The 49297-nt window shown below is 43.8% G+C and carries 49 protein-coding genes and 1 pseudogene (1 of these 50 only partly in view); 27 read left to right on the top strand and 23 right to left on the bottom strand.

Annotated features, from left to right (window positions below; all coding sequences use genetic code 11):
• Window positions 1–133: 133 nt before the first annotated feature.
• Window positions 134–799, bottom strand: a complete 666-nt coding sequence (locus V7K30_RS24245) for a nitroreductase family protein (protein ID WP_335003646.1) — start codon at window positions 797–799, stop codon at window positions 134–136.
• Between the two features lie 134 nt (window positions 800–933).
• The gene (locus tag V7K30_RS24240; RefSeq protein ID WP_335003644.1) at window positions 934–2046 is read right to left on the bottom strand and encodes an alkene reductase; all 1113 of its coding nucleotides are present in this window, start codon (window positions 2044–2046) and stop codon (window positions 934–936) included.
• A gap of 90 nt (window positions 2047–2136) precedes the next feature.
• On the opposite strand from V7K30_RS24240, the gene V7K30_RS24235 reads away from it, so the two are divergent.
• Window positions 2137–2340, top strand: a complete 204-nt coding sequence (locus V7K30_RS24235) for a hypothetical protein (protein ID WP_335003642.1) — start codon at window positions 2137–2139, stop codon at window positions 2338–2340.
• Here V7K30_RS24235 and V7K30_RS24230 read toward each other — a convergent pair.
• Window positions 2337–3131, bottom strand: a complete 795-nt coding sequence (locus tag V7K30_RS24230; protein ID WP_335003640.1) for an SDR family NAD(P)-dependent oxidoreductase — start codon at window positions 3129–3131, stop codon at window positions 2337–2339. The two genes, V7K30_RS24235 and V7K30_RS24230, sit on opposite strands and share 4 nt — an antisense overlap.
• 128 nt (window positions 3132–3259) lie before the next feature.
• Entirely contained in the window at window positions 3260–3583 is a 324-nt protein-coding gene (gene trxA / locus V7K30_RS24225) for a thioredoxin (RefSeq protein ID WP_094345838.1), read from the bottom strand.
• Window positions 3584–3663: 80 nt separating this feature from the next.
• On the opposite strand from trxA, the gene V7K30_RS24220 reads away from it, so the two are divergent.
• The gene (locus V7K30_RS24220; protein WP_335003638.1) at window positions 3664–4014 is read left to right on the top strand and encodes an ArsR/SmtB family transcription factor; all 351 of its coding nucleotides are present in this window, start codon (window positions 3664–3666) and stop codon (window positions 4012–4014) included.
• A 247-nt stretch (window positions 4015–4261) separates the two neighbouring features.
• Here the strand turns inward: V7K30_RS24220 and V7K30_RS24215 are convergent, their stop codons facing one another.
• Genes V7K30_RS24215 through V7K30_RS24205 form a run of 3 tightly spaced genes read right to left on the bottom strand, consistent with a single transcriptional unit; the run spans window position 4262 to window position 6340 of the window.
• The gene (locus V7K30_RS24215; RefSeq protein ID WP_335003636.1) at window positions 4262–4840 is read right to left on the bottom strand and encodes a nucleotidyl transferase AbiEii/AbiGii toxin family protein; all 579 of its coding nucleotides are present in this window, start codon (window positions 4838–4840) and stop codon (window positions 4262–4264) included.
• Window positions 4837–5073, bottom strand: a complete 237-nt coding sequence (locus V7K30_RS24210; protein ID WP_335003634.1) for a hypothetical protein — start codon at window positions 5071–5073, stop codon at window positions 4837–4839. The genes V7K30_RS24215 and V7K30_RS24210 overlap by 4 nt, the downstream gene beginning before the upstream one ends.
• Before the next feature lie 46 nt (window positions 5074–5119).
• Window positions 5120–6340 carry a glycosyltransferase gene (locus V7K30_RS24205; RefSeq protein ID WP_335003632.1) on the bottom strand — a complete coding sequence of 407 codons (1221 nt, stop codon included), beginning with the start codon at window positions 6338–6340 and terminating at the stop codon, window positions 5120–5122.
• A gap of 120 nt (window positions 6341–6460) precedes the next feature.
• Between V7K30_RS24205 and shc the strand changes: the two genes are divergently transcribed.
• Window positions 6461–8371 (top strand): squalene--hopene cyclase, encoded by a 1911-nt coding sequence (gene shc, locus V7K30_RS24200; RefSeq protein ID WP_335003630.1) that lies wholly within the window; start codon window positions 6461–6463, stop codon window positions 8369–8371.
• Window positions 8372–8884: 513 nt separating this feature from the next.
• On the opposite strand, the gene V7K30_RS24195 is transcribed toward shc, so the two are convergent.
• The 3 genes from V7K30_RS24195 to V7K30_RS24185 all read right to left on the bottom strand — a co-directional run bounded on the left by V7K30_RS24195 (window position 8885) and on the right by V7K30_RS24185 (window position 11198).
• Window positions 8885–9334 carry an orange carotenoid protein N-terminal domain-containing protein gene (locus V7K30_RS24195; protein WP_335003629.1) on the bottom strand — a complete coding sequence of 150 codons (450 nt, stop codon included), beginning with the start codon at window positions 9332–9334 and terminating at the stop codon, window positions 8885–8887.
• 591 nt (window positions 9335–9925) lie between these two features.
• Entirely contained in the window at window positions 9926–10417 is a 492-nt protein-coding gene (locus V7K30_RS24190; RefSeq protein ID WP_335003627.1) for an orange carotenoid protein N-terminal domain-containing protein, read from the bottom strand.
• Between the two features lie 382 nt (window positions 10418–10799).
• Window positions 10800–11198 carry a DUF6335 family protein gene (locus tag V7K30_RS24185; protein ID WP_335003625.1) on the bottom strand — a complete coding sequence of 133 codons (399 nt, stop codon included), beginning with the start codon at window positions 11196–11198 and terminating at the stop codon, window positions 10800–10802.
• 343 nt (window positions 11199–11541) lie between these two features.
• Between V7K30_RS24185 and V7K30_RS24180 the strand changes: the two genes are divergently transcribed.
• The 8 genes and pseudogenes from V7K30_RS24180 to V7K30_RS24145 all read left to right on the top strand — a co-directional run bounded on the left by V7K30_RS24180 (window position 11542) and on the right by V7K30_RS24145 (window position 17514).
• Window positions 11542–12639 carry a DJ-1/PfpI/YhbO family deglycase/protease gene (locus V7K30_RS24180; protein ID WP_335003624.1) on the top strand — a complete coding sequence of 366 codons (1098 nt, stop codon included), beginning with the start codon at window positions 11542–11544 and terminating at the stop codon, window positions 12637–12639.
• Between the two features lie 144 nt (window positions 12640–12783).
• Window positions 12784–13482 (top strand): SRPBCC family protein, encoded by a 699-nt coding sequence (locus V7K30_RS24175; protein ID WP_335003622.1) that lies wholly within the window; start codon window positions 12784–12786, stop codon window positions 13480–13482.
• Window positions 13483–13503: 21 nt separating this feature from the next.
• Window positions 13504–13689, top strand: a pseudogene (locus V7K30_RS24170) (zinc-binding dehydrogenase); the annotation flags it as partial.
• Between the two features lie 169 nt (window positions 13690–13858).
• Entirely contained in the window at window positions 13859–14257 is a 399-nt protein-coding gene (locus V7K30_RS24165; RefSeq protein WP_335003620.1) for a hypothetical protein, read from the top strand.
• A 216-nt stretch (window positions 14258–14473) separates the two neighbouring features.
• Window positions 14474–14623 (top strand): hypothetical protein, encoded by a 150-nt coding sequence (locus tag V7K30_RS24160; RefSeq protein WP_335003618.1) that lies wholly within the window; start codon window positions 14474–14476, stop codon window positions 14621–14623.
• Between the two features lie 189 nt (window positions 14624–14812).
• On the top strand, window positions 14813–15163 hold the full coding sequence (locus V7K30_RS24155) for a cupin domain-containing protein (RefSeq protein WP_335003616.1): 351 nt from the start codon (window positions 14813–14815) through the stop codon (window positions 15161–15163).
• Window positions 15164–15463: 300 nt separating this feature from the next.
• Entirely contained in the window at window positions 15464–16363 is a 900-nt protein-coding gene (locus tag V7K30_RS24150; protein ID WP_335003614.1) for an oxidoreductase, read from the top strand.
• A 215-nt stretch (window positions 16364–16578) separates the two neighbouring features.
• Window positions 16579–17514, top strand: coding sequence for a quinone oxidoreductase family protein (locus V7K30_RS24145; protein ID WP_335003612.1), 936 nt, complete (start codon window positions 16579–16581; stop codon window positions 17512–17514).
• Window positions 17515–17725: 211 nt separating this feature from the next.
• On the opposite strand, the gene V7K30_RS24140 is transcribed toward V7K30_RS24145, so the two are convergent.
• A complete protein-coding gene (locus V7K30_RS24140; RefSeq protein WP_335003611.1) occupies window positions 17726–18958 on the bottom strand; it encodes a methionine gamma-lyase family protein in 1233 nt (410 codons plus the stop codon).
• An 86-nt stretch (window positions 18959–19044) separates the two neighbouring features.
• On the opposite strand from V7K30_RS24140, the gene V7K30_RS24135 reads away from it, so the two are divergent.
• The gene (locus V7K30_RS24135; protein ID WP_335003609.1) at window positions 19045–19866 is read left to right on the top strand and encodes an acyl-CoA desaturase; all 822 of its coding nucleotides are present in this window, start codon (window positions 19045–19047) and stop codon (window positions 19864–19866) included.
• Between the two features lie 373 nt (window positions 19867–20239).
• Complete coding sequence (locus tag V7K30_RS24130) at window positions 20240–21292, top strand: fatty acid desaturase (RefSeq protein WP_335003607.1); 1053 nt, start codon at window positions 20240–20242, stop codon at window positions 21290–21292.
• Between the two features lie 95 nt (window positions 21293–21387).
• On the opposite strand, the gene V7K30_RS24125 is transcribed toward V7K30_RS24130, so the two are convergent.
• A complete protein-coding gene (locus V7K30_RS24125) occupies window positions 21388–21516 on the bottom strand; it encodes a hypothetical protein (protein WP_335003605.1) in 129 nt (42 codons plus the stop codon).
• Here V7K30_RS24125 and V7K30_RS24120 point away from each other — a divergent pair.
• The 5 genes from V7K30_RS24120 to V7K30_RS24100 all read left to right on the top strand — a co-directional run bounded on the left by V7K30_RS24120 (window position 21510) and on the right by V7K30_RS24100 (window position 26673).
• Window positions 21510–22589: a fatty acid desaturase gene (locus V7K30_RS24120; protein WP_335003603.1), complete on the top strand. Its 1080-nt coding sequence runs from the start codon at window positions 21510–21512 to the stop codon at window positions 22587–22589. The genes V7K30_RS24125 and V7K30_RS24120 overlap by 7 nt on opposite strands.
• Before the next feature lie 563 nt (window positions 22590–23152).
• A complete protein-coding gene (locus V7K30_RS24115) occupies window positions 23153–23848 on the top strand; it encodes a LabA-like NYN domain-containing protein (protein ID WP_335003601.1) in 696 nt (231 codons plus the stop codon).
• 172 nt (window positions 23849–24020) lie between these two features.
• The gene (locus tag V7K30_RS24110; protein WP_335003599.1) at window positions 24021–24752 is read left to right on the top strand and encodes a response regulator transcription factor; all 732 of its coding nucleotides are present in this window, start codon (window positions 24021–24023) and stop codon (window positions 24750–24752) included.
• 354 nt (window positions 24753–25106) lie between these two features.
• Entirely contained in the window at window positions 25107–26195 is a 1089-nt protein-coding gene (locus V7K30_RS24105; protein WP_335003597.1) for a sensor histidine kinase, read from the top strand.
• A 307-nt stretch (window positions 26196–26502) separates the two neighbouring features.
• Window positions 26503–26673 (top strand): hypothetical protein, encoded by a 171-nt coding sequence (locus V7K30_RS24100; protein ID WP_335003595.1) that lies wholly within the window; start codon window positions 26503–26505, stop codon window positions 26671–26673.
• A 337-nt stretch (window positions 26674–27010) separates the two neighbouring features.
• On the opposite strand, the gene V7K30_RS24095 is transcribed toward V7K30_RS24100, so the two are convergent.
• Complete coding sequence (locus V7K30_RS24095) at window positions 27011–27904, bottom strand: NAD(P)-dependent oxidoreductase (protein WP_335003593.1); 894 nt, start codon at window positions 27902–27904, stop codon at window positions 27011–27013.
• A 501-nt stretch (window positions 27905–28405) separates the two neighbouring features.
• On the opposite strand from V7K30_RS24095, the gene V7K30_RS24090 reads away from it, so the two are divergent.
• Window positions 28406–29038, top strand: coding sequence for a hypothetical protein (locus tag V7K30_RS24090; protein WP_335003591.1), 633 nt, complete (start codon window positions 28406–28408; stop codon window positions 29036–29038).
• Window positions 29025–29420: a type II toxin-antitoxin system death-on-curing family toxin gene (locus V7K30_RS24085; protein WP_335003589.1), complete on the top strand. Its 396-nt coding sequence runs from the start codon at window positions 29025–29027 to the stop codon at window positions 29418–29420. Before V7K30_RS24090 ends, V7K30_RS24085 begins: the two co-directional genes overlap by 14 nt.
• A 190-nt stretch (window positions 29421–29610) precedes the next feature.
• Here the strand turns inward: V7K30_RS24085 and V7K30_RS24080 are convergent, their stop codons facing one another.
• Window positions 29611–30633: an isopenicillin N synthase family dioxygenase gene (locus V7K30_RS24080; protein ID WP_335003587.1), complete on the bottom strand. Its 1023-nt coding sequence runs from the start codon at window positions 30631–30633 to the stop codon at window positions 29611–29613.
• Between the two features lie 541 nt (window positions 30634–31174).
• Window positions 31175–32686 (bottom strand): BamA/TamA family outer membrane protein, encoded by a 1512-nt coding sequence (locus V7K30_RS24075; protein WP_335003585.1) that lies wholly within the window; start codon window positions 32684–32686, stop codon window positions 31175–31177.
• A 197-nt stretch (window positions 32687–32883) separates the two neighbouring features.
• On the opposite strand from V7K30_RS24075, the gene V7K30_RS24070 reads away from it, so the two are divergent.
• From V7K30_RS24070 to V7K30_RS24060, 3 genes are all read left to right on the top strand, one after another.
• Entirely contained in the window at window positions 32884–33348 is a 465-nt protein-coding gene (locus V7K30_RS24070) for a DUF4870 domain-containing protein (protein WP_335003583.1), read from the top strand.
• Window positions 33349–33528: 180 nt separating this feature from the next.
• Window positions 33529–34644, top strand: coding sequence for a Gfo/Idh/MocA family protein (locus V7K30_RS24065; protein WP_442941103.1), 1116 nt, complete (start codon window positions 33529–33531; stop codon window positions 34642–34644).
• A gap of 4 nt (window positions 34645–34648) precedes the next feature.
• Complete coding sequence (locus tag V7K30_RS24060; RefSeq protein ID WP_335003581.1) at window positions 34649–34894, top strand: HNH endonuclease; 246 nt, start codon at window positions 34649–34651, stop codon at window positions 34892–34894.
• Between the two features lie 162 nt (window positions 34895–35056).
• On the opposite strand, the gene V7K30_RS24055 is transcribed toward V7K30_RS24060, so the two are convergent.
• Window positions 35057–37729: a DUF3536 domain-containing protein gene (locus tag V7K30_RS24055; RefSeq protein WP_335003579.1), complete on the bottom strand. Its 2673-nt coding sequence runs from the start codon at window positions 37727–37729 to the stop codon at window positions 35057–35059.
• Window positions 37730–38658: 929 nt separating this feature from the next.
• Here V7K30_RS24055 and cax point away from each other — a divergent pair.
• A complete protein-coding gene (gene cax / locus V7K30_RS24050; RefSeq protein WP_335003577.1) occupies window positions 38659–39756 on the top strand; it encodes a calcium/proton exchanger in 1098 nt (365 codons plus the stop codon).
• A 4-nt stretch (window positions 39757–39760) separates the two neighbouring features.
• Here cax and V7K30_RS24045 read toward each other — a convergent pair whose 3' ends face one another.
• Window positions 39761–39967, bottom strand: coding sequence for a hypothetical protein (locus V7K30_RS24045; protein ID WP_335003576.1), 207 nt, complete (start codon window positions 39965–39967; stop codon window positions 39761–39763).
• A gap of 218 nt (window positions 39968–40185) precedes the next feature.
• Between V7K30_RS24045 and V7K30_RS24040 the strand changes: the two genes are divergently transcribed.
• The gene (locus V7K30_RS24040) at window positions 40186–41325 is read left to right on the top strand and encodes a serine/threonine-protein kinase (protein WP_335003574.1); all 1140 of its coding nucleotides are present in this window, start codon (window positions 40186–40188) and stop codon (window positions 41323–41325) included.
• Window positions 41326–41578: 253 nt separating this feature from the next.
• Here V7K30_RS24040 and gndA read toward each other — a convergent pair whose 3' ends face one another.
• Window positions 41579–43009, bottom strand: a complete 1431-nt coding sequence (gene gndA, locus V7K30_RS24035) for an NADP-dependent phosphogluconate dehydrogenase (protein ID WP_335003572.1) — start codon at window positions 43007–43009, stop codon at window positions 41579–41581.
• A gap of 216 nt (window positions 43010–43225) precedes the next feature.
• Here gndA and V7K30_RS24030 point away from each other — a divergent pair, with 216 nt between their 5' ends.
• Window positions 43226–43963 carry a Ycf66 family protein gene (locus tag V7K30_RS24030; protein WP_335003571.1) on the top strand — a complete coding sequence of 246 codons (738 nt, stop codon included), beginning with the start codon at window positions 43226–43228 and terminating at the stop codon, window positions 43961–43963.
• A gap of 331 nt (window positions 43964–44294) precedes the next feature.
• Here the strand turns inward: V7K30_RS24030 and V7K30_RS34360 are convergent, their stop codons facing one another.
• The 3 genes from V7K30_RS34360 to V7K30_RS24020 are packed head-to-tail and all read right to left on the bottom strand — an operon-like array spanning window position 44295 to window position 44926.
• Complete coding sequence (locus V7K30_RS34360; protein ID WP_442941102.1) at window positions 44295–44489, bottom strand: hypothetical protein; 195 nt, start codon at window positions 44487–44489, stop codon at window positions 44295–44297.
• A complete protein-coding gene (locus tag V7K30_RS34355) occupies window positions 44482–44715 on the bottom strand; it encodes a hypothetical protein (protein ID WP_442941101.1) in 234 nt (77 codons plus the stop codon). Before V7K30_RS34355 ends, V7K30_RS34360 begins: the two co-directional genes overlap by 8 nt.
• On the bottom strand, window positions 44708–44926 hold the full coding sequence (locus tag V7K30_RS24020; protein ID WP_335003569.1) for a hypothetical protein: 219 nt from the start codon (window positions 44924–44926) through the stop codon (window positions 44708–44710). The genes V7K30_RS34355 and V7K30_RS24020 overlap by 8 nt, the downstream gene beginning before the upstream one ends.
• A gap of 316 nt (window positions 44927–45242) precedes the next feature.
• Between V7K30_RS24020 and V7K30_RS24015 the strand changes: the two genes are divergently transcribed.
• Window positions 45243–45518: a hypothetical protein gene (locus V7K30_RS24015; protein WP_335003567.1), complete on the top strand. Its 276-nt coding sequence runs from the start codon at window positions 45243–45245 to the stop codon at window positions 45516–45518.
• A gap of 530 nt (window positions 45519–46048) precedes the next feature.
• Here V7K30_RS24015 and V7K30_RS24010 read toward each other — a convergent pair.
• Together V7K30_RS24010 and V7K30_RS24005 are read right to left on the bottom strand one after the other, a co-directional pair.
• Window positions 46049–49171: an efflux RND transporter permease subunit gene (locus tag V7K30_RS24010; RefSeq protein WP_335003565.1), complete on the bottom strand. Its 3123-nt coding sequence runs from the start codon at window positions 49169–49171 to the stop codon at window positions 46049–46051.
• A gap of 93 nt (window positions 49172–49264) precedes the next feature.
• Window positions 49265–49297, bottom strand: partial view of a HEAT repeat domain-containing protein gene (locus V7K30_RS24005; protein ID WP_335003563.1) — the final stretch only. Its footprint extends 948 nt past the window's final position; only the last 33 of its 981 coding nucleotides appear in the window; its start codon lies beyond the right edge, outside the window; its stop codon occupies window positions 49265–49267.

Raw genomic sequence — 49297 nt, 5'->3', positions numbered from 1 at the left:
CAAAGACTCATTAATGGAGTTCAAAGACTCATTAATGGAGTTCAAAGACTCATTAATGGAGTTCAAAGACTCATTAATGGAGTTCAAAGACTCATCCCTTATTCTCCATGCCCCATGACCAATTTAGGGAAAGCTACCCTGCATAAGGGTTGCCGATTCTATCCACAGAGACGTTGGAGGAGAATGGCAAACGACCTGGATTTAAGCGTGGTTCTGCTGCATAACCAACAGGAACTAAAACAGCGATCGCTAAATCTGGATTATCGCCAGCCCCAATTACTTCCTTTACCTGATCCTCAATCCAACCGTTCATAAAACAAGTGGACAATCCTAGACTTTCTGCTGCTAACACCAAATGGGTAGCGGCAATGATGGCATCTTTGATGGCATATTCGCGTTGCTTGTCGCCTAGCGATGCTTGAAATTGTGGGACGGCGGTTTTAAAGTAGTTTACCGTGCCTTCATTCCATGCCCCAGTTTCGGCTCCCCTCTCTAGAATTGTGGTCAAGTTTTGTTCGCCTGCATTAGGATCGGCGGCAAAGACAAAGGTTACAGGTGCTTGGATAATTTGCTGTTGATTCCACGATGCGGCTGACAGTGCTGCCTTTTGCGCTTCATCTTGCACAAGAATAATTTGCCAGGACTGGATATTATAGCTGCTGGGCGCAGCCACGCTTAACTCTACCAGTTGCTTCAGCAGTTCTGGAGTGATGGGGTCTGTTTTAAAAGTTTTGATGGAACGGCGTTTAGCGATCGCACTGGGTACATCTAAAGGTTGGGTTTGGGTTATGGAACTCATAAGATTCTCCTGATGGTTAAGTTTTGACCAAATCATTCGTAATGAATTCGCTGACTCCTTCGCGCTGCGCTAACGCAATTAGGATACAAGCGAATATATTTATTCAGAAAACAACTTTAATTACGAATTACGAATTATGCCTTAGCTACCGGCTCATTAGCAGGCGACCAAAATGGATAGTCTGTATATCCCTGTTCACCACCACCATAAAAGCTTGCTTGATTTGCTTGATTTAGTGGTGCATTTAAAGCGAAGCGTCGGGGTAAATCGGGATTTGATATAAATAATGTGCCAAAAGCAACTAAATCTGCTGCTTTGTTTGCCAGTACAGCATCGCCTTTTTCACGGGTATAACCACCATTGACGATCAGTGTACCTGTAAAGCGATCGCGTATATGACTGGTGGGTACAATTATCCCGCCATGTCTAATATCTGCCTCTATTGCCTCAAAAATATGCAGATATGCCAAATTAAATTGGTTCAACGCTTGAGCCGCATAACCGAATGTTTCCAGGGGATTCGAGTCATGCATATCGTTATAAGCCCCACTGGGAGATAAACGTACCCCGACTCGGTTAGAATCCCACACACTAGTTACCGCCTCTGTCACCTCTAACAGGAATCGGGTGCGATTCTCAATCGAACCCCCATATTTATCTGTACGTTGATTGGTGCGATCGCGGAGAAACTGATCTATTAAATAACCATTAGCCCCGTGAATTTCCACCCCATCAAACCCAGCCGCTAGGGCATTGGCTGCTCCCTGACGGTACTGTTCTATTATCTGCGGTATTTCCGAAGTTTCTAAAGCACGGGGAGTAACAAAGGGTTTTGGCCCCTCATAAGTTGCAGCTTCACCTTTAGGAGCAATGGCAGAAGGTGCCACAGGTAAAGCTCCATTCGGTTGTAAGTCTGGGTGAGAAATCCTGCCTACATGCCATAGTTGCAGAAAAATTCTCCCTCCATGCTGATGTACGGCATCGGTTACTAATTTCCAGCCCTCCACCTGTTCTGGTGAATGAATTCCTGGTGTAGCGGGATAGCCCTGTCCTTCAGGAGTTACCTGTGTTGCTTCAGAAATAATCAGTCCGGCGGAAGCACGTTGGGTGTAGTAGGTAGCATTAAGTTGATATGGTACGTTTCCTTCACTTGCCCTGTTTCGGGTTAAGGGAGCCATTACTATCCGGTTAGGTAGTTCCAGATTCCCTAATTGGTAAGGAGAGAATAAGTTGATATCAGTAGTCATGTCGCTTCGCTCCAATTCAAAATTCAAAATTCAAAACCCCATATCTGAGAGTAAATAGGCCACCCGGTAGGGGCACAGCAATGCTTATATGTGTCAACTTCAGGTAAAACCCTTTTCAAACCTCGTTTCCAGCCAGAGGCTGGAAATGCTGCTCATTGTGGCTCTGCCGCCAGTAAGGGAGGCGGAGCCTCAACGACGGGCATTCCCAGTCTCAGACTGGGAACGAGAGAATCATTAGTCATTGGTCATCAGGCATTGGTTATTTTTCTTCCCCCACTCCCCACTCATCATTAAACAATCGACCGAATAACGCCACCATCTACCCGCAAAGCTGCACCATTAGTTGCTGATGCTACGGGACTAGAAAGGTAAACTACGATCGCTGCTACTTCTTCATTAGTTGCAAAACGTTTAATTAGAGAACTTGGCCGCACATTCTGAAAAAACTCAGCCTCAACTTCAGCGATAGCAATACCACGTTCCTGCGCCAGTTGAGAAATAAAGCCCTCAACTCCTTCTGAGCGGGTTGGCCCTGGGAGGACAGAGTTTACCGTGACTCCAGTCCCAACAGTCATTTCTGCCAGACCTCGTGCAATGGCTAGTTGCGCTGTCTTAGTTGTGCCATAGTGAATCATTTCCACTGGAATCTGAATTGCAGATTCGCTGGAGATAAAAATTATCCGCCCCCAGTTTTGCTCTAGCTGCTTTTGCAGATATTGCCGACTCAAACGGACTCCACTGAGTACGTTAACCTCAAGTATCTTTAACCAGTCTTCATCAGTAATATCAAAGAAGGCTTTTGGCTCATAAATACCGACATTGTTAATGAGGATATCAACCTGAGGAACCTTTTGAAAGAGTTGCTCTATCCCTGATGCAGTCGCTACATCAGCAACAACACCAGAAACTTTTGCATCGGGTGTACTTTGCTTAATTTTAGCGATCGCCTGGGCGATTCGTTCTTCAGACCGACCGTTGACAATCACTGATGCACCCTCTTGGGCTAACCCTTGGGCGATCGCAAAACCAATACCTGCGGTTGAGCCACTTACCAGCGCGGATTTACCATGCAATTTCAAGTCCATTTTGCTCTTTCCCCGTTAGTTGAAGAAACAGAATACTCTGCGAGTGGCGACTGGGGAGCAGAGGGGCAGGGGAGCAGAGGGGAAATAGCCAATGCCCCATGCCCCATGCCCAATGCCCTTAACTTAAATTAAAGATGCTGTGCTAAGGTCTTATTCAAGGTAGTTTTTGGGACTGCCCCTACGACAGTATCGACCTGCCGACCTCCCTTAAAAACCATCAGCGTCGGGATGCTACGAATTCCATAATGGCTGGCGACAGTAGGATTTTGATCTGTGTTCAGCTTCACAAATTTCACCTGTCCTTGGTATTCAGCAGCAACTTCATCGACGACTGGACCCACCATCCGGCAAGGACCGCACCACGGTGCCCAAAAGTCCACTAAGACCGGAATTTCACTTTCCAAGACTTCTTGCTTGAATGTGGCTTCTGTGACATTTGTAATGGATGACATAAATTGCCTTCCTAATTAATTCTATAATTCGATAATATCGAATAATAAAAATATATGCCACCTGATGAGATAATGCAACTATGAGATTTCTTTATCATCCAGATCGAAAAAATATTTTTTTACCGGGAGTGCTGTATGCATTGGGCGATCCAGTGCGGCTAGAGATTGTGCGGCTACTGGCGACTGAGGGGGAACAATGCTGTGCCAGGTTTGATTTTGCGATCGCTAAGTCTACCATGTCCAATCACTTCAAGATTTTGCGGGAGTCGGGGATAGTCTTTACACGCAAAGAAGGGACACAGCACATTAACATCCTGCGGCGTGAAGATTTGGAGGTACTGTTTCCAGGGTTGCTGGATGCGGTGTTGAAAGCCGCTCAACCATTGCCTGTTGAACCCGCGAGTAGTAAACAAACAGCCTCAAGGATTTAGGGGCATTGGGCATTGGGCATGGGGCATGGGGCGATCGCTACCTATTTAAGAATCATCTCGTTTTTCAATTTGTGTTTCTAAATCAGCAAAGATATCATGTTATTCTCGAAAAGCCCTTGGAGTGTGAGATAAGCCTAAATCCATAGATAGTAAATCAATCCCGTCGATAATTTTGGGTATCTGCGCTTGATCAACTTGCAGACCGAGAAAGCATTTCTCCCTGTAATCTGGTCTTCCCTGAAAAAGTTCAACCGCTCTTTTTAAAGGGCGCATAACCTGCATAGGCTTTTTCAGCCTTCTCAATTGATGCTTGAGGGATTGGAGATTGCAGCCTGAGAATTGCTAAATCAATTAAATCTCTTGCCTCAACGCTGTTATCCATGTAACGGTCAGAATTTGACAGCAGCTTAGAGGTAAAACAGTCATTAAAGCTTAAGCAGGGAACGAGTGACCAGTTTAGATATCTTGGTGGATCTAGTTGAAAACGAGTTTCGGCAATAATTTCCGTTTTAATCGGCATATCATCCACAAAAACTATCATCCGAATTCCATATTGGTCAGTTGTGCTACGTCCAACTTGGATTTTACTTAAATCCCGAAATAATGCTTCATGCCCACCCTCAAATACCACTGTACGCAGGTATTTGTAGCCTTCTGTACCAATAGAAGCGATAAAATCAACGTCCTGACTCCAGCGATATTCTTCAAACTCAAATGCAAGAAGGGTTCCGCCACCGAAGTAAGCCGAACCCTTCCTAAGTATGTCAGAATCTAAACATTCAAGAACTGTGAGAATTTTATTATGGTGTTCAAACCTGGAGGTCATAAACAAACTTGCAACCAGGATTTATAGCGTCTAGCGAGTTCCTGAAGAAAATCGAGTTCTTCACCCTCAAGATTATTAAATAGGTTGCGATATTGCCAGCCACGCTCGTAGCGACTCAGCATTTGTTCTGAAGTAAAGCGATATACATCGGCAGTCTGCCAACAAATTGACTCTAGAAAAGGTAGCTTTTTAGGGACAATAACAGAATTATTTGTTGGTGTTGCGGTTGTCATAATTCTTTTAATCAACCACTTTCGGCTTACTTTAATTTTATCCCAATTATAAATTATCCGAACTGGGGTAAACTCTTCCTTTCCAAGCGCCGCCGCGTCCTTGCCAGTGACGGAGTGCTGAGTCTATAGTCATCAGGGTATAGAGAAAAGCGATCGCAGGTAAGCTCAACGCTAACCAGGGAGAACATTTATAAAAGCGAATCGTCGGGTAGTAAGCGAAAGTCATCAACAGCCATCCTAATAAACCCGTAAGTGCGATCGCCCAATTGCTCCAAACTGCACCTAGAATTACACACATAGGTGGAGCTAGATAAATCAGAGGCATTCCCACCAAAGTGCCCAATAGTAGTAATGGAGAATAATTCAGTTGAGTATAGGCACTACGGGCAACCATATCCCAAATCGTCGCCAGCGAGTCATAGGGACGCAAACTCCGAGTCAAGCTACTCAATCCTAGCCAGATACGCCCTTTACTGGGGATTGGGTATATCGCCGTTGTCCCCTTGTCCCCTTGTCTCCCACTCTTCTTAACAGCGTTAGCTAGGGCGCAATCATCAATTAAAGCTTGGCGAATGACTTGAATACCCCCAATTCGCTCTAAAGCTTCACGGGCGATCAGAATAGATCCCCCAGCTGCGGCGGCCGTTGGATTGTTTGGATTATTAACCCAACGAAAGGGATAGAGTTTTTGGAAGAAAAAGACGAAAGCTGGAATCAAAAGTTTTTCCCAAAAGCTTTCGCACCTGAGTCGCACCATTATAGAAACCAGGTCTAAATCTTCTTGGACAGCTTTAGCAACGAGTCGGCGGAGATTACCAGGATCGTGTTCGATATCTGCGTCAGTTAGCAAAAAATAGTCGGGTGCGAATTTACTAGCGCTCTTTATACCTTGCTCAACTGCCCAAAGTTTACCCGACCAACCAGGAGGCAGTAATTCACCTGATATAATATGCAATTGCTGGGGTTTACCTACAGCGTGTGCAACCCCCTCGGCAAAATTTGCTGTCCGGTCTGTGCTGCCATCGTCTACCAAAAACACGTTGAAAGAACCAGGATAATCTTGGAGTAGGAGCGATCGCAAGCTGGTTGATATCAAATCAGCTTCGTTACGGGCTGGAACCACCGCACAAACCACAGGTAACGATTTTAGCTGAGTTTCTCCAATCTCTAATTGTTGGTCTACTCGCCAAAACTGCCCCCGAAAACACAGTAATCCTAACCAAATCGTCAAGGATAAGAGCATCAATCCTAATACAATTACATCCATGACCTATTGCAAATTCTCAGTGACTCAGACACAATACTATGTCTACTGATAGAAGAAAAATTTTTTTCACTCACTGTATTACGGTGTTCATAACTGGGTGTTGAGGTTGAATAGGATTTGATGCAAACACAAGATAGGGTAAAAGTCAATCAACTCGCAACTGCGATCGCAGCCAGCCAACAATATTTGCTTTCGATTCAAAATCTGGCAGGTTACTGGTGGGCAGAGTTAGAATCTAATGTCACCATCACTGCTGAAGCCGTTCTGCTGCATAAAATTTGGGGAACAGACCAAAGCAGACCTTTACACAAAGTTGAAGCATATCTGCGTCAAGAGCAACGGCAGCATGGCGGCTGGGAACTTTACTACGGTGATGGCGGAGAACTTAGCACCTCAGTTGAAGCCTACATGGCTTTGAGGCTGCTAGGTGTACCAGCAACCGATCCGGCGATGATTCGGGCGCAAGGCTTTATTCTTCAACGGGGTGGTATCAGCAAAACTCGGATTTTTACCAAGTTGCACTTAGCCTTGATTGGCTGCTACAACTGGCGCGGTATTCCCTCGCTACCCGCTTGGGTGATGCTGTTACCAAAAGCTTTCCCCGTCAATATCTACGAGATGTCTAGCTGGGCACGTTCTAGTACAGTACCATTACTGATTGTATGCGATCGCAAACCTGTTTTTCTCACCGACTCAGCTATCAACCTAGATGAGCTATACGTTGAAGGTATTGATCAAGTCCGGTGGGAATTACCCCAAAGTGGCGATTGGACAGATTTATTCCTCACCCTTGATCAGGGGTTTAAGTTGGCAGAAAGTCTGAATTTAATACCCTTTCGTGAAGAAGGCATCAAAGCCGCCGAAAAATGGATTTTAGAACGCCAAGAAGCTACAGGCGACTGGGGCGGCATTATTCCGGCAATGCTGAATTCAATGCTAGCTTTGCGGTGTCTGGATTATGACCCAAGCGATCCCATTGTAGAACGAGGTTTGCAAGCAATTGATAACTTTGTCATTGAAACAGAGGATAGCTACCGGGTACAACCTTGTATTTCACCCGTCTGGGATACAGCTTGGGCGATGCGTGCCTTAGTAGAATCTGGCTTGGCACCAGATCATCCGGCTGTAGTGCAAGCTGGAGAATGGTTGCTGCAAAAACAAATTTTAGATTACGGAGATTGGGCTGTAAAAAATCGCCAGGGAAAACCAGGGGCTTGGGCTTTTGAGTTTGACAATCGCTTTTATCCAGATGTAGACGACTCGGCGGTGGTGGTGATGGCACTACATTTAGCAAAACTCCCTAATGAAAAAATCAAGCAGGCTGCGATCGCTCGGGCTTTAAATTGGATTGCATCTATGCAATGTAAACCAGGTGGGTGGGCTGCTTTTGATTTGGACAATGACCAAGATTGGCTCAACTCGATTCCTTATGGCGACTTGAAAGCCATGATTGATCCAAACACCGCAGATGTTACCGCTAGGGTAGTAGAAATGCTTGGTGCTTGTGATTTGTCAATTGATAGTTATAATTTAGAGCGATCGCTTAGTTATCTTCTGCGCGAACAAGAAACCGAAGGCTGTTGGTTTGGTCGTTGGGGTGTAAATTATATTTACGGCACCAGTGGCGTTTTGTCAGCCTTGGCGTTAATTGATCCTCAAAGGCATAAACTCAGTATAGAACGGGGAGCAGCTTGGTTAGTTGGATGTCAAAACCCAGATGGTGGTTGGGGTGAGACTTGCCGCAGCTATGATGATCCTAGTCTCAAAGGGAAAGGAAATAGTACTGCATCTCAAACTGCTTGGGCTTTAATTGGGTTAATAGCAGCAGGTGAAGCAACTGGTAAATTAGCTCTTGAGGCTATTGAGCGAGGAATTGACTACCTAGTGGCAACTCAACAGCCCGATGGTACTTGGTTTGAGGCAGACTTTACAGGTACTGGCTTCCCTAGCCATTTTTATCTCAAGTATCATATGTATCAACAATACTTTCCTTTGATAGCTCTGGGTCGTTATCAAGCAGTTTTGCGTTAGTGGAAGGAGGGGAGCAGGGGAGGCGAGTATTAAAGACTTGCTCACCAGTATCAAAGACTCATTCACGAGTAAAAAAGACTCGTCGGCGAGTATCTCTCGTTCCCAGCGTCTGGCTGAGAATGCCTACTGTAAGGCTTCGCCTCTTGGTAAGCCCAAAAGGCAATAAAAACAATCACAGCCAACAATATAACCACTCTACGTAACCGCAAAAAGTTTTGAAGTACGTTTTGCTTCTGCGCTTTCAAGTTATAGTCTGCGTTTTTCGTCTGTGTCAGGAGAAGATACCATAATAATTGACTTAAAAATAAAGGTGATATCATGTCCGCTTGATTGCTTATTAAACCCGAAGAACCCCACCCCGCCAAAGCTATGCTTTGTCTCCCCTAAGAGCAAGCGGGGAGGGGATTAAGTGGAGCATCTGGCGTGTGGGGTGCAATGACTGTGGGAATCGTAACTAATTATGCGGACATGATATGAGGCATAGCCCCACCTACGGTTTTTGACTCAAAACTGTTACAGCACCCGCTTGAAGAAAGTGACTAAATCCTCAATGTTCGGTGTGTGAAGTAAATCTATTACTTCTGTAGCTTTTTCAGAGGGTATATAGTCATTTGGTACACCGATAATTGAAGTTCCCAAATTTTGGGCGAGCTGATACCAAAAACCCAATTTATCGTCAGCGCTCATTGAAGCGTACTCTTGAGTAGGAACTGCTGTTTCTCCTACTTCTTCTTGTTGTAACAACTGACGCAAACCAAAGAGTTGTTCCGCCTGTGGAAGGTTTTGAATTTGTGCAACTAAATTCGCAGTCTTTTCATTTGGTACATTATTGAGACAGAGCGCCGGAATTTCATCAGAAATCTCAGTGTAAAGTAAGGCTAGCACAGTCAAGCGATCGTCTATATCCAAATTCTGAAATTTTGATCCACTTTGTTCTAAAAAATTGATGTTCGTAGAAGTCATAAAAGCCTCAAAGTAATTAACTAAAAATTATCAAGTGGAAATTGTAAGTAATGGTGAATTAGTTTCATTTTTGTCTTTCTCTCTCATAGATTTAAGTTGGTATTAAATTATGAAAAAACCTAATTAAATCTCCAATGTAAACATTTAGACTCTTCCTTTTATGTCTCTAGTAATATTAAAGATTTAACTTTAGATAAACCACTATAAAAAGATATAAATTTGAGATAATGCAAGCATATTTAAACCAACCAAAAGATAGATAAAATCAACTATAATTACTTTATTGAGTCCAAAAAAAAGGGTCTTACGACTGGAGGATGCAACTGACCTAAAGATATAGATGATCGCAAAGTAAGAGTTTTAGTTTTTAATCTGTGTTTATTCATCAAGAAAAATAAAGACGCCAGTCATCAAAATTCAGCTTTATATTAGGTGACTGGTGGATATAGCAAGTTTTAAGAAAAGAGGTATAAATGGGTATACAGCACTTTGCAAGTAACTGAAGTACACCTCTCTCCGACCCTCCCCGATGCCTTGGGCAAGGTGCAGACTAAATAGGTAGCTTCAAGCAGCCTAAAAAGTTCAAAAGTGCTAAATTCCAGCACCTGCTTTTGCTTCGGCACCCATTGGCGAAACATAATCACGGAAAAGAGTCATCTGTTGCTCAAAGGCTAATCCTTGAATTCTGCCAAACAACACTTTCGATTCTGAGGGAAGTTCATAGTCAGAAGGTACAGGAATGATAGTACCATTATCCATACCTTGAGATAATCGATACCAAAACAGTAACTTAGTGGTATCACCCAAAGAGCCATATTCACGAGAAATTTGGGTATCCACTTTATTAATCAAATCACGCTGAACTTGTAATTGTTGTTCGTGAGATAATTCCTTAACTTGATTAAACAAACCTTCAGCTATTTCTGGGGAAACAGTACTGGCACCAGGAGCAGCTGGCGTAATTGAGCTACCCATTTCTTTGTAAATGAACCAAAACAAAGCCAGTTGTTGATCCACATCCAACTTTTGCCAAGCTTGAACATGTTCACGAATAGTTGGATCGCTAGTTTGTGTAAATGTCATTATTAACTCCGATTGCAATTAATCTCTTTCATTATCAAGGTTATCAAATGGACATTTAGCGTTTTAACCTACTGAAGACAGATGTCTTGGAATCATAAAGAAGAACAATTATAAACAGAATATAAATTCAGACGAAGTATAGTCCGGCATTAAAAGCATTATAGTTGGATAAGCACCCTACATCAAAAGCCAAAATAATGCTTGGCAAAGGCAAGGTGAAGAATTGACAATTTGAATGCTACAAAATTGATAGATTCTCATAAGGTATGTCGCTGGATAGATGTTAGTTTTATTGTGGCAGTGCTTTTATAAGCACTGCCCAATTCAGCGACATCCAATTTGTGAATGTACAGTAAGAATACGGCTTCTGCTTTTATTGAGCTTATTCTCGCCGATCTTGATAATCTTCAGAAGACTTTGGATCTAACTCCCAGCGATCGCCGTCACGTTCCTCTAAAATATCGTTGGTATGGAGAAACTCAGAGTCAGCCATTTCTAGCCCCACTGCTGCTTCTAGCTCCTCAGTTACATTTTGATCGGGAGTGGAAGTACTACCACCAACAGCTTCATCCCCAACTGCATCTGCATCTTCCCAAGAAGTATCAACATCCCCAGCAGTGAATTCAGGACTAGTTTCTGTGTACTCCTGTCTTTCTGCTGCCGTTGAGCGCCCGCCAACATTGTATCCCGACAAGTCTTTCACACCAGTACCGTAGGATTCGGTAATTTCCTGTGGCAAATCATTGGTTTTAGTTTCGTCATTATGATTTTTTTCTGCCATGATACTAGTCCTTTTCTGCATTCTCACAATAACGTTTTCCTGTATCAGATTTGTCTAACTAGAGATGTATAGCTTATAAAATAATCTATCCCCTTGGAACGAAGCTAAACGAGCGATCGCACCATACTATTGGAAATAGAAAATCATGGTAAAGCAACTTGTAGTTGAATTTTTTAGTTATGAGTTAGGGGTTATCGAGCCAAAATTATTCAGTAGCAAAATTCTCACTCATAACTAATTTTTATTATTGGGCAAAAAACAAACATTTAAGTTTAGCCATTTTAACTTTATCGATGCATATTGTAGCTAGTTAAATACTAGAAATAAACAGGTAACACCATCTATGACTGACCATAACAATCATTCCAGTAATAAAAAAGTTGCCATCCTCATTGAACAAGCAGTAGAGGATGCAGAATTTACAGTTCCTTATAATGGACTCAAACAAGCAGGAATGGAAGTAGTAGTCCTCGGTTCCCGAATGAATGAAAAATATAAGGGTAAACAGGGCAAACTTAGCATCCAAGCTGATGGTACCACGACAGAAGCGATCGCAGCCGAATTTGATGCAGTGGTGATTCCTGGTGGGATGGCTCCCGATAAAATGCGGCGAAACCCTAACACAGTACGCTTTGTCCAAGAAGCCATACAACAAGGAAAATTGGTAGCTGCTGTTTGCCACGGCCCACAACTTTTGATTGAAGGCGACTTGCTTAAAGGTAAACAAGTTACTGGCTTTAGCGCTATTGCCAAAGACATTGTTAACGCTGGCGCAAATTATTTAGATGAGCCGCTGGTAGTTGATGGGAATTTGATTACATCTCGTGAACCGGGAGACTTGGCAATTTTCACCACAGCTATTTTAAGCCGTTTGGGTTATGGTGGCAAAGATGCTGCATTACCAAATGAGAAAGACACAAGTGCTGAATGGTGGAAGCTGGCTGATGCTTGGGGTGGCTCAACTAAAGGTGATATTGCCAAAGGTTTAAATACTGCCCTTACTGGTGAACGTTATTCGCTAGAAACATTTGAGAACTACTTTGAAAAGGAATCAGATAGCGAAGTAAAATCAGTCTTTCAAGAAATCATTGCTAATAAACAGCGCCACATTGAAAAATTGGAAACCTATCTTCAGCTACTGGGCGAAAAACCCTCTTTAGGGGCAAATATTGCCAATCAGTATGCCAAGGTGAAAACTGCCTTGACAGGAAGTGATGACATATATCAGTTACGTTCTGCTTTGGGAGATGTGCAAACTGGTATCGGCGATATTGGCAATTTGTGTGCAATGTACACTGACCCAGTAGCAACTGCTATTTTCAAAGAAATTTACCACGATTTATTGAAATACGAACAGCGATTGGTAGAACTATATCGGGCGCGGATAGGTGTTCAGGTTCAGCCTCCTAAGCCGACTACAGGGGCTGCTGTGTCAATGTAAGGTCTTTTTGAATGAACTGCACAGCGAAGTCGGAGTGGCGGCTTTTGCCGCTCTGAACTTCGGTAGGCGCAAAAAACACAGAGATAGAAAGAAGAGAGTATTTGCGCCTCTGTGGTTAATTTACTGTGATGGAGATATAAAAAAGTGACTTCAACATCAGGCGATAAACTAAGTGCAAGCCAGACTGAAGCTAGTGATGTAGAGCGTTGGGCATCTCTCATCGGTGGCGGTGCTATGGTACTGGTGGGTTTAAGACAAGGTTCTTTGCGGGGAGCTTTGACGGCTTTAGCGGGTGGTGGTTTGATCTATCAAGGTGCAACTAAACAAAGCACGATTCAGCAAGCACAAGAAGCAATAGGAATAAACCAACCCATCAAAGTTGAAAAGACGGTAACAATTAATAAATCGGCAGAAGAATTGTATAGCTTTTGGCGCAATCTTGAGAATCTGCCCACATTTATGAAGCATCTCAAATCTGTTAAGGTGTATAACGAAAAACGTTCTCACTGGATAGCGAATGCACCTTTGGGTAACAGTGTGGAATGGGATGCAGAAATTCTCGAAGATCGGGAAAATGAATTTATTTCTTGGGCTTCTGTAGAAGGTGCAGACGTTGATAATTCTGGTTTTGTCCGCTTCAAAAAAGCACCAGCCGATCGCGGCACAGAAGTTAAGGTTGTTTTGGAGTATAATCCTCCAGGTGGAGCATTGGGAGCTACCGTAGCTAAACTTTTTGGTGAGGAACCAGAACAGCAAATTGGTGATGAATTGGGTCGCTTCAAGATGTTAATGGAAGCAGGCGAAATTGCCACCACCGAAGGTCAACCAAGTGGACGCAAGTAGTTATTTGCCCAATGACGCCAGATGATTAGTGCCTACATGATGGGAGCCGAAGCGATCAATAGCGATCGCTTTCCCCAACGCCTGGAAATGGCGAAAAAGTTTGCCAAAGCAGAAGTGATTAACTACGAAGAAGTTAATGCTGGCGAAGTGTTGAAAGAGATGACTGGTAGCCGTGGCCCCGATGCTTGCATCAATGCTGTTGATTTATAAGACTTCTACGAGCAGACAAAACAAAAGCTCAGATTGCACCATCCGGCTATCATATTTTTCAACAAACAAAGGATAACTGGATCAAAGTTGTTCTTAAAGCCTGAATGGTAAATAGTCATTCAGCGTTTTAAATTGTACACCCAACATAATGTAATTGAGGTTTTTTATGAATCGAGTAATCTCATCGCTGCGGAATATTCGGATCTCCCAAATCCTTATAGTTTTTCTAGTAGGATTCATGTTCTTATTGGGTCAGACTTTTAGCTCCCCAAACATAGCACAAGCTGATGTTAAAACTCCAGAGGGGACTTATTATAAAGTAATCCCAAATGAGCAAGGTGAAATTAGAAACGATACCCAAACAACAAATACCCAAAATCCATTAAAAGAAGCTGCTGAGAATATCCGTGAAAAGCTAAACTTGGATGAAAAAACTCCTAGAGCTACAAAAGAGTTTCTGAAGTCTACAAAAAATAAAGTCGAAGAAACAGTTGAGCCATTGACTGGAGAGAAAGAGGGTTATTACCAAAATCCTTCTAGTAAACAACTGAGAGATAGAAGGTAGACTTGTAGCAAATTTTGAGTCGAAATTTTTGACTCGTACTTGAATAAGATTTGAGTAGTTACTGAGACGCGATAATTATCGCGTCTCAATATTAGGCTAAATCGAGTATTTATCTTGATATTAACGAGCCAAAAATCATAATTAAGGACAAATAATTATGAAAATTTTGCTACGCAGCAGATTATTCCGTCGTTTGGTGAATGTAAGCGCTCAAAGTTGGTAGCGTTAGTCAGTGGTGTAGAGGCATTTGCAAAGCGTCTGGTAAAGTTGCGGCTTGTCGCCAGACATCGCACCAAAGCTGAAAGCATAGCCCAGCTACCGACTACTACCAACATGGCTGACGATCAAACGCAAAAACAGCAATGAAGAACAGAATATTGAGCAAAAGAAGCAATTCGCCATGATGGATAATTTGTCCAAGTCCATCATGGCGAATAAACAGCTTAAAACTCCTGGTGACAAAGGTTTGCAAGATGTCAGGCTGATGCCGCTAATTTACTAAGCAGTTAACATTGGCAAAACAATCAAAGTTTAAAACTAAAAAAGGCAAAAAATATGTCTGATACATCTGATACAACCGTTCTTAAAGTAGACTCTAGCCATTCCCCTAAAGGTCAACTTGGTCAGAAATATCTTGCATCTGGCAAAACTATTTCCATGCGCCTGTGGGAGAATGAGCAAGCGAATGAACCTAAAGAGCCAGCAGCGCGAGAATACGAAACTATTGGTTATGTAATCACTGGTCGTGCAGAATTGCATATCGAAGGGCAAACCATTTTACTAGAGCCTGGGAGTTCTTGGGTAGTACCAAAAGGAGCCAGCCACACCTATAAAATTTTAGAACCATTCACTGCTGTTGAGGCAACAAGTCCACCCGCTCAAGTTCACGGGCGAGACGAAAACTGATTTGCAGTTATCTAAAATTCTGCGATCGCTAAAAACTTATAGCCGCTTGCAATTGCATGAAATATAGAACCTTCGTAGGGGAACAGCATTTTTGTTCCCCTTTTTACTGTCCTTTGCGGCTGAGAAAGAATTGCCCAAAATGTCAGGCGATCGCAAGGCTTACTTTGACTTGCTATCTAGTTTAGTAAGGTACAAACTCGTAATCAAATACCCATAGTCGAATGGCACTAAGAAAAGATGAAAATGATAGAACTAATTATCAATGTATGCCACATTCAAAAACACTGAAGGAAAGACAAGATGACTAATCAAACGAACCTCGGCGGCAGTTTTACACTCCCAGGCACTTCAATGTCTCTCAAGCGTATGGGTTATGGCGCTATGCAACTCGCGGGGCCTGGTGTTTGGGGACCCCCACGCGATGTTGACGCCGCCATTGCCGTTCTGCGCGAAGCTGTTGCGCTCGGAATCAATCACATAGACACCAGCGATTTTTACGGTCCGCACGTTACCAATCAGGTTATTCGGCGGGCATTGCACCCCTACCCAGAGGGATTAGCGATCGTCACTAAAGTAGGAGCTCGCCGGGGCGAGGATAAATCGTGGCAAGTAGCCCTCTCGCCCAAGGAACTCGTCGATGCCGTTCACGATAATCTTCAAAATCTTGGTCTGGAAGCGCTCGATGTCGTGAATCTCCGCCTCCCAGACCAACAGGAATCGGCTGAAGTTTTCATCGAAAAACCGCTGACGGTACTTGCTGACCTGAAGCGTCAGGGTCTTATCCGCCATATTGGTCTCAGCAACATCACACCCCAGCAATTCGCAGAGGCTCAGTCGATCACTGAGATTGTTTGCGTCCAGAATCAATACAACTTAGCGCACCGCGACGATGATCCGCTGATCGACGAACTTGCACGGCTCAATATCGCGTTCACGCCATTCTTTCCACTTGGCGGGTTCACGCCGCTGCAATCCTCAGCACTTGAAGCAGCCGCAGCCTCGTTGAAAGCTACACCCATGCAAGTTGCGCTTGCATGGCTGCTTCAGCGCTCCCCTAATATCTTGCTCATTCCAGGCACGTCGTCGGTCGAGCATCTGCGCGAAAATCTTAAAGCCGCGACTTTGCAGCTGACTCCAGAAACGATCGCCGATCTGGACTCGATCGCTGCAAACGCTGGGGTGACAGCAGAAATGCACTGAGATCGAGTCCAGAAATCACGCCCGGCCGCTGGGGCAGGTGCGTCCATCGTCAGCCCTTCGGCTGACTATAAACGTCAGGCGGCACAATCTTTCCGTGTGAGAGGGCCGCGAGCGATCGCGGGAGAACCTACTCATGCAAAACACCCCCCAACCCTACTCATGCAAAATACCCCCCAATCCTACTCATGCAAAATACCCCCCAAGAGATGAAAGCAATGGCTGTTGACGAGTTCGGCGGCCCCGACAAGCTGACTATACACACCCTACCCGTGCCTGCGGTGGACGCGGGCGAAGTTTTGATTCGCATCGAGGTCGCCGGAGTTGGCATCTGGGACGCGATGGAGCGCGAAGGTAAGCTGGTGTATAACGAAGTTCACTTCCCGCGCGTGCTGGGCGCTGAATGTGCGGGCACCATCATCGCCATTGGCTACGGCGTCGGGCGCTTTGCCGTTGGCGATCGCGTTTACGCCCAAGCCTTTATGAACCCTAAGGGCGGTTGCTACGCGCAATACGTCGTGGTACCCGAAAAGGTGGTCGCGCCGGTGCCCGATGGCCTCGATATGCTGATGGCGGGCGCCCTGGCCGTTACCGGTCCGACGGCGCTACGCGGCTTAGAGGCGCTAGGCACGGGCGACGAAGTTAAATTGATGCTGTGGGGTGCGAGCGGCGGCGTCGGTCACGTCGCGCTTCAACTGGCCAAGCGCATGGGCGCGCGCGTTTTCGCCATCGCATCGGGCGCAGACGGCGTAGAGTTGGCCAAGCAGTTGGGCGCCGACGAAGCGGTGGACGGACACAGCGACGACATTGCACAGCGCGCCCGCAAGTTCGCGCCCGACGGCTTCGACAGCGCGCTGGTGCTGGCGGGCGGCGACAAAGTTCAGGACACGATGGAGCTTTTGCGAAAGGGCGGGATCATCGCCTTCCCGAACGGCGTGATGCCCGAACCCAAAGCGCCCGACGGCGTGGAACTCAAGTTGGCTAATGGCTTCGCCGACCCGATGTTGCTCGACCAACTCAACCGATTGGTGGGCATCGGTGAGTTTCAAGTTCACATCGCGCAGACGTTTCCGCTCGAAGAGGCCGCGCAAGCGCAGTCAGCGATGGAAGAGCATTATCTGGGCAAAATCGTGTTGCGCGTGAGCGGCGCATAAGAGCCTGGCGAAAGAATGTCGCCATAAATCACCAACCTCCGCCCAACAAGTGCTAACATTGCCAGGATTACCTGGTTCAACTGACGCATCGTCGTAGCGTTTATCTGCGGTAGCAAGCACTGTAACAGTGATCGGATATCGAACATGGGCTGATTCGCTTTCACTAATTTCTCAATAAACCTCATGCGGTGCGGAATATATGCTATAATAATTACCCAAACTTTCCGACTGCATCGATCGCAGCCTCCAAGGCGATCGCCACATGAGTCCAATGAGTCCCCCCCTGGCAATAAACCACATAGGGCGATCGCATTGGCCCATCTGCTGATAATTCCAAAGTACTCCCTTCAATAAATGTCCCGCCAGCCATGACTACCTGGCTCTCATACCCCGGCATTTCATCTGGAACTGGGTCTAAGTAGGAACCGATTGGAGAATGTTGTTGTATGGCTTTACAGAAAGCAATTAGCTTTTCAGCAGAACCGAGTTTGATTGCCTGAATCACATCCCCACGGGGAGCCAGGGGTGCGGGATTGACTGGATAACCAAGTTTGTCAAATACATAACCAGTAAGATAAGTCCCTTTCATCGCCTCTCCTACCATCTGCGGAGCCAGAAATAGTCCTTGGAACAGCAGGCGATTTTGGTCAAAAGTAGCACCGCCATAGCTACCGATACCAGGAGCAGTGAGGCGACAGGCGGATGCTTCCACTAAGTCAGCGCGACCGGCGACATAACCGCCAGCGCTGACAATGGTGCCACCAGGATTTTTAATCAATGAGCCGGCCATTAAATCAGCACCTACGCCTGTAGGTTCCCTGGTTTCAATAAATTCGCCATAGCAGTTATCTACAAAGCAAACGGTGTTCGGGTTTTGCTGTTTGACTAAGTGGACAATTTTTTCAATATCGGCAATTGATAAACTCGGACGCCAAGAATAGCCACAAGAACGCTGAATTAACACTAAACGAGTGTTTTCAGCCACACTAGTACTTAAAGCTTGCCAATCTATAGTTTCTTGGGGGGTTAGCTCCAATTGGCGGTATTTTATGCCAAACTCGATAAGGGAGCCTTGACCTTGACCCCGTAAACCAATCACTTCTTCAAGCGTATCGTAGGGAGAACCGACCACTGCTAACATTTCATCTCCGGGACGGAGGACACCAAACAAAGCACAAGCGATCGCATGAGTTCCCGAAACAAACTGCACTCGCACCGCCGCAGCTTCAGCACCCATAACTTCGGCAAAAACTTTATCTAAAGTTTCTCGTCCCAAATCATCATGACCATAGCCACTTACACCTGCAAAGTGGTGTGCGCCCACACGGTGATTACGAAAGGCATCCAGGACTCGTTTTAGATTATGCTTGACCTGAGTGTCAATTCCAGAAAAAATTTCTAATAGTGCCTGTTCTGCTTGCCGCAGCTGTTCTAAGCTGTTCATCAGTTCCTCGTTCAAAATAAAATTATAGATATGCGGATTTTTAGATCGCACAGACTAGGCTGGAAAATTCAAATTCAGGTTACTGCATGACAATTGCTACTTCAACTAAACCTCAAATTAACTGGGTTAATACCCTGTTTTTCATTGGACTGCATATCGGCGCTTTGTTTGCCTTTGTTCCTGGTAACTTTAGCTGGACGGCAGTTGGTGTGGGTTTCTTGCTGTATTGGATAACTGGTGGTTTAGGCGTTACTCTGGGATTTCACCGCCTTGTTACCCACCGCAGTTTTCAAACTCCCAAGTGGCTAGAGTATCTCCTGGTTTTCTTCGGGACACTCTCATGTCAAGGAGGCCCAATTGAGTGGATAGGAACACATCGTATCCATCATTTGCACTCTGATACTGACGCTGATCCCCATGATTCTAATAAAGGCTTTTGGTGGAGCCACATGGATTGGCTGATTCACTACTGTCCCGCTCACGCTGATGTTCCTCGTTTCACCAAAGACATTGCCGAAGACCCAGTTTATCAGTTTTTAGAAAAATATTTCATTTTGATCCAGGTTGCTCTGGGTGTATCGCTTTTGCTTCTGGGTGGCTGGCCGTTTGTTGTTTGGGGAATTTTTGTTCGGATTGTCTGGGTTTACCACTGCACTTGGTTAGTGAACAGCGCGACTCACAAATTTGGCTATAAGAGCTATGATTCTGGTGATCGATCGACTAATTGCTGGTGGGTAGCCGTACTAGTTTTCGGTGAAGGCTGGCATAATAACCATCATGCCTTTCAATACTCAGCTCGTCATGGGCTGGAATGGTGGGAAATCGATTTAACTTGGATGACTGTTCAATTGCTGCAAGCAGTTGGTCTGGCTACTAATGTGAAGTTGGCCCCAACAAAAATTAGTTAGGAGTAGAGACGCGATTAATCGCGTCTCTACAGGAGTTAGGAGTTTGCAATTACGTTCAATGTGAATCAGTCAATGTAAATTTTTATTTTGCCGTCAATTTTTCTCAAACCCTGATTTTGGGTAGACACAGAAATCTTTATGGCACAAGGAGCGTTTATCATTCACATCAGGCATGAGTTAAGAATCTAAACTCCTAACTCATCACTCATAACTCCTAACTGACCACTCCTGACTCCTCACTTTTCAAAATTATATTTACGGGTGCGCTTGTGTCGGTTAGATTGCTATAATCCGAAGCGCTAATATTAAGAAATTTTGCGGCAAGTTGCTTTTTGGTGACTTGGTGGAGGAGTTTGTTGTTTTTCAGGTGTCCATGACTACATCAATAATTAACAGCCAGAAACTAAGTGACGAGCCTGGTAATTCCGACCTGAGGCTCAAAGATATTGTCAAAACCCTGCCACGGGAATGTTTTCAGCAGAACCGTCGCAAAGCCTGGACACAAGTAATAATCAGTGTCTTGGCAGTTGCTTTAGGCTATTACAGCCTGATTATCACTCCTTGGTTTCTTTTGCCCCTAGCTTGGATTTTTACGGGCACTGCTTTAACAGGTTTTTTTGTAATTGCCCATGATTGTGGTCACAGGTCTTTTGCCAAACGTCGTTGGGTAAATGATTTGGTGGGGCATTTCTTCATGATGCCGTTAATTTACCCCTTTCACAGTTGGCGGATTAAGCATAATTATCACCATACTCATACCAACAAGCTGGATGAGGACAACGCTTGGCATCCAATCAGACCAGAAGTGTTTGAAAATTGGGATCAAACCCGGCAGTCTGCTTTTGAACTGTTCATGCGTAAACGCTTCTGGTGGGTAGGTTCCATTGGACATTGGGCAGTTGTACATTTTGATTGGCGGAACTTCAAAACTAAAGACCAATCGAGTATCAAGCTTTCTGTGGCTGTAGTAGTTGTGTTTGCAGCGATCGCTTTTCCGATTCTCATCGCCACAACTGGTATCTGGGGATTTGTCAAGTTTTGGCTAGTGCCCTGGATGATTTACCATTTTTGGATGAGTACTTTTACTATTGTTCACCATACTGCCGCAGATGTTCCTTTTGTGACAGTGAACAAGTGGAATGAGGCTCTAGCACAGCTATTTGGCACTATTCATTGCGATTATCCGCGTTGGGTAGAAATCCTGTGCCACGATATCAATGTTCATGTCCCTCATCATATTTCCACTGCGATTCCTTCTTATAATTTGCGGCTAGCTTACAGCAGCATCAAAGAAAATTGGCAGCCTTATCTGCATGATGAGTGTCAGTTTTCTTGGTCTTTAATGAAGCAAATTACAGACCAGTGTCAACTGTACACAAATGATGTTGGCTATAAGACTTTCAACGAATATTATACAGAGCGATAAATAGCACTGTAATTACACTCACGCTCTTGCACCAACGAGAGCGTTTATCATGCTGTGTTTAAATAGAATCTGGCAATTGTTTCCTGACTCAAATTTTAGATAAATTGCCAGAAATTATCTTCTTGTGTGTTAGCGATCGCTAGTTTCGTGGGCATCCTAGAAGTGAGATTGTCTGATCTCAAATCAAGTTCTGATTTATATCCAACAAAAGAATCCAGTGCCATCAAATATCATTACGTTCAACAATCCTCCTGGCTCTGAAACGTCTGAGGATACGACTAAATTACCTTTCACTCTTCAGGATTTAAAAGCTGCAATTCCTGCTGAATGCTTTCAGCCCAATGTGAGCAAATCACTTTTTTACTTTTTTCGTGACATCCTGATTATCGGTTTGCTTTATGCAGTAGCTTATTACCTGGATTCTTGGCTTTTCTTCCCGATTTTTTGGCTAATGCAAGGAACGATGTTTTGGGCTTTGTTTGTAGTAGGACATGACTGCGGACACCAATCTTTTTCTAAGCATAAATGGCTCAATGATTTGATTGGACATCTTTCTCACACACCAATACTTGTTCCTTATCATGGTTGGCGGATTAGTCACAGAACCCATCACAAAAATACTGGCAATATCGATAACGATGAAAGCTGGTATCCTGTGACCGAATCACAATATGAGGAGATGCCATTAGCACAAAAGATAGGCAGATATTATGCTTTTCTATTGGCTTATCCTGTGTATTTGTTTAAGCGTTCTCCTAATAAGGAAGGCTCCCACTTTTTGCCCAGTAGTTCGCTTTTCAAACCATCGGAAAAATGGGATGTCATCACTAGTACTGTACTTTTGATTGGGATGGTAGGTTTGCTAGGTTTCCTTACCTACCAATGGGGTTGGATGTGGTTGCTGAAATATTACGCTGTCCCCTACCTTGTGTTCATAATTTGGCTAGATTTGGTGACATTCTTGCACCACACTGAGGCAGACCTTCCCTGGTATCGTGGAGAAGATTGGACTTTTCTCAAAGGCGCAATTTCTAGCATTGACCGTAATTATGGTTTGGTTAATCATATCCATCATGATATCGGCACTCATGTTGCTCACCATATATTCCTTAACATCCCTCACTACAATTTGCTGAAGGCAACTGAGGCAATAAAACCAGTGATGGGTGAGTATTTCCACAAATCGGAAGAACCAATTTGGAAGTCATTATGGAATTCATGTATCAGCTGCCATTTTGTCCCTGATACTGGTAGTAAGGTTTACTACACATCCAACAATAAGTTAGCTAAAGGCTAAGACTCAGATTCCCGACTTATTGAAATCAAGTCGGGAATCTTGTATTTTCGTCGGTGCTTTCTGACTATTGACTGTTGAAAACTGCCTCATTTAAGATAACCTTTTCTAAAAATTGTATTAAAGATTACCCAGATACCTGCAAATAACTTACTTTTTCAGGGGCGATCGCATATTACATTATTAGTGCTTCTAACTCCGTCAGTATTTGAGCGTCCTTAGCCTGCGGTAAATTTCAACTTCCTGGCTGTAAAATAAAATCTAGATAGATGACGTTCGCGGATTCTTGCCCCTACCCTTACAAGAAGATTTATTTTCTCCAAACTCTTGCTGTCTGGGTGGGTAAAGATTAACATATCTGTGGGCACTGGTAATATCTCGTCAAACCAACCCTGACAACATTGAAAAACCCTTCGCCTGTCTACTTTGAATCCTGTTAAGCGCTAGTAAAGTTTCTCTGCATGTAGTGACTTAAGATCATTACCTGCTAGGGTTAAAAATCAGCACAGACTATACTATAGAGAATTTACCCAAAACTCTTTCCAGCTTTAAAATCAGAGGTATCAATGATTATAACTAATTTTAGCAAACAAACAAATGAATTTAAGGAATCTAAAGTACTCAAAGCTAAACCACATTGGCAAGGGCAAAATTTGAGCGATACTGCTGTCAAAGGTAAAGATACCAAGATGCGAGATCCTGCACCTGATAGTTCGATTTTCAATACCTTCAATCGTGGTCGAGTTGCTATTTTTATTGATGGCTTAAGCCTATTTCATACAGCTTTACAACTCGGTATAGAAATTGACTACGTTAAATTGCTTTGTCGTTTAACTAACGGTTCAAGGCTGTTGCGTGCTTTCTTTTATACTGGGGTTGATATCAGCAATGAAAAGCAACAGGGTTTTCTATTGTGGATGCGGCGTAATGGCTATCGTGTAGTAGCAAAAGAACTCGTTCTGCCAGCAGAGAATTTCAAAAAATCAAATCTGAACGTAGAAATTGCTGTAGACATGATAACTTTAGCTCCTTATTATGATACTGCGGTTTTAGTCAGTGGGGATGGAGATTTAGCCTATGCTGTGAACGCTGTCAGCAGAATGGGGGTTCGGGTGGAAGTCGTGAGTCTGCAAACGACCACTAGTGAAAGCTTGATTGATGTAGCTGACTGCTTCATCGATCTCGATAGTATTAAAGCACACATTCAAAAAGATTCTCATCTTGGCTATAGTTATCGCACGCCGTCCAATTCAAACCTTTAAAACCTTATTTCAAATCTATCGAAATCTATACTGAGCTATTGCTTGCCTGTAGAAGGTTTATCAGGTTAGGTGGGATTTGAATCCCCATCCATACCCGTCCCAGTCCCCGAAGTTTCCCTACTTTGAACAAGGGGCTTAAGCCCCTTGTCTACTCCTTGTCTGGTTAATTGAAATGGATATTTTAATAGTTGAAGATGAACCAGAAATTGCTCATTTAATCGAACTCTCTTTAGAAAAAGAAGGATTTTTTTGTCGCATTAGCCGCGATGGCATGAATGCTTTGCGGATGTTTCAGGAGCAACCACCTGATTTAATCATTCTAGATTTAATGATTCCTGGTTTGGATGGGCTAGAAGTTTGTGCCAGAATTCGCCAGAAACCAGGTGTAAAAGATCCTTACATTTTGATGCTCACGGCTAAGGGTGAGGAAATCGATCGCGTCATTGGTCTGTCTACTGGTGCTGATGATTACATGGTTAAACCCTTTAGCCCCAGAGAATTGGTAGCTAGGGTGCGGGCACTATTGCGGCGTAGCCTCCGCCAAGGGGGACAACATCAAGTCAATCGTACCCAACACTTTATCGTAGATGTAGAGCAGCGGACTGCCAGTCGTCAGATGGATTCTCAGGAGGTTGAAATTTTGGACTTAACCACCCTAGAATTTAACTTGCTAACCACCTTTGTCAGCAATCCTGGTAGAGTTTGGAACCGTACTCAACTAATTGATAAACTTTGGGGAGACAACTTTTTTGGCGATGAACGAGTGGTGGATACTCATGTAGCTCGGTTGCGAAAAAAGATTGAGCCTGATCCGGCAAATCCTACTTTTATTAAAACTGTTGTTGGGGTGGGCTATAAATTTGAAGATCCTTTGGTGGCTTCAGTAGTGCTGAGTAACCAGTAACGAGTGCTGAGTAAAATTCCGCAACTTTGCTGAGTGAGTATTTAATACTCAGGAAGGACTTTTTTCTACTAATTAATTCCCTTGCTCTCTAAGCATAATCTTCTCGCACTGAATACTTACCTTCATGATTAAAAATAAAAAATTACACCACTGGGCACTCAGCGAGAAGTTTGAGCGGCAGAAGCCACAACTCAAATCTTCTCCTAAGGGGAGATGCCAAGGGCGAACGGTGACTCAGCGAGAAGTCGGGGGCTTCAGACCATATGGCAGCAGAAGTTGGAACTCCTTCCCCTTGCTCCCTGCTCCCTGCTCAAGAGCCTCTTTTGGTGACTCAGCACTATTTTGGTAAGTGTTATGAAGATGGGGCTGAGAACGCGCTTATTTTTCTCCCACTTAGTAGTAATGATCGTGGGGGTAGCTAGTCTGGTAAGCATCAGCAAAATCTCTTCCCCCCGCTTGTTTGTCTTGCATTTGGAACGATTAGAAAATCAGGGGTTCGACTTAATCGATGTCCGAACTGAATTGGTTACTGGATTTGAACTTGCTTGGCAGCGAAGCACTCTTTGGTCAGTCTTAGTTGGCACCACCGCAGCCGGAGGATTGAGTTACTGGGTGTCCAGACGGATTATGCAGCGGTTGACCGAGATGGAACAAATCACCCAAAAATTTGCTGCTGGTCAGATGGATGCACGACTACCTGTATCTGACATTCCTGAACTCAGTGGACTGAGTGCTAGTTTCAACCGAATGGCAGCTAGTTTAGAAGGGGTAGAAGCGCGGCGGCGAGAAGTGATTGGAGACATGACCCATGAACTCCGAACACCGTTAACTGTGGTGCGCGGTTATTTGGAAGAACTGGCTGATGGGGAAATTGAAGCGTCTCCTGAAATTTATCGGCGTTTAGCTAGAGAAACTAGACGCTTAGAGCGGTTGGTGAACGATTTACAAGAACTGTCTAAGGCAGAAGCTGGTTATCTACCAATTAATATCCAACAGGTAAATCTGCGTCCGTTGTTAGAGTCATTAGTGGAGAAATTCACCGACCAACTGTTAGAAGATGGGCCAGTTCTGCTCTTACAATGTCCATCTGTGTTACCTCTTGTATTGGCAGATATTGACCGCACAGAACAGGTGTTGGTTAATCTGCTAGGTAATGCAGTGCGTTATACTAATGAAGGTTTAATTACCATTCGAGTTGGGACTGAAGCATCTCAACTCTGGATTGCGGTTATGGATACAGGTATTGGCATCGCTCCAGAAAATTTGCCCCATGTATTTGAGCGTTTCTGGCGAGCCGACCAATCGCGCGATCGCCATTCGGGAGGCACTGGTATTGGCTTAACTATTTCCCATCGTTTGATTGAACTACAAGGCGGTCAGATTCAGGTAGAAAGCGAATTGGGAGTTGGCAGTACGTTTCGGTTTTTTCTGCCTTTGGCTTGAGTTGAGTAAAAATCCTTGAGATACAAGGCATTGACACAAGGTAGTCATGGCGGTGTCATACCCGATTGTTAATTTTAAAGTATCTAAAATCTTGTTTTTTGATAGATGCCAAGATTTTGGAATTGGATGGAATATAAAGTTTATTTGGCATTTGGGTAGAATTCTGTATGTCTACTTTTGTTCTGGCTGTTTTTTTGGTTAGTTTACTCAGTGTTTCGGGTTACGCTGCGATCGCCTACCTGTTCCCTGAAAATCGTTCCAAAGACTGATCAAATAACAATCTCTTGCTATTTTGGGTTATTAGCAGATGATTATTTTGATGTTAGGAAAGAGGTGGCGATGCCTGGGTTGGGCTGCGCCAACAGCAGCAGCAGCTTGCCCTGGTTGGGCGAAACGTTGTGCGGTGGCAGTCCGGCGGCGGCGCTGGTCTGGAGAGCCGCATCCAGCGCGGGGTCGGGCGGCACAAGCAAATCGGTGAAGTAACGATCGACCGCAGTCCATTGCTCTTGAGTCATAGATTCTCGCTTTTTACCCCATCTATAAAACAATACGCTTGGTATTAGTTGATATATTTGCCCTGGAAGATCCCCCCAATCTCCCTTAAAAAGGCTTGCTCTAATTCCCTCCTTTTTAAGGGCGAAAGTACGCTATCAACCATGTCTTATATCATGTCCGCTTGATTGCTTATTAAACCCGAAGAACCCCACCCCTTAATCCCCTCCCCGCTCTTCGGGAGGGGAGACAAAGCATAGCTTTGGCGGGGTGGGGTGCAATGACTGTGGGAATCGTAACTAATTATGCGGACATGATATTACTCAAGATTCGGTGTCGGAGATTGCTTCATTGGAGAGGATTGTAATGATTTCATTCAGTGAACGATCGCGATCGCATTCTTCTGGTGTTTCCTTACCTAAGGAGGTTTCTTTCACTAAGCGGTAAACATCGGCTGCTCCGTAAAAAATGCGGTCAGTCAGACCTAACTCTTTAAAGGTTTCTGCAATCTCTTCCATTTCTCCTATCCAACGATGCGCTTTCGGTGTCATCGATGGAATGGAACGGGTTAAGATGCTAGCAAGTTCCTTTTGGCTACTAGATATTTCATCCCATAGTTCCTTATCCAACCCTAAACGATGGGCTGCAATTAGTAATTCTGTGCCGATTGCTGTCAATCCTTTTGTCAGGGCTGCATAGGACATTTTCAAGCCGGAAGCCTGACCAATTTCATCACCAATTACCCGCACATCTAAGCCATGATCTCGCAGTTGTTGGAGTTGACTGGCCTGTTTTCCCGAAGTATAAATGCGGGTGCGATTGGGAACTCGCGGTGGTGGGCCAATAATTGATGCATCTACGAATGTTCCCCCAACTGATTCGATAAGTTGGCTGATATTTATGACTTTTTGGGGTGCGATCGCATTACAGTCAACGTAGAGAATGGGTTTACCAACATTGCTGATCGTTTCAGCTACTTCCTTTGCTGCTTGGGTAGCGGCTGCGGGGACTAGAACTGACAAGATTACATCAGATTCAATTACTAGTTGTGTAAGAGAACCCACATCTTGGATGTTGGCTGCGGCTGCTAATTGCCGAGTTCGTTCACTGCGATCGTCTAGGGCTGCAATAGTTTTCAATCCATGTTGATTGAGAACAGCTGCGATCGCCTGTCCCATATCACCTGGACTTAAAATACCAATAGTTTGGATAGGCATGGAAAGTTTTATATTTACTTTGTGGCTGACAAGTTAATTCAGGTAGTTGAGTTGTCAACAAACTCCGATAAATTGATAGATATGCCGTAGTTTCAATCAAACCACGGATCAGCTTAACAAGCAAGCTATCTGTCGAGAGATACAGTAGGAGTCTGGAGTCTGGAGTAAAACAGTCTTCATATTTGGCTTAGAGTACCAATTTTTAGAAAGTTGTTTCAATCCTTAATAGGGATGATGAATTTCCAACTTCTCCCCCTAGCCAGCATAAAAGTCACTTTTATAGTGTATCGCCTTCATCTTGGGTACAAGCACGCGGATAACAGCAAGATAGTGACATCGCACTAGATCACATCGCACTAATGACATCATTTAATAGATATAGTGGATATATCCTAGAGATACAATAATCCTGTATCCCTAGTATTTCTAGTAAGGTTAAAGAGTTGTTCTAAGTAGGGGAAGTAAATAACCCAATTTTATGACTGTAAGGGTGGTAAGGCAATGACACTAAGCTTCATGCTCATACAGGAAACAATCTCAACATTTCAAGCACAAGGAGAGCTGTTTGAGCAATGCCTGCATTTTCCTAATGCACAACATGAGGTCAGTGCCAAACTAGCCGAAATAGCCGACATTAGAGGGATCTCGCAGGATGAACTTAAGCAAGAGATAGTTCAGTTTAAACAAAAACTTGATAGACTTTTGAAGCTGGTTAAGAAAATTAGCGAAATAGCGAACAAAGCGGAATTAGCAGTACTACTACTGTACTTTGTCAAATCTGTTTTCCTTTTAAAAGAAATTTTAGAGGTAGACTGGGATTTCTTTCTAGGAAACGACAAAAGAGAAGCAATCAAAAATGTAACATCAGGTTCCGTTGTTATATACAAGGAAATCAAAAACGCAGTTAGCCCTGAAACTCCCAAAAAAGACGGCAACTATGTTGCCCTAGAAACCCTAAAACATGGACTAAAGTCACTGATTGAAGCAGGGTTACGAGTCAACGCCTTCTCCCAAGAGGAGGTTAACGCATTCGATTTAGGAGACATAACTCCTCAAGAATCAGAAACTGTGTTAATCTTCCTGTCAACAATGAAAAAATGGGAACCAGTTTACAAGAGACTTGCAGCATCCTAAATTTCTTGCGAAAGAAGACGTAATCCGTATACATGATGAACTTGTCAGTGAAAGTGGCGAGTCGTTAAACATACTTAACGAAGGCTTGCTAGACTCTGCTCTTTACTCGCCTCAAGCAACTTTTGGGGGAGAGTATTTGTATGCCACAATTTATGAACAGGCATCTGCATACCTATTTCACATAGCCTGCAATCACGCTTTTGAGCAAGGTAACAAACGCACTGCTTTTGCTACTATGGTGACTTTTTTAAATGTGAATGATTACCATATTGAAATAACAGAAGAAGAAGCTGAGAAATTAATTGTACAGGTGGTTACACATGAAATAAGCAAGGAAAAACTGCCTGCTATATTGAAAAATTACATGACAAATCTTATTTAACGTCGATTACAAAATCATCAATGCATTCGCTGTCCTCTGCAATCAGCATCAATGCCCCAATTTGTAGCCCAAGTAATGTTTCAATCCCTAATAGGGATATTGTAAATGTAGAAATTATTAGCGCCTAACTCATGACTTGAAGTCACGAGTGTGCGGCTTTCATGACATCAAGAAGAAATGGCTAGAAACCCTATAATATCGATCGCCGCAACTCTGGAAAAACCTTAGACACCTTACTTAACACATAATCACCATAGGTTCCGCGAAAATCATGAACGTTAGCTTTATCCCAGCGATCGCCTGGATCATTATTCGCTACTATATTATCTAATTCAATCGGCTTCACTTCAACATCGAAATTGGGATCGAAAAAGAAGGGGAACGAAAGGCGATGATTTTGGGACTGGTTTTGTACACGGTGAGGTGTAGAACGATAGAAACCTGCCGTCATCTTCTCTAGCATATCGCCGATGTTGCACACAAAGGAACCAGGAACGGGAGGCGCAGCAACCCAACCTGACTTGGATTTAACCTCTAATCCGCCTGAGTCGTCCTGCTTGAGAATGGTCAGAACGCCATAATCAGTATGTTCACCAACGCCCCATATCGGTTCACCATCTGACGGTGATAAATTAGGAGGATAGTTGAAGATGCGAAACAACACTAAAGGATCTGAGGTATAACAGTCAGCAAAGTAGGATTCTTCCAATCCTAAACTCAGGGCTATACCAATCATCAGAGTGTGTCCCAAGTTTGTCATCGCCTCCAAATATTCAAGCACTGTTTCGCCAAATTGGGGGATGTTGGCGGGGAAGAGGTTGGAACCATGCATAGGAGTACCAGCTTGTACTAATGGGTGTTCTTCTCCCAGTTGGGCACCAAAGTAAATACCTTCTTTCAAGTCTGATTTACCGGATGTCAGTTCGCCACCAAGGGGGAAATAACCTCGCCATGCAATACCTGCCAAAGCCATGCGGATTTTAAGTTTAGTTTCCAAATCCTGGGCGAAAAACTGGCGGCTGAGTTCTTCGAGTCGCTGCTGCAAATTTTCGTCCACGCCATGTCCGATAATATAGAAAAACCCCGATTCTTGACACGCTTGTTTAATTTGAGATGCGACGGAATAGAGATTTCCTTTTCCAGAAACCAAGGCGCTGATATCAATAATCGGGACGGATGAAAACCCTTTTTCCACAACTTGCAAGTTTTTCATATTCAGGTTGGTAATAATATATTTTTTTGGCTCCAAACTATTTGTCTCTTTACATTACTAGGACTTACGCAGAAGAGATCCCCCAACCCCCTTAAAAAGTTGGCTCTTTCAGATCCCCCCCTTTTTAAGCTACGGTGTACACACAAGTCCTAAAAACCTAGCTTGTATTAGGCTTGACTCGTTCCCATGCTCTGCATGAGGAATGCATTCATTGAGTCTCTGACTCAATATCTGACTGGAGGCAGCAGCCTCTAATCAACCATTCCTAGCTTTGCATGGGAACGAGAGAACAAGGAGAAATGAGAAATCGAGCTTTTTTCGACTTGTGTGTACACCGTAGCCTTTTTAAGGGGGGTTAGGGGGAATCGAGGTTTAAGGTTTTCAGTGCGTAAGTCCTAATTACTAATCTTCAACAAGTTATCAGCCAACTATCGTAAAAAAGGATTATCGGCGTTACTGCATCAGAGGAAGAGAAGATTTAAACGTATAGGCGCTTCGCCTTCCCGCAGTGTAGGAACGCGGAGTAAAATTACAGATGGGATTAAAATCGCTGACCTGTAGTAACTTCAAATCTAACTTCTCCTTGGTCGCTAATTCCTAAGTCGCCTCGAATCAGCCCAAAGGATGACTTGAATCGCAATCCTAAGCCATAACCAAAGCCACTTCCAGGTTTGTCTCGCAGTACTCCTGGTTCTCCTAACACGGTGTCGCTAGACCCGAAATCTGAGGCGAAGTCAGTAAAGAAAACTCCTCCGATTGACTGAAAAATGGGGAAACGATATTCCACGGAAGCTAAACCATAACTTCGACCACTGGCAACTTTACCATAACCGTAACCTCTGACAGAATTTAGCCCACCAATATTAAAAGCATCAGCTGGTGGAAAGTCTCCAATAATCGTGCCAATTTGGAAATTAATCGCCAACATTTCAGGATTGTCGGTTGGTCTACCATTACCTATCCAACTGACTGGTAAATACTGAATATAGTCTCCCTGTAGGCGGTTGCTGGAAATATTACCCAGTCCAATGGGAATCGCTTGTTCTGTGCTGAAGGTGAGGATTGATCCTTGAGTCGGATTCTCTCGGCGATCGCGTTGATCTCTGGATATTGCAAATGATACTGTAAATAGGTCATCAATGCCAGTACCGCTGACAGATAGAGGACTCCCTAATCTATCCACCTGTGCAACGTTATATTCTTGATCGCGTAGGCTAATCCTGGTATAGTTAAGAGCTACAGATGTATCCCAGTCATCAAAAGCTCCTAAAAGTCCCACAGAACCACCAAACCTTCCCTCCCGCACTTTGTCGCCGTTAGACAATCTGATATCTTCGTTGAAGGTTCCCGATATATTTCGACTACGAAAACCTCTAATGCTATAGCCTAAGCGGTTTGGTTCTTCAGGACGATAACGACTAATGAATTGACCATTAAACTGGACATCTTTAGTGCTAAACTGCACAGTTGTATCTAATTTATCGTTAAGACCGCTGATATTTGCATCTTTATAACCCACCCGACCGTATAGCCCAACATCATCGTTATCTCCGCCTCCTAAGATGAGAGAAGGGAAGTGACGCTCTTTGATTTCATAGATAATATTAACGCCGGAGGTATCTTCTTCAGGGTAAACATTGACTTGATTAAATGACTCTAATCTCCTCAATCGTTGCAAGTCTGCTTCAAGTAAATCTTTACGAAATATCTGACCAGGTTTGAGTCTCAGCAGACCCATGATAAAATCTTTTTGAGTCCGCCCTTTAATCGGCTGACCTTTGTCATCGAGCAACTTACCTTTTTCATTAATAAAACGAATCTGGATATCTTTGACAACTTTTTTGGAAAATTCCAGCGCCTGGGTATCTACTGAACTGGCTCGGACATAATCACCATATTTGGCATACCCTCCCTCTATCTGGATCGTAGCTTTCGGTGTCACAATACCACTAGCCCCATCCTGAGTAGAAGATTGCAAGTCTGCAAGGGCTTCCAGATTTTGCGTACCCACTAACATTACTGCGATCGCAACTACAGTTATTTGAACTAGCATATTGAAAATCCGTTAGTCTTATTAAGCTTACGACATAGAAGTTGCTTTGGAGCCAGGAGAAGGCATAGTCTAGGAAATAGAACCTCTTCCCGAAAATTATGACCGATAAATACTCAGATTTTAAGCTCTTGTTTGGCTTTTTTATAGATAATTACAGTGGAGAATTATTTAGTAAATCCACTTACATATAAAAAGCCGTGAGAGAAAAACCTAGAGAAATGCGTATATGGGCGATGTTGTGTCATTTCTCGGCTTTATTAGGGTGGATATTATTGTTTTTTTTAGTATTTCTTGGTATTCCTTTATATTTACCCCTAAATCTTCTGGCTCCACTGATGATTTGGCGCTTTAAAAAAGCACAATATCCCTGGATTGATTTCCAAGGAAAGGAATCATTAAATTTTCAAATTACTTGGACATTATATACCTTGATTGTCATGGCAATCTCATTACTTTTTGTATTAACTAGTTTTAGCTTGGCATTAGCTACTAATAGTTCATTTAATGAAGTAAAAATAACTCTAGATAGTTTACTGATTGTGTTCATGTCCTTAATTTTATTAATCCTAATAGTCCAATCATTTGTAGTAACTTTTGCTGCTATCAAAGCTTACAATGGCGAGCATTATCGTTACCCTTTGACAATTAGATTTCTGCGATAAAAAATTATTAAGCCTCTATTGGTTAAAACTTATTATTTTTAATAAAGACTAAAAATATTTTGAGAAAATTAGGTAATCAGAAAAATTATTCGCTAGCAAGTTTGATCCGAAGAAAGAATCGGGTATATTAGATATGATAGATAAAATGATATTTTTAAGTAAATAGTAACTTGTATAAGTATGGGAGCAAATGATGATATGATTGGGGTTGCGATCGCCGGCACTGGATTTGGTCAAAAAGTCCACATCCCTGGATTCCAAGCACATCCTCAAACTGAGGTAGTTGCTGTTTATCACCGAGATATAAATAAAGCCAAAGCCATAGCAGAATCTCATAATATCCCCCACGCTTCCGACTCACTCGCGGATATTGTGGCATTACCAGCAGTGCAAGCAGTCAGCATTTCTACGCCGCCATTTTTGCACTATGAAATGGCAAAAACTGTATTGCAAGCTGGGAAACATTTATTACTAGAGAAACCGACAACTTTAAATGCAGTTGAAGCTAAAGAACTTTATCAGTTAGCTAAAGCAAAAGGCGTGATTGCAACTGTAGATTTTGAATTTCGCTTTGTACCAGCATGGCAGTTATTTGCTGAATTATTGTCAGAAGACTATGTGGGTAAGTTGCGCTTAATTAAAATTGATTGGTTAGGTTCTTCTCGTGCTGATACTTCACGCCCTTGGAATTGGTATTCTGACAAGGATAAAGGAGGCGGTGCATTGGGTTCTTTGGGTTCCCACGCCTTCGATTATATTCACTGGTTATTCGGGCCAGTTCGTAGATTAAACGCCCATTTGACTACTGCTATTCCCACACGAATTGACCCTGTTAGTGGGGAATCTAAGCCAGTGGATACAGATGACAACTGTATATTAACCCTGGAATTAGCGGATGGCACACCTTGCCAACTTTCTATCAGTGCGGTTGTTCATGCAGCAAGAACCCATTGGGTAGAAGTATATGGCGATCGCGGTACATTAATAGTGGGCAGTGAAAATCAAAAAGATTATATACATGGTTTTCGTGTTTGGGGTTCCCAGCCAGGTAAACCTTTAACGGAAATAGAAATACCGAATCGGTTAATTTTTCCCAAAAATTATGCTGATGGGCGCATTTGTGCATTTATCCGCGTAGTAGACCAATGGCTGCAAGGAATTGAGCGCAATCAGGAAATTATACCATCGCTGCGAGAAGGAATTTATTCTCAGTTGTTGATGGATTTATCCCATGAATCTCATACAAAAGCAACTTGGGTAGATGTACCTAGCTTGTCAGGATTTCTTAGCAACTAAGGAAATGAGCAAAACTCCCCGCATTCATATCCCGCCGGAAGTAAAGAAATATGTTTTTCAACGTGACAAATACCAATGCCAAAGCTGCGGTAAAATCACTGGAGAAACTAACCTCACCATTGACCATATCATTCCCCTCGCCCGTGGCGGTCAAAACGATATCAGCAATCTCCAAACCCTCTGCTTCTCCTGCAATCAGCAGAAAACAGACAACATTGATCCCCGTTTCCGACGCCATTTTGATTTATAACGGTTCAAACCTCGTTCCTAGTCGGAGACTAGGAATGCTCTCTAGAGGCTCCGCCTCCCTTACTCGCGGCAGCAGCCCAATGAGGAGCATTTCCAGCCAGAGGCTGAAAACGAGGTTTTTTAGCTGAAGTGGACACCAATGCACGGCTGTGCCCCTCTACATCTATCCCAACTGATTTGAGATCATGCTGACATCAACGGCTAACTTTTTGCCCAACTTGAGCAACTGAAGACACTGATTATCTCCTTCATTTCCAATGCTAGTAATACACACGGGCGCTATCTGACTTTGCAGACAACTAAAATATAGTTCTTGCGATCGCTGTAGGGAAATGTCAATATTTAGTTGATCCCCGACATCAATCAATCGTTCCAATAGTTTGATATCTGCATTAAAACTACCATTGGCATCGTGCAACAATTGCCAGAGCGATCGCGCAATTAACTGTTCTAACATCTGCTTACCGTCGGGAATATTCAGCCGACAACGCAGATGTTTTGCTTCAGTAGCGATCGCCTCTAATTCTAATATGTGATTCCAACTCTTTTGGGGATCAGCGATATCTTGCTCAAGCGATCGCAATGTCATCAGACAGCGATGCCCTAAAGCAATATCTGCTGCAACCTGCAATTCTTGCGGTACTGCTATTTCATCTCGATGAAACGCCATTAACACCCCATAATTATCACGGTAGGCTTGGGTATACAACTGTCCTAAACGTGTCAGCGTTTCCTCACTAAGCAGCCGCATAATCCGGTGGCGTTCTTCAGCAAATAGATTCTGTAAGCTGAAAGCTTCTTCACCAAATAGCTGTGTCATCACCAAGATAGTATGAGCCGCACTAGCTTGTTGTAGTGCCCCAAACAGCTTTTCTTTTAATTGGCTGTAGTTACGCCGCCCAGTAAATTGTTGAATACAGCAGTGGAAATCCCAGCCTCCTAAATGCAGAACAGCAAATACCAAATGCTCACTTTCCCAAGTAATCTCTGATACCAGCTTTAAATTTCCCACAGCCAGAGTTAGCGATCCCATGCGTTGCAGTTGGTAATCTAGCTCATTGGCAGCGTAGCAATAAACCTTTTTGTGGTAACGCTGAGACTGTTTATCAGCAGCATCTTTTGTAGGCAAAGAATTGCGTGTCTCTGCTGGTTTCTGATTGGTAAACAGGGAAGTAATGGCGTAATGGGCTGCTACTTGCTTGAAACCAAGTTGGGCAGTTAACACGAGTTGCCGATAAATTTCGCCACCGTGTTTAAACTGATCCACATTACTGGGGGCTAAACTAAGACGTTTGACAAAGCCTTTTTCTAACTGCACACCTGCCACATCCCCTGCCAATTCCAAAGCCCGGGCGGCGTAGCGCAGAATTTGTGTCCCCTCTGGACGGGAAATTTCTTCAAAAAACCAACCGCAACTAGTGAACATCAATAAAGCGTGACGCTGCATTTCCAATAGGCGTAGAGCGTCTACTTGTTCGGCTGCTGTTAGTTTGTGGGTTTGATGACGGGAGAGAAAACGGTTAACATTGCTAGCAGAGCGATCGCGCATCACTTGGATATATTCATCTCGTGCTAGCCAGGGATCACGAAATAACTGCCTGCCATGTTCCTCATACACATCAGTTAGCTGATCCCGCAGCCAATTTAGGGCATCCCGCAAGGGACGACGCCATTTCTGATGCCAAACACCGCCCTCTCCACCGCAACCACAATCATCTTCCCATCTGCCGACACCGTGGGCGCAACTCCAGGCCGTGACTGACTTCAATTCCACTTCCCAACTGGGAGAATTTAAGCTCAGGTAGTGGGCGAAGTTCGTCACCGTCCAACCTTGTTGGGGAAACTCTTTGGTAAAGGCGTAGGCTAAAGTTTTCTCAGTTCCCTTCTTATGATGTCCGAAGGTTTCCCCATCTGTCGCCACAGAGATTAACTGTGTTGGCCGATGATCCCCACGCACGGCTGAACCGATACGTCCAGCAAAGCGAGTCGAACTATAAACGACATCACTAAAACCCATATCCCGCGATATCGGGCCATCGTAAAAGAAGATATCAATGTAGGGTTTGTCATTTGTTTCGTTGGACTCTTGACTATCTTTCAAATAACAACGATAGGGACGGGTGGAATCAATCTGACTACCACCAACTTCGATCCATTCAGGATGGGGATGATCTTGAGTGGGGAGGGGACGGCAACGCAGCGCCTGAGATGGTGCAAGGATAATGAAACGAATACCCTCAGCCACAAGAGCTTCTAGGGTAGCGTAGTCTACAGCAGTTTCTGCTAGCCACATACCTTCGGGATCGCGTCCAAAGCGGGAGCTGAAGTCTTCTTTACCCCAGCGAATTTGGGTATGTTTGTCGCGTTCATTCGCCAGAGGCATAATGATGTGATTGTATACTTGCGCGATCGCATTGCCGTGACCATGCAAGCGATCGCTACTCTTTGCATCCGCCTCTAAAATTCGCTGATAAACCTCCACATCGTAGCGTTCTAGCCACGACATCAGCGTTGGCCCAATATTAAAACTAAAATACTCATAATTATTGACGATCTTCACCACTTCGCCTTGGTCATTTAAGACTCTGGCAAAGGCATTCGGGCGATAGCATTCCCAATGAATCCGCTCATTCCAATCATGGAAAGGTGCAGCGCTCGGTTGGCGTTCAATTGCGTCCAGATAAGGGTTTTCCCTTGGTGGCTGGTAAAAATGACCATGCACCGTCACATAAACACCATTAGCCTTTCTCAGGGGATCGGTTTCTTTGGTGTTATTGGGATCTGAATGTAATGTTAACGTTGAGCCACTAGCTGGCATTTGGTCAGCAGAAGTCATGTATATTTATCCAAAACAAAAAACTTGCAGTTGCACCGAAAAGTTTGTGCATAAACCTTTCTCCAATAGTTTTCACACAAAATCCGGTATAAACAACAACTATGGAATCTAACCAAATTTTTGACAAAGCTGTTTTATTGTAGTGGGAAATCTGCGTTATCGCACAGCCTTTTCCCTGAAGGCTCAAAGTAATTAGCCATTGAATAAGACTCAGTTAGGGGTTTTCTTTTCTTCAGCGCCAATCAAAATTTTAATTGTCTTTTAATTAATTAAACCCCATTTCTGGTGTAGAATTTTGGATCAAATTCATACTTTTGCAACAAAAGATTACAATATCTCATTATATCGCAATCTTATTTTACACAACATCGGCAGCAGTGAACTGAAAACAGTACAATCTCTGAATTGGTCTACAGAGGGTTGAGAGTATCCTATGGGAGTAGTGAGTGCTGAGTGCTGAGTGCTGAGTAAGTAAAAAAGAAGATACAGCGTTTTTCAGGTAAATGAAGTACACATCAACTTAACGTAAAAGCCTGCCTAGAACCAGCTTTTAGATTGTCTCGTTCCCAGTCTCCGACTGGGAATGCCGTTCTAGAGGCTCCGCCTCCCTTGCTGGCGGCAGAGCCGCCAAGAGGCGCATTTCCAGCCAGAGGCTGGAAACGAGGTTTTAAAAGGGTTTGCGCTTAAGTTGACACCAATGAGCAGTGCTGTGCCCTTGAAATCATCTGTACCTCACCAAGTTGCAATCTGCTGTAAATAGCTAAATATGAATTAAGTTAAAGTTCGTAGTTGGCGCTAAAAAGTTAATTATGCTTATTGACTTCACACCATTTCTTTGTTCTTCACTCAGGACGGGCTAAACCATAGCTACCGCTAACAGCACTCATTACTCCTCACTCCGATCAGATACCTTCAACCTAAGACAACAAATGTCAACTAAAAACATTATTCTTCTGGTTTTATTACTATTTATCCCGGTTTCGCTAGCAGCCCACTTTCTGGAGTGGGGAGAATTGATAGTTTTCATTACATCTGGATTAGCAATTCTGCCCTTAGCAGCTTGGATGGGTACAGCCACAGAAGAAATTGCTGTCGTAGTCGGGCCATCATTGGGGGGCTTGTTAAACGCCACCTTTGGCAATGCTACAGAACTAATCATCGCCCTAATAGCCCTGAACGCTGGATTAATAGATGTCGTCAAAGCTAGTATCACGGGATCGATTATTAGCAACTTACTACTGGTGATGGGTTTTTCCATGCTTTTGGGAGGACTGCGCTACAAAGAACAGACATTTCAGCCAATTGTGGCGCGGGTGAATGCTGCTTCGATGAATTTGGCGGTGATTGCCATTTTGATGCCAACGGCGATGAATTACACTTCTCAAGGAATTAACGAAGAAACACTGCAAAATCTTTCTATTGCTGTTGCTGTAGTGTTAATTCTGGTTTATGCCCTAACGCTGCTATTTTCGATGAAAACCCACTCTTATCTATATGATGTGGGTTTAGCGGAGGCAGAAGCAGAAGCAGAGGAAATATCTCATGCTAAACCAAATATGGTGTTATGGGTTGGCGTGTTGCTAGTGTGTACCTTGCTAGTGGCAATTGAGTCAGAAATGCTAGTTGATTCTCTGGAGGTGGCCACATCTCAGCTAGGTTTGACGGCGTTGTTTACAGGGGTGATTTTGGTTCCCATCGTCGGTAACGCGGCTGAACACGCCACAGCAGTCACTGTGGCGATGAAAGATAAGATGGATCTTTCCCTTTCTGTGGCTGTGGGATCAAGTATGCAGATTGCCCTATTTGTCGCGCCCGTGTTAGTTATAGCAGGGCGGATATTGGGTAAACCAATGGATTTGGATTTCAAACCTTTTGAATTAGTAGCTGTGGTTGTGTCAGTGTTGATTGCAAACAGTATTAGTTCCGATGGTAGATCCAATTGGCTGGAAGGCACTTTATTATTAGCTGCCTATACAGTGTTGGGGTTCGCCTTCTACTTCCATCCAGTTATGGAAGCTGTGGGGTAGTTAGCTAGTAGTGCGATCGCCGAATAGCCCGTCGTAGACATCGCTCTTGATTATGGATCAATACGCTTGGGTTAAGGCTAAAAACTAAAACTGGCGTAGGTTGGGGAGCCAGTGCGTTGCGGGGGTTCCAAGAGTTGTAGACAACTGGCGTTTGAGGAACGAAACCCAACATTATCAAGGCTTTGTTGGGTTGAGCGTAAGCGTTACCCAACCTACTATTCTTCTTAACCCAAGCGTATTGGATTATGAGTGATGATCGAGCTAATTTTAGATTTTAGATTATTTTGGTTCATACCAGACTGACATCCCGCTACACGCTTTCAACCCTTCTGGGTGACACAAATCCAAAATTTAAAATCCAAAATCTGTTGATTACACCCTTTTGCCTGGGACAGGAGAAAATAAAGACATATAAGAGCGATCGCCTGTATGAGCTACTGCCTTAATCCCCATTGTCCCAAGCCTGAAAATCCTCATGATGTCAAGTTTTGCCGGACTTGTGGTTCTAAGTTACTCCTCAAAGAACGTTACCGTGCTATCAAACCAATCGGACAAGGTGGTTTTGGCAAAACCTTCTTAGCTGTGGATGAGGATAAACCCTCAAAACCACGTTGCGTAATTAAGCAATTTTATCCCCAAGCCCAAGGTACTAACACTCTTGCAAAGGCCGTAGAATTATTTAACCAAGAAGCGGTGCAGTTAGATGAATTGGGCAAACATCCCCAAATTCCCGAACTACTGGCATATTTTACCCAAGAAGATCGGCAGTATCTTGTACAAGAATTTATCGACGGGCAAAACTTAGCCCAGGAATTGGCACATAGAGGTGCTTTTAATGAAACGCAAATCTGGCAATTACTAAATGATTTATTATCAGTATTGCAATATTGCCACGCCAGACAGATAATTCACCGCGATATTAAGCCAGAAAATATTATTTTACGCCAGAGCGATCGCAAACTAGTCTTAGTAGATTTTGGTGCGGCTAAATCTGCCATTGGTAACGCCTTAAATCAAACTGGTACAAGTATTGGTAGTCCAGAATATGTTGCACCTGAACAAATGCGAGGTAGGGCTGTTTTCGCTAGCGATATTTACAGTTTGGGTGCTACTTGTATTAATTTATTAACTGTGCGATCGCCCTTCGATTCCTATGATACCAACAACGGTACATGGGTTTGGCAGCAATACTTGAAAACTCCCGTCAGTAATCAGTTGAGTCGCATTCTCAACAAGATGTTAGAAAGTATTCCAATTCGCCGTTATCAAACAGTAGATCAAGTTCTCAAAGACTTAAATCACCAGCCGCAAGTAGCAGCCACGCCAGCGATATCAGCAAAACCAGTTCCTCAACCCCCGCCTATTATTACACCTCCTTTTGTATCGAAATCTCCTAGTCAAATTGAGCAAGAATTAGAGGAAATGAAAACCCAATTTTTGGGTGGCAACAAACCTCAAGCAAATAAAATACAACCACCAAACCCCACATCTCAGCCTTCTAATAAAAGCAAAATAGATGAAGAATTAGAAGAATTAAAAGCCAAATATCTTGGTAATAATAACCCCTAATACCATTTCAGATCCCAAAGACGCGATAAATCGCCGTCTTTACAATAATCAGTCCTTCGTCCTGACGGCGATTTATCGCGTCTCTTGCCTTAACCGAACAGTAGAATTACTATTATCCTCCTCTCTTCCTCTGCGTTCTCTGCGCCTCTGCGGTTCGTTAAAAAAAGTGGCTCTGAAACTCAGAGCCACTTCTAAATCTGTATTTTGAAACTGACTAACCTTTCACAATATCCTGATACAGATATGCAAAAGCTTACTTCTTGGCTTCAGCAATGGGTACCCATTCAGTGTGGAAACTTCCGGGCTTATCAAGACGCAGGTAAGTATGTGCGCCGAAGTAGTCGCGTTGTGCTTGAGTTAGATTTTGAGGCAAGCGATCGCGGCGATAGCTGTCAAAATAATCCAAGGATGCGCTAAATGCGGGTACTGGAATTCCCAGTGTTGCAGCTGTCGCAATCACTTCCCGCCAAGCAGTCTGTCTGTCGAGAATTGTCTGCTTAAATTCGGGAGCTAACAGCAAGTTAGGCAAAGCTGGATTTTCGCTAAAAGCCTTCTTAATCTTATTCAAAAAGCGAGCGCGAATAATACAACCACCTTTCCAAATCCGCGCCATTTCGCCCAGATCCAAATTCCAGTTATATGTTTTTGAAGCTGTGGATAGCAGCGCCATCCCTTGAGCATAAGAACAGATTTTTGAGCAATAGAGAGCATCACGGACTTTATTGATAAAGTCCTTAGTTTGCCCGTCATACTTGCCACTGGGGCCTGTGAGGACTTTAGATGCTGCGACCCGCTCCTCTTTAATCGAAGATATAATTCGGGCATTAACTGCTGCTGTAATTGTGGGAATAGCAACTCCCAATTCCAATGCAGTTTGCACAGTCCAGCGTCCAGTTCCCTTTTGACCTGCTGCGTCAACAATCAAATCCACCAGGGGTCGATTTGTTTCTGGGTCAATATATGGGAAGATATTCTTCGTAATCTCAATCAAAAATGAATCGAGTTCGTCGGTGGTGTTCCATTCAGCAAACACGTCATGTAGCTGACTGGGGTTTAATCCAGCGACATTTTTCAGCAAGTCGTAGGCTTCAGCAATTAGCTGCATATCGCCATACTCAATGCCGTTGTGTACCATTTTGACATAGTGACCAGAACCACCAGGGCCAATGTAGGTTACACAAGGGCCATCATCGACTTGGGCAGCAATTTTGTTGAAAATTGGCGATAGAAACTCGTAAGAGCTTGTTGTACCTCCAGGCATCAGAGATGGGCCATTCAGCGCCCCTTCTTCACCGCCACTGACACCCATACCAAGATACCGAAGCCCAGCCGGTTCTAATTCCTGAGTGCGTCGTTCCGTATCTTCAAACCAAGAGTTGCCACCGTCGATAATGATATCGCCTTCGTCTAACAAGGGTTTGAGTTGAGCAATCACCGCATCCACTGGCTTACCAGCTTGCACCATTACTAGGATTTTGCGGGGACGTTCCAATAAGGCGACGAATTCTTCCAGAGTAAAGGCGGCTTTGACGTTCCTTCCTGGCGCACGCTGCGCCATAAACGCATCCGTTTTTTCTCGGGAGCGGTTGTAAACTGCAATTGGGAAGCCATTGCGCTCCACGTTGAGAGCGATGTTCTCACCCATAACGGCTAATCCAATCACACCAAAGCTTTGTAGTGTCATAAAAAATTTCTGGCTAACTCTTGCAGATCCTTTTACTTTAAGGGTAGTCCGAGATTTTCCCTTCTCTCCTAAAGAAGACCTTAAGAGTTGATATAAATGACAAAAATCCACAACTAACATGGATAATTAATTTTAATTTGTATCTAAATCAACAATTGACTTGCAAAACTTGCAAAATTTAAATAGTCAAAGGACGCAGTAAGGAGTAACCAAATAATGCTGGCATATGTCCTAGCTTTGGTGGTCGGTCTTGGTAGTTTAGCCATTTATATAGCAGCTTTCTTTTTCCCCGAAATCCACCGCAAGAATGACTTTATCTGGAGTGGCGTAGGACTGTTCTACGCCTTAGTCTTATGGGTATTTGCACCACGCATTACTGGGGGTTTGCTGCTGGGTCATGTGGCTAGTGTGGCTCTTTTGGTCTGGTTTGGCTGGCAAACTCTATCATTACGTCGCCAACTGACCCCACAGGCACAACAAACCCAAGTACCCAGTCCTGAGACGGTGAAAACTGGCATTCAAGAACAGGTGAATAAGCTGTCCCTTCAGGAACGCCTGGGCCAGTTGCAAAAAGGTCTTGGTAGCACCTTCGGTGGCGTGAAAGGCAAAGTGCAACAGACTGTGAGTAAAAAACCACCCACAACCCCCAAACCTGAAGATATTACCTCTGTACTGGCAGAGAAACCTGCTATTGAGATTATCGATAAAACTATTGTCATACCAGAACAACCAGTAGAGGAGACAGTTACTACTGACACCGAAGCAAAAACCGAGAGTGTACCGGAAGCGATTCCACCACATCCCCCATCTCCTGAATTGGTGGAAGCAGCGCAAGCAGATTTTGAAATTGAGGAAAAACAACCGATTCCCGTAGAAGAAATTGCGCCGGATGCGGTACTCGCTCCCCCAGCGGAAACGCCACCGGAAGCAATACCGCCAAATCAGGCTAGTTGAATGCAGTGAAACCCAACGTTAACCTAAGAGGATGTTTGAAAAGTCTAAATTAATACCAGCCCCGGCGATTAGAAATCGCGGCTACACAGACTAAACCCACCTCCGTGGGTTTAAGATCCTTGATTTTGTGTTAGTCAGCACCAGACGACTTTGCTTGTCTAGTAGCGAATTATATTCGCCCAAAACTTTTAAAACATCCTCTAATAAGCTGTTGCGTATTTAATTTGTATATGCGACGCGGGCAAGATGCCAGCACTACAGTAATTTTACGTTTTCGTGTTATACAATTTAGCTGCACATCAGCTTATAATGTTGGGTTTCACTATTTCCATCAGGCTATTTTAGGGCTAATTTCAAACGCTAATTCAGAACGATAGAAGCACACATCAAACGCTAAAAAGAAATTCATATGTCCTAAAATCAATGGAGCATTTCTATCTCTTGTCCAAGCAAAAACTAGCTCCACTGTCGGAAATTGCTCAACATTTGCCATCAACACCAATGCCCTCGCCTCAAAACTAGCCAAATATACCACCCAATGGAACGGAGAGCCTTTGACGTTCCCAAACTGCTCCCAGCCTTAACCCGATTTCGTAGGGCAATACGTTGACACTAGAACCAGTATCTAGTAAGCCTGATACACTTACAGAACGATTCTGATAAGTGAGAATTAGCGGTAGATAAGGCAGGGTACTTAATGCACCGAGTTCTGGATTTACCTCAGTAAATGCAAGTCTAACTTTATCAACCATGTGTTGCGGTTTTTTCTTCTGCTAGTGCCTTCGCTAAAACAGCAGCAGCTTCAAAAGAATCATATAAGCCAAGACTTGCTACTTTGCCCTGAGCATCCAATGGGACTAAACTTGATTCCTTCAACAACTCGGTTTCCAGAAAATGTATTAGTAAGAGTTTATCAGTGTGGGATAATTCTTTAAGCAGTGGTATGAGTTCGGTCAGAAGCATAAGTTAAGGCTTTAATGAATTTACATAAATTTTAGAGCATAGTTTAGGGGACGCTCTTAACTAACTTCTAAGCACCTCAAATAACTACCAAGATCGAAAAGGTTAAGCCTGAAGAGGATTCGATATAATTGTTTACTTGATTGCCCCGCAATCAAGTAAACAATTATATCCAGTTCGGAAATTACTGCACAAAAGCAAACAATAGTTTTATGATTAGTGTATCAGCTTGATGTTTGGCAAGTCGAAGCGGGGGCTAAAACCCTGGGGGATCTGCCAAAATCGCCAGAACCTTGACAAAAAAAGGCGGAATACAATTATGAATGTTTGGAATTTGACTAAAGGTTTAGGAGTCGTAATCGTTGGCGCAATAGCTTTCTCTGGAAACTCTGCTATTGCCAAAATCAATCAGGGTGTGACTCTAGAGAATAATCTGAATGCACCTACCTTAAACACCGCGATTAAAAAGCACAATACATTAGGAGACGATGCGCTGAAAATTAATTACAGCATCAAACAAACTCAATTTCAAAATAGAAATGCTGTAGATAAGAAAAAAACTTTGGTAGCATGGTGCGTTCCACATTGTATTTAAGCCTTAGCGTTTTTTATTTCATCCTAATAAAAAAGCTGCCTAAATCACAGCCAGCTTTTTTATTAGGTTGGATTAGGTGCGATGCCTGCGGCGGTAAACTACGCACTTATTCACTCATCAAATTTAATAGGCTTGCCATTGAAGTGACCGTAGATAATTTCCGGTCTGAGCCACCCAGGTAAACTAAGAGCGATCGCTCTACCCTCTGACTAAACGCAACTATTTCATTATGTAAAATGGCTGTATGAGTACAACCATCCAATCATCACCAGGAACCTCATCAAGCTGTTTATAAAACCTGATTTCGTCTGCTTCTGTCCAAGCCTCCACTATTTCTAAATTGTTGTGATAGAAAGCGTGTGCGACTTATCCTAAATTTAGCTCATTCTTGATTATATAAACCCATGCGTGAATTTGCTCTCTATAAGGTTTCCATCAACAAAGTCCCCAGGTTATCCGGGGACGTAAGACTAAATTTGACTAAATCGCACTCACGGGGACTGAAACGATGCAGGACAGAGAATTCACACTCAGCTTACCTTGGCCTTTTTGAATAAAAAGCCGGAAAACTTAGGTTGTCCAAGGTTTTTCCGCAATGCCTCCATATAAATGTAAAATACTGGAGTCAGATAGAGAGTCAATATCTGAGAGAACAACAATCCACCAACGATCGCAATCCCCAAAGGACGACGCGCTTCTGAACCTACCCCCGTCCCCAAAGCAATGGGCAATGTCCCAATTAAAGCTGCCATCGTCGTCATCATAATTGGGCGGAAGCGAGTCAAGCAAGCGGCATAGATGGCATCAAAGGAATTTTTCCCTTCCTTTCGCTGTGCTTCAATGGCAAAGTCCACCAGCATGATCCCGTTTTTCTTGACGATGCCTACTAACAAAATAATGCCGATGAAAGAGTAAAGATTTAAATCAACCTGGAAAATCAGCAGCGTCAATAATGCGCCAAAACCTGCCGAAGGTAGACCGGAAAGAATGGTGATCGGGTGAATGAAATCCTCATAAAGGATACCGAGAATCAGATAGATTACTACAATAGACACCAACAACAGCGCCCCTAAATCGTTGAAGGACTGTTGAAAAGTCTGGGCTGAACCCTGAAAACTGGGGGTAATTGTTGAGGGTAGCAACTCACTGGCTACTTGCTTGATGGCATCTGTAGCTTGACTTAGAGACGTTCCTGGGAGGGTGTCAAAGGAGATAGTGGAAGAGGGGAGTTGAGCAACGTGAGCAACGGTGAGGGGACCGACATTCTGAGTGATATTAGCGATCGCACTCAGGGGAACCAGTTTTCCAGTACTCGATTGCACATAAAGCATGGACAGGGCGCTAGGATCTCGCTGAAACTCTGGTTTAACTTCTAAGATTACATAAAATTGGTCATTTGGGGTATAGATAGTAGAAACTTGGCTGGAACCATAAGCGGCGCTGAGGGTTTGTTCAACTTGTTGGGCGGTAATCCCCAGAGTTGCGGCTTTGTTATGGTCAATTTGGACTTGGATTTGAGGAGTGCTGAGTTGTAAATCGCTATCAACGTTCTGGAGTCCTGGTAGGGTTTTGACTTTATCTACAAGTTTCGGAACGTATTGGCGCAAGTCTTGCAAATTCAAGCTCTGCAACGTGAACTGATAAGTAGAATTAGTTTGTTGTCCACCGATGGGAATAGCTGGCGGAGAGCGGAGGAATGTCTTAATCCCAGTTGTCCGTCGCAACTTCGGGGTTAATTCTTGAATGATTTGGTCAGCATTCAGTTGACGTTGAGAACGTGGTTTTAGCCGAATCGTAATTCGCCCGCCGTTGACTGAACCGTTGGGGCCACTTGCACCTACAATCGAATCAACTGCTTCAATGTTAGGGTCTTTACGAATAATATCAACAACCGTTTGCTGGTGACGCAGCATATCATCAAAAGAAATATCTTGGGCGGCTTTGGTGTTCGCCATTAATTGTCCGGTGTCTTCGGTAGGAATAAATCCTTTAGGAACGATGACGAACAGATAGACGGTCATTAGCAGCAGAATGCCAGAACCAATCAGCGTCATCAGGCGGTATTTTAAAACAGGCTTGAGCGTCCAATCATATCCCCGCAGTAGAAAATCAAATCCCCCTTCTAAGACTCGATAAAGCCGATTTGGTTTTTGGTGATGGGATGAACTTAAGAAACGACTGCACAACATGGGGGTGAGACTGAGGGAAACAAAACCTGAAACCAAAATTGCCACTGCGATCGTTACGGCAAATTCATGAAATAATTTACCGATTATTCCACTCATAAACATGATCGGGATGAACACCGCCACCAGGGAAAGGGTCATTGACAAAATTGTAAAACTGATTTCCCTCGATCCCTTCAATGCTGCGTCTAGGGGAGATTCGCCCATTTCCCGATAACGGACGACATTTTCCAACACCACGATCGCATCATCCACGACAAAGCCCACGGAGAGAGTCAACGCCATGAGTGAGATGTTGTCTAGGGAGAAGCCCGACAAATACATCACGGCAAAAGTCCCAATGATCGCTACAGGTAGCGCCAAACTGGGAATCAGCGTGGCAGTGATGTCACGCAAGAATAAGAAAATCACCAAGATAACTAGACAAACCGAGAGAACCAAGGTAAACTTTACATCGTTGACAGAGGCTCGGATGGTTTGGGAGCGATCGTACATAATCCCCATCTCAATGGATTTGGGAACTTGTTCGCGGAGTGTAGGTAAAAGTTCCTGGATGGCATCAACGATATTTACCGTATTAGCACCCGGCTGTGGCTGCACAGCGAGAACAACAGAATGGCGGTTTGTTACCTTGCGATCGCTATACAAATTCGAGACTTTGACGTTTTGTGCGCTGTCAATCACGTCCCCCAAATCCTGGAGACGCACGGGCGCACCATTCTTGTAAGTGACAATTAGCTGGCGATAGCCGGCAGCATCGGTGAGTTGACCGTTCGCCTGAATCGTATAACTTTTGTAAGTGTCAGAGAGACTACCGGTTGGTAAGTTGACATTTCCCTGTTGAATTGCAGTTTTCACCTGACTTAGACCGATTCCCCTTGATGCTAACTCTCGCGGGTCAAGCTGGACGCGGACTGCATATTGCTGTTGACCAAATACCTGCACCTGAGCAACACCATCAATCATCGAGATTGGCTGACCAACTGTTACCTCTGCATATTCATCTACTGTCGAGATTTGCTGTGTCTCAGAATACATATAGAGAAAGAGAATCGGTGAGACAGATGGGTTAACTTTGCGGTAGCTAGGTGGGCGAGGCATTCCGGCGGGCAGTTGTCCGGCTGCTGCTGAAATGGCTGCTTGCACATCTTTGGCGGCATCTTCCACTCTGCGGCTAAAGTCAAATTGGAGGGATATGTTGGTGCTGCCAGTTGAACTGGTGGAATTAAATGAATTGAGTCCGGCAATTTCAGTAAACTGTCTTTCTAGGGGGGCGGCGACCGAAGATGCCATTGTTTCGGGCGTGGCACCAGGGAGACTAGCAGAGACAGATATAAAAGGATATTCAACGTTAGGTAGCGCACTGATGGGTAATAATACATAACTCATCAGACCGAAGATGAGGATACCGATCATTACCAAAGTGGTCATGACTGGACGACGAATAAAAAGTTCTGAAAGGTTCATGGGTTTTGTTCTCCCAGAAATGTGGTAGCGATGCGATCGCCAAATATAATGTCAACGCGAGTTTGATTAAATGTGTGATAGGTGTAACAAACACTATCTCTGATTTCTAAACATCTCTAACGCCTC

This window comes from Nostoc sp. (assembly GCF_036917655.1).
Lineage (GTDB): Bacteria > Cyanobacteriota > Cyanobacteriia > Cyanobacteriales > Nostocaceae > Nostoc.
The sequence above is the reverse complement of the archived record's forward strand: the minus strand, read 5'-3'. Positions and strand labels throughout refer to the sequence as shown.

What these genes read in the sequence shown, in the direction of transcription:
- V7K30_RS24245 (WP_335003646.1), bottom strand. Translation starts at nt 799, where the DNA reads ATGAGTTCCATAACCCAAACCCAACCTTTAGATGTACCCAGTGCGATC.
- V7K30_RS24240 (WP_335003644.1), bottom strand. Translation starts at nt 2,046, where the DNA reads ATGACTACTGATATCAACTTATTCTCTCCTTACCAATTAGGGAATCTG.
- V7K30_RS24230 (WP_335003640.1), bottom strand. Translation starts at nt 3,131, where the DNA reads ATGGACTTGAAATTGCATGGTAAATCCGCGCTGGTAAGTGGCTCAACC.
- trxA (WP_094345838.1), bottom strand. Translation starts at nt 3,583, where the DNA reads ATGTCATCCATTACAAATGTCACAGAAGCCACATTCAAGCAAGAAGTC.
- V7K30_RS24220 (WP_335003638.1), top strand. Translation starts at nt 3,664, where the DNA reads ATGAGATTTCTTTATCATCCAGATCGAAAAAATATTTTTTTACCGGGA.
- V7K30_RS24215 (WP_335003636.1), bottom strand. Translation starts at nt 4,840, where the DNA reads ATGACCTCCAGGTTTGAACACCATAATAAAATTCTCACAGTTCTTGAA.
- V7K30_RS24210 (WP_335003634.1), bottom strand. Translation starts at nt 5,073, where the DNA reads ATGACAACCGCAACACCAACAAATAATTCTGTTATTGTCCCTAAAAAG.
- V7K30_RS24205 (WP_335003632.1), bottom strand. Translation starts at nt 6,340, where the DNA reads ATGGATGTAATTGTATTAGGATTGATGCTCTTATCCTTGACGATTTGG.
- shc (WP_335003630.1), top strand. Translation starts at nt 6,461, where the DNA reads ATGCAAACACAAGATAGGGTAAAAGTCAATCAACTCGCAACTGCGATC.
- V7K30_RS24195 (WP_335003629.1), bottom strand. Translation starts at nt 9,334, where the DNA reads ATGACTTCTACGAACATCAATTTTTTAGAACAAAGTGGATCAAAATTT.
- V7K30_RS24190 (WP_335003627.1), bottom strand. Translation starts at nt 10,417, where the DNA reads ATGACATTTACACAAACTAGCGATCCAACTATTCGTGAACATGTTCAA.
- V7K30_RS24185 (WP_335003625.1), bottom strand. Translation starts at nt 11,198, where the DNA reads ATGGCAGAAAAAAATCATAATGACGAAACTAAAACCAATGATTTGCCA.
- V7K30_RS24180 (WP_335003624.1), top strand. Translation starts at nt 11,542, where the DNA reads ATGACTGACCATAACAATCATTCCAGTAATAAAAAAGTTGCCATCCTC.
- V7K30_RS24165 (WP_335003620.1), top strand. Translation starts at nt 13,859, where the DNA reads ATGAATCGAGTAATCTCATCGCTGCGGAATATTCGGATCTCCCAAATC.
- V7K30_RS24155 (WP_335003616.1), top strand. Translation starts at nt 14,813, where the DNA reads ATGTCTGATACATCTGATACAACCGTTCTTAAAGTAGACTCTAGCCAT.
- V7K30_RS24150 (WP_335003614.1), top strand. Translation starts at nt 15,464, where the DNA reads ATGACTAATCAAACGAACCTCGGCGGCAGTTTTACACTCCCAGGCACT.
- V7K30_RS24145 (WP_335003612.1), top strand. Translation starts at nt 16,579, where the DNA reads ATGGCTGTTGACGAGTTCGGCGGCCCCGACAAGCTGACTATACACACC.
- V7K30_RS24140 (WP_335003611.1), bottom strand. Translation starts at nt 18,958, where the DNA reads ATGAACAGCTTAGAACAGCTGCGGCAAGCAGAACAGGCACTATTAGAA.
- V7K30_RS24135 (WP_335003609.1), top strand. Translation starts at nt 19,045, where the DNA reads ATGACAATTGCTACTTCAACTAAACCTCAAATTAACTGGGTTAATACC.
- V7K30_RS24130 (WP_335003607.1), top strand. Translation starts at nt 20,240, where the DNA reads ATGACTACATCAATAATTAACAGCCAGAAACTAAGTGACGAGCCTGGT.
- V7K30_RS24125 (WP_335003605.1), bottom strand. Translation starts at nt 21,516, where the DNA reads ATGGCACTGGATTCTTTTGTTGGATATAAATCAGAACTTGATTTGAGA.
- V7K30_RS24115 (WP_335003601.1), top strand. Translation starts at nt 23,153, where the DNA reads ATGATTATAACTAATTTTAGCAAACAAACAAATGAATTTAAGGAATCT.
- V7K30_RS24110 (WP_335003599.1), top strand. Translation starts at nt 24,021, where the DNA reads ATGGATATTTTAATAGTTGAAGATGAACCAGAAATTGCTCATTTAATC.
- V7K30_RS24105 (WP_335003597.1), top strand. Translation starts at nt 25,107, where the DNA reads ATGAAGATGGGGCTGAGAACGCGCTTATTTTTCTCCCACTTAGTAGTA.
- V7K30_RS24100 (WP_335003595.1), top strand. Translation starts at nt 26,503, where the DNA reads ATGATTATTTTGATGTTAGGAAAGAGGTGGCGATGCCTGGGTTGGGCT.
- V7K30_RS24095 (WP_335003593.1), bottom strand. Translation starts at nt 27,904, where the DNA reads ATGCCTATCCAAACTATTGGTATTTTAAGTCCAGGTGATATGGGACAG.
- V7K30_RS24090 (WP_335003591.1), top strand. Translation starts at nt 28,406, where the DNA reads ATGACACTAAGCTTCATGCTCATACAGGAAACAATCTCAACATTTCAA.
- V7K30_RS24080 (WP_335003587.1), bottom strand. Translation starts at nt 30,633, where the DNA reads ATGAAAAACTTGCAAGTTGTGGAAAAAGGGTTTTCATCCGTCCCGATT.
- V7K30_RS24075 (WP_335003585.1), bottom strand. Translation starts at nt 32,686, where the DNA reads ATGCTAGTTCAAATAACTGTAGTTGCGATCGCAGTAATGTTAGTGGGT.
- V7K30_RS24065 (WP_442941103.1), top strand. Translation starts at nt 33,529, where the DNA reads ATGGGAGCAAATGATGATATGATTGGGGTTGCGATCGCCGGCACTGGA.
- V7K30_RS24060 (WP_335003581.1), top strand. Translation starts at nt 34,649, where the DNA reads ATGAGCAAAACTCCCCGCATTCATATCCCGCCGGAAGTAAAGAAATAT.
- V7K30_RS24055 (WP_335003579.1), bottom strand. Translation starts at nt 37,729, where the DNA reads ATGACTTCTGCTGACCAAATGCCAGCTAGTGGCTCAACGTTAACATTA.
- cax (WP_335003577.1), top strand. Translation starts at nt 38,659, where the DNA reads ATGTCAACTAAAAACATTATTCTTCTGGTTTTATTACTATTTATCCCG.
- V7K30_RS24040 (WP_335003574.1), top strand. Translation starts at nt 40,186, where the DNA reads ATGAGCTACTGCCTTAATCCCCATTGTCCCAAGCCTGAAAATCCTCAT.
- gndA (WP_335003572.1), bottom strand. Translation starts at nt 43,009, where the DNA reads ATGACACTACAAAGCTTTGGTGTGATTGGATTAGCCGTTATGGGTGAG.
- V7K30_RS24030 (WP_335003571.1), top strand. Translation starts at nt 43,226, where the DNA reads ATGCTGGCATATGTCCTAGCTTTGGTGGTCGGTCTTGGTAGTTTAGCC.
- V7K30_RS34355 (WP_442941101.1), bottom strand. Translation starts at nt 44,715, where the DNA reads ATGGTTGATAAAGTTAGACTTGCATTTACTGAGGTAAATCCAGAACTC.
- V7K30_RS24020 (WP_335003569.1), bottom strand. Translation starts at nt 44,926, where the DNA reads ATGCTTCTGACCGAACTCATACCACTGCTTAAAGAATTATCCCACACT.
- V7K30_RS24015 (WP_335003567.1), top strand. Translation starts at nt 45,243, where the DNA reads ATGAATGTTTGGAATTTGACTAAAGGTTTAGGAGTCGTAATCGTTGGC.
- V7K30_RS24010 (WP_335003565.1), bottom strand. Translation starts at nt 49,171, where the DNA reads ATGAACCTTTCAGAACTTTTTATTCGTCGTCCAGTCATGACCACTTTG.